The organism is Kordiimonas sp. UBA4487, assembly GCF_002389025.1.
Classification (GTDB): domain Bacteria; phylum Pseudomonadota; class Alphaproteobacteria; order Sphingomonadales; family Kordiimonadaceae; genus Kordiimonas; species Kordiimonas lacus.
In genome coordinates this window covers 1-56,484 of sequence record NZ_DGNR01000016.1, presented here as the reverse complement: position 1 = coordinate 56,484, position 56,484 = coordinate 1, and the positions used below count along the sequence as shown (strand labels likewise).

The following is a 56,484-nucleotide window of genomic DNA, read 5'->3' as shown; positions in this document are numbered from 1 at the left end:
GTGACCTCGTGGAAGACGGCGTCTGCTCCAACTGGCTGACGGAAAAGATGGGGGTGGCCCAACCCACAGCGTCACGGCACCTGCAGGTGCTTGCAGACGCCGGGCTTATCATACCGACGCGCAAGAAGGGGTGGGTGTTCTACCGCCGCGATGAAGCCTTCATCTGCGCGCTCAAGAAAAAAATCAGTGAGGATATGTAACATGTCAGACGAATTTACCCGGCCCCTGCAGGCCGCCCAGGCCTATGCGATCGAGTATCTGGAACAGGTGGCGGACCAGCCTGTTTATCCGGGTGAAGAGGCGCTTGCCGGGCTTGAAGCCTTTGAAGAACCCCTGCCGCCGCACGGGTCCGCCGATCATGAAATCCTGAGCATGCTGCACAGAAATGGCAGCCCGGCAACGGTGGCCACCATGGGCAGCCGCTATTTCGGCTTTGTGGTGGGCGGATCGCTGCCCGTTACCGTGGCGGCCAACTGGATCGCAACCGCGTGGGACCAAAGCCCATCATCCTTCATGAATTCCCCCACCGGGGTGAAGCTTGAGGAAGTCGCGGGCCGCTGGCTGCGGGAAATCCTTGGGTTGCCGGACCATACCGGTATCGGCATGACCACAGGCGCCACCATGGCCAATTTCACCGGCCTTGCCGCCGCGCGGCATGCGCTCCTGGAACGCGCGGGCTGGAATGTGGAGGAACAGGGCCTTTATGGTGCCCCAGAAGTGAAGGTGGTGGTGTCTGAAGAGGTGCATGTGACGGTTGAAAAAGCGCTGTCGATGCTGGGCTTCGGCAAGAAGCGTGTGACGCGCGTGCCGTCGGATGCCAACGGCGCCATGCTGGCGGAAGAATTACCTGAACTGGACGCGCTGACGCTTGTCTGCACGCAGGCAGGCAATGTGAACTCGGGCGCCATCGACCCGATCGGGGCCATCTGCGACAAGGCCCAGGCCGCGGGCGCCTGGGTGCATGTGGACGGCGCCTTTGGCCTGTGGGGCCGCCTGCTGGCGCGCCGGGCTGATGATTTCATCGGCATTGAGAAGGCGGACAGCCTGGCCACTGACGCCCACAAATGGCTGAATACGCCCTATGACTGCGGCATCGTGATGACCCGTCACCCCCATGACCTGCATATGGCCATGGCCACTGTCGCGCCTTACTTCAAGGCAGAAGAAAGCGTGGCGCCCAAGGATATGGTGCCGGAGTTTTCGCGCCGGGCACGCGGTGTTGAAGTGTGGGCCGCGCTCAGAAGCCTGGGGCACGCTGGCGTGAAAAGCATGATTGGGCGCTGCTGCGACCATGCGCAGACTTTTGCAGAAGGCCTGCGTGCCATCGGGTTCGAGGTGCTGAATGACGTGGTGCTGAACCAGGTGGTGGCGACCATCGGCACGCCAGATGAACTGGCGGATATTCGTGCACTGGTGGAGGCTTCAGGCGAATGCTGGTTCGGGCCCACCGTGTGGAAGGGTCAGCCGGCTATACGCATCAGTGTGTCCAGCTGGCGCACGTCCGATGAGGATGTGGAGCGGTCGCTTTCCGCCATCGCTGCTGCCAAAAACGCGATTATGGGAGACTAGCCGGGGATATTTTCCGGCGGCCACCAGCAGACGCCCTTTTCAGTGACACGGGCGCCGATCCGCTTATAGAGGCGGATCGCGCCTTCATTGTCGGCATTCACTTCCCATTTGACCCCGGCGCCAATGGCTTTTGCCTTCGCACCCAATGCGTCAAGTAGCAGGCTGCCAACGCCGTGGCCGCGCGCAGTAGGCGACACATAGAGATCATCCAGCTGAAATATGTCGCTGTTGTTCCAGATGTGGAACCGCTGCACATAGGTGACAACCCCGACGATTTCGCCGTCCAGTTCCGCCACCATGAAACCCATGCGGAGCGGTGCGCTGAAGGCGGCTGCCTCAAAGGCGTCGACCGTGATTTTCAGGTCTGGCTCTGCATTTTCATGGACCGCGAGGGCATGGATAAGGGCGTGGGCCTTGGCGGCGTCTTCGCGTCGACCCTCTCGGATGATTACTGTCATGGGGTGCTGTCACTCTTGATTTGGGCGCATCAGTCGAAGGCGATATTGCCTGCCGTCAGATCCGCGATGGTCAATCCTTCGACGAATATACTGTTGCCGCCGCCTGTGTCGATCAGAATACCGCTTTGGCCCCCGACTGACGTTTCCTGACTTGCACCCTTGACGGCTGTTACTGTGGTGAATTCGGCCTCTGTCCCGCCCAGATGCAGAATGTCGTCCTCCCCATTGAAGCCGGTGATAACGTCGTTACCGTGACCGGTGCTGAACCACAGGTGGTCAATAGTGACTTCATCGCTTGGGCCCAGATCAATCTGGTCGTCGCCTGCCCCGCCCCAGATGGAATCGAAGCCATAGCTGGTGGTGATGATGTCGTTGCCGGCACCGCCAAAAATCAGGTCGCTGCCGCTGCCGGCTTTGATGACATCATCCCCAGCCCCGCCATAGAAAGTGTTGTGTGAAAAATCGCCGTCGAGCGTATCGTCACCTGCGCCGCCCCCAAGGGTAGTGCCGTCTGCGTGGGAATGGATATTGTCATTGCCGTCGCCGCCCCAAAGGACGCCATCCCGCTCGCTGTTCCCCAGATCGTCATCACCTGCGCCGCCCATCAGCGTGACGTTCATATGATATCCCTGCGACGTGATGGTGTCGTTGCCGTCACCCCCATGGATGAAGAAAGTGCTGCTGTCGCCGCCAACGGTAATGACATTGTCGAGGCTGTTGCCGCGCACCGAGGAGAAGGGGCCACCGTTCGCGTTCACGCTGATATTCTCGAAGCTGCTGATGAAGGGATCATTTAGGCTGATGTGCTTGAAAGCTGCCCCATTATAGGTGCGGAAGGTGATGGTAAGACTGTCGGTACCCGGGCCGCCGTCCAGCTCGATGAAATTGTCCGCCAAATTGCCCGCCACATCCCCTACATAGAGCCAGACCGTATCATCGCCCTCTCCACCCCGTATCAGGTCGCCGCCGTCGTCGACACGGAAATGGTCGTTGCCGGTGCCGCCAATGAGCGTGTCAGAGCCCCGGCCGCCTTCCAGATAGTCGTCACCCGCGAAGGTTTCCACATAGCTGTCGCCGTCGCCCAGCTGGACTGTCTGGAAAATATCGTCCAGGTCGGTGCCGTACAGCGTAAAGCCCCTGATGGTGTTGCCTTCAGCGTCCCTCGGGGCCGTGGGATAAATGAGATCCGACCCCATTGGTGCCACGTCGTCGGTGTAGAAAACGCCTTTCCCCTCATCACTGGGAATGTTCATGCCGATATAGACAGCGTTCTCCAGGTCAATCAGATGGCCTTCATGTTCCTGTACCTGTGTCGAGAAAACAGCGCCGCCGATTTCAATTTCTTCGATGGACGTCAGTCGGATTGAATGGCCATCCCCGTCTGTCAGGGTGAATGTCTCTGTGTCTTCAGTGTAAGCGCTTCGGCTGAAGTCAAGAAGGCTGTCGACGCCTTCAAGGTCAATGATCACGCGGTCTGTACCTGCGCCGCCATCTAGGGTGTCGCCCCAGCTGCCGCTTTTGCCAGAGACAGTGATTGTATCGTCGCCGTCACGGGCCAGGATCAGGTCTGAACCATCGCCGCCTGGAAACGTATCGTTGCTGTCGGTGCCGACCAGCGTATCGTCGCCAGCCGTGTTTGGTATCGTTGTCATATCGGGTCCCCCACAAACCGTTCGAAAAAAAAGGTGCAACCAGGCGATACCTGATTGCACCTCTGTTTGTAGGACGTCACGCTATGCGTGTACCCACCATGTTTTGTCTAGATGTCTTTGAAGAAGTCGTTGCCTTTGTCGTCCACGACGATGAAGGCAGGGAAGTCTTCGACTTCAATCTTCCACACGGCTTCCATGCCCAGGTCCTCGAAATCGAGCACCTCGACCTTGCGGATATTATCCTGCGCGAGCGCCGCAGCCGGGCCCCCGATGGAGCCCAGATAAAAGCCGCCGTGCTCATGGCAGGCCTTGGTGACATCGCGCGAGCGGTTGCCCTTGGCGAGGCTGATCATGCTGCCACCCAGCTTCTGGAATGGGCCGACATAGCTGTCCATCCGGCCGGCTGTGGTTGGCCCGAACGAGCCCGAGGCGTAGCCTTCCGGCGTTTTGGCGGGGCCGGCGTAATAGATGATGTGATTCTTGAAGTAAGCGGGCATTTCGCCGCCGTCCTCTATCATTTGCTGTACGCGGGCGTGCGCGAGGTCCCGCGCCACGACGATGGTGCCCGTGAGGCTGAGGCGGGTCTTGATAGGATACTGCGTGAGTTCCGCGAGGATCTCGGCCATCGGGCGGTTCAGGTCCACCTTCACCACGTCTTCCGACAGATGCTCGTCTGTTACCTCCGGCTGGTATTTGGCCGGGTCGGTCTCAAGCTGCTCCAGAAAGATACCGTCCTTGGTGATCTTGCCTTTGGCCTGACGGTCCGCCGAACAGGAGACGCCGATGCCGACAGGCAGGCTGGCGCCGTGGCGCGGCAGGCGGATCACCCGCACGTCATGGCAGAAATACTTGCCGCCGAACTGCGCGCCGATGCCCAGGTTCTGGGTCATCTTATGAATTTGTTTTTCCATCTCGACGTCGCGGAAAGCGCGGCCAGTGGCGTCGCCCGTCGTTGGCAGGTTGTCATAGTAGCGCGCGCTGGCTTTCTTCACCGTCGCCAGGTTCTGTTCCGCGGACAGGCCGCCAATCACGACGGCCAGGTGGTAGGGCGGGCAGGCCGCGGTGCCGAGGGTTTTGATCTTCTCTTCAAGGAAAGCCAGCATCTTGTCTTCCCGGAGCGACGCGGGCGTCTGCTGATACAGGAAGGTCTTGTTGGCACTGCCGCCACCCTTGGCCATGAAAAGGAACTTATATTCGTTGCCTTCAGACGCGTAGATATCGATCTGCGCCGGGGTGTTGTTCTTGGTGTTGACCTCTTTGTACATGGAAAGAGGCGCCATCTGGCTGTAGCGCAGGTTGGTTTCCGTGTAGGTGCGCATCACGCCTTTGGTCAGTGGCGCGCCGTCGTCGCCCGATGTCCAGACATGCTGGCCCTTGGTGCCCACGATGATGGCTGTGCCTGTGTCCTGGCAGCTTGGCAGCACCCGACCCGCGGCGATATTGGCATTCTTGAGGAGTTCCTTGGCCACGAAGCGGTCATTTTCCGATGCTTCCTCGTCCTTCAGGATATCTGCCAGTTGCTGCAGGTGACCGGGGCGCAGCAGGTGCGCGATATCGGCCATGGCTTCCTTGGCTAGCAGTTCCAGGCCTTCGTCTTCCACTTTCAGGATGGTGCGGCCATCCACCTCAAGGGTGGAAACAAAGTCGGATGTGATTTTCCGGTAAGGGGTATCGTCGCTGCCCTGTTGGAACAGCTTGGAGAAAGTCCAGTCGCTCATGGCTTTTTACCTTCTCCGACCCGTGGAGAGCCGGAGCTTCAATGGGGGTTAGGGATTATTTTTTTCTGAAGGCGTCCAGCGTGACGACATTGTCGCCGCCCGTATCGCCTGCGGCCTCGGCGCCCACGGCGCTTGCCACTTGTTCTTCGTCCGAATTGTCGGCTTCTTCATGGGAAGCTTCATCAAATTCGGCTTCCAGGTCCTGTTCTTCGAGGCCTTCTTCGCCTTCGTCGTGGAACTGAAGCGCAAACTGTACGCTTGGGTCCACAAAACCGACAATGGCCGCGAACGGGATTTTCAGCATTTCAGGGGTCTGGTTGAACGAAAGCCCGACTTCGAAAAAGTCCTCTTCCACATTCAGGCCCCAGAATTTGTGCTGCAGCACAATGGTCATTTCCTCAGGGAAACGGCTTTTCAGATGGGCGGGGATATCCACGCCGTCAGCCTGGGTCTTGAAAGCGATGTAGAAATGATGATCGCCCTTAAGGCCATCTGCGGCCGTTTCGCGAAGAATGGTCCGTACCACGCCGCGAAGCGCGTCCTGAACCTTGGCGTCATAATCGATATAAGTTTCTGACATGCTGGAACTCAAGCTCTTTCCCTGACAACAAAGATTGCCCCCTTATAATGCTTCCCTTGCAAAGGGTGAAGGGGGAATTCAATTGTTTTTTGTGCCTGGTTGCCGTGATAGGCAGGGTGCAGGTTAAAAGCGAGGCAGAAGAAGGCTTTGGAAAAGGTAGGCGCCATCATTGTTGGAGCGGGTGTGATCGGCCTGTCATTGGCGGTCAAGCTTGCGTCCGCTGGCATTGAGGTCGTGGTGCTTGAACAGGCAGCGCGGGCAGGGACAGGTATAAGTGCGCGCAATTCAGGCGTGATCCACGCTGGCATTTATTATCCTGAGGGCAGCCTGAAATCCCGACTTTGTGCCAAGGGGAATGCGCTTCTCTACGCTTTTTGCCGTGAATATGCCGTCCCGTTCAGGCGTATCGGCAAGTGGGTGGTGGCGACGCGACCTGAAGAAACGCCGGCTTTGCGGGCCATTGAAGCCCATGCCAAAAAAGCAGGGGTGACAAGCTTGAGTTTTCATGATGGCGCGGCTGTGCGTGCGGCGGAGCCGGCGGTGCAGGCCGTGGCAGGCTTATGGTCGCCAACCACGGGCATTCTTGATGTTGCGGCATACATATCTGCGCTTGAAGCCCGCTTCTCTGACCTCGGCGGTGTCCTTGTTTCCCATACTGCGGTCACCGCAGTGGGGCAGGCTGGAGCGGGCGACCTGTGGGTGGAGGCTGGCGGGATGCGCCTGGGCGCAACAATCGTGGTCAATGCTGCGGGCCTGGGGGCTCAGGCCGTGGCGCGCGCGACCGAAGGGCTGGCCAGCCGATTTATCCCTGAGCTACACCTGTCGAAAGGGAGCTATTTCAGCTATCGCGGCAGAAGTCCCTTCCGGCATTTGATCTATCCGGTGCCCGAACCTGGCGGGTTGGGCGTGCATGCAACGATCGACCTGGCTGGTGATCTCAGGTTTGGTCCTGATGTTGAAGCCGTATCCGAGCCGGACTATCGTGTTGATCAAAGTAAATCGGAAATATTCGCCGGGCAAATACTTAGATACTATCCAGGTCTCGATCGTCAAAGACTGTCGCCGGATTTCGCAGGTATTCGGCCACGACTTGCGCCCTCAAACGACCTTAGCGACTTTGCAGTTTCAGGGCCAACAGCGCATGGTGTTGAAGGGCTATACAACCTGTTCGGTTGCGACAGTCCCGGGCTTACGTCGTCTCTGGCGTTGGCTGAGTGGCTCGCTAGCGCTATGATTTTGCCTAAATAGAAGCTGCGGGATGATTACTTCAAAAAAGAAAGTAGTCGTGTGGATGGTTAAATGAATTTTAACTTCAATTGCGACAAACTGATGATGGCATCATTGGGCGTTTTTTCGCCTGTTGGTTGTCGACGCGGTATGGAAAGCACGAATAGGGGTCCGGTCTTGACGATTGCGCAATCGATGGTTTCTTGCAATGCCAGGGCTGGCAAGGACATATGAATCTACAATATTTTCAGATGGCGCTTGATTTCATCGAATCTTCCAAGAAGTTTCGAACGCTGGATGAACTCGGCGTTGCTTTCCATCAAGCCACCCAAACCCTTGGGTTTGACCATTATGCCTGTGTATCCTGTGTTGAATTTGGTGCGCTTCCCGATGGCGCCGTATTCCTGGCGGACTATCCGGACGACTGGACCAAATATTATCTGGAAAATGAATATGACCGCACCGACCGCATCCTGCAGGTGTCGCTGAAGGAGCATATGCCCTTCAACTGGGACAATAACATCATCCATAACGGCATGACGCCGGAACAGTCGGAAATGATGTGTGAGGCCGAGGACGCGGGCCTGCTATACGGCGTTACTGTGCCCATCCATATTGTGGGGGCGTTCCCGGGTGCCGTGAATGTGGTGGGCGAACACCGGGACATCGACCCGGCCGCAGAGCATGCGGTGCATCTGATGAGTGTTTATCTGCACGACGCGGCGCTCAGAATTTCGAAAGAGGGCAAGGCGGCGCTGAAGCCGGTTGCCAAACTGACTCCGCGCGAAAAGGAATGCCTGCAGTGGGTGGCTGCCGGGAAAACCGACTGGGAGATATCTGGCATTCTGTCGATTGCAGAAAGAACGGTGCATACACACGTGGAAAGTGCAAAGACCAAACTGGGTGTCAACACCAGGGTTCAGGCCGTTGTGAAGGCCTTTCTGACCAACCTGATTCACCACTAAGGGTTGCTTTTAACAATCAACGCCGAAAACCTAGTCTGTTCGGCTGATATTCTTGCTTCTAATAATAAGTCATCATTGCCTCACTACCCAATGTCAATGAAGGAGGTGAGTGATGATCCATGTTGTGAGTTCCTTAAACAGGACCGAGTACAGCGGCTACCTTCGTCAGCTTTGGCAGCAGCGTTATGATGTCTTTGTAGAGAAGATGGGATGGAGCCTGGATTGCGCACGGGGGATCGAGCGCGACCAGTTTGACCGTCCTGACACTGTTTATCTTCTGTGCATAGATGATGGCGGTAACCTCAAGGGAGCTATGCGTCTGCTGCCAACTGTGCAGCCACATCTGATGAGCGAAACCTTCCCGCAGCTGTGCGCCAGCGGTGTGCCCCGGTCCAAAACCACGTGGGAAGTTTCCCGCTTCTATAGCCTGACCGGACGCCACATGATGCTGGAGCGTGACCGCACGGTCAGCGAACTGGTGTGCGGCCTCTTTGAATATGGCTTGCTGGCAGGGATCGACAGCGTGACCTGCGTTGCCAGCATGGTGCTGTTCCCAACCATTCTGAAAGCCGGCTGGAACGTGACGCCGCTTGGCTTGCCGTCGGTGTCCGACGGTGAAGTTATTCTGGCATTCAAGATTGACCTGTGTGCTGCGGATTATGTGGCCGTTTGTGAAACCCGCAATATCGAAGGCAGCGTGCTGAACACCGCACCCAGCCGCGAACTCGAGCTGGAGATGGCTGTATGACACTGCATGATAGCCCTCAGTTCAGCAACCGTACGTCCCCGCTCGATTCCAGCATAGCCCGACTGATGTTCATGTTCGGGCAGCTGGAAGCCTGGCAGGTTGAAAGCATCATCAGCCGGGTTCACCGGGCCTTGCCGGTTCCGGTAGCCCGCCCCGAGGAAGAGAGCACAGACACAGAGGCGCTGAGCAAAGCCGATGTCGCCCAGCGCGGTGTGGTGCAGCTTCTTTACCTGATCGCGGCTCAGACCTACGCCGACATCCTGTTTGCGCTGACCTATGCGGAGACGCTGGCGATGATGAGCGGCGCAGATTTTGAAACACAGGGGACAGCCCACTAGGCTGTGCCCGGAACCAGATCTCTGGTGACCTCCTCCAGCACTCAGGACCGCTGGTTGGGGCATTCAACCGCCGGGCGTGTGTGGTGACGCGCCCGGCGGTTCTACTTTTAGAGGGGCTGTTTCAGGTCGTCCGGCCCCGGCATCCGCCCATCGCATTTTCATTGCTGCCTGAGGGGTGGTCTTTAGCCTGCTGCCTTGGGGGAGGGCGCACGGCCAGTGCCGTGCGTCCTCTATCGTGTTGTGCAAGACAGAGGAGGGGATCATGCATATGTTAGGAAAATTTGCGGCCGCGGCCACAGCGTCATTGATGATGGCGGCAACGGCCAATGCTGGCGAAAAGGAAGACGCGCTGATCGACAGGGTTGTGGGGGCTTATGGCGGCAAGGCGTTGACCGAAGCCAGCGCCATGAGGATTTCAGACCGGTACAAGATTTTGGCGGTGGGCCAAAGCGTAGACCCAAAGGTCATGGATATCGGCCACAATTATGTTGATCTGATTATCGATTTTGAGAACCAGCGCAAAAGCGTGATGGCCTGGAACAAGAACCGGGCTGGCAATGGCCTGAACCAGACCATTCATGACGGCCAGACCGGCTATAATGTGGATCACCTGAACCAGAACCAGTTTGAAAACGCCAACCTGCAATATGCGGTTTTGGGCGGTGGTATCATGCGCACGACTGATGCCGCGCTGGTGCGACTGCTTGCCGATGGCCGGGAAACGGCAGTTCATGGCGGCGAGGCCCTGTATCAGGGGCAGGCGCACGAGAAACTGACCTTCAAAATGGAAGGCAGCCCTGACCTGACCCTGTTCATCAACAAGGAAACCGGCCTTGTCAGCAAAATGGAGCGCTATAACCCGGTGTTCGGGACACTCAGCTACCTGTTCGATGATCACCGGACAGTGGACGGTGTGACCTACGCCAGCGATATGAATTTCCTGATTGATGGCCAACCCAACATCATTTCGATCAGCCGGTCTGTTGACATGACGCCGGACCTCACGGGCGCTTTTGACGTGCCGACAGACTATGAAGCCCGCGGCCAAACCGTGGATACGTCTGAAATGTCGGTGCTGGACCTCGGTGACGGTGTTTATTTTGCCGGGCAAAACATCGGCTATTCCATCTTTGTGGACGCGGGCGACCATTATATCGCGTCAGGCGGCTATGCGGGCCTGAAGGACCGGCTTGCAGCTGTGCAGGCGCAGGCGGGCAACGAGAAGCCGCTCGGCAAGCTGGTGGTGACGCACCACCATAGTGACCACCTGGGCGGTATGAATGAGGCCGTGGAACTGGGCGCAACCCTGGTAACGGTGGCCGAACATGTCCAGCCCATTCAGGAAAGCCTCAACCAGCCGCTGGCGGATGATAGGTTTGAGCTGGTGGAAGGCCAAACGACGCTGTTGGGCGGCAAGATTGCACTCCATGATATTTCAACCGCGCACGCGGCCAACTATTTGTTGTTCTATATGCCTGCGCGGAAGCTGGTATTCAGCGCCGACCATTTCGGGACACCGCTGGTAAGCGGCCTGCCGGTTGCCAACCTGAATATGGTGACCTTCCGCCAGGCGCTGGAGCGACTTGGCATCGATACCCAGGTCTTCTACAGCGCCCATGGTGGCCGGGCCTTGACGCTTGCGGAACTGCGCGCCGCGACTGACGCCTATGAGGCTAAGGGCTGCCCGGCAGGGTTTGAGATCTGCGCGGACTGAAGCCGCAATATGCATCTGAAATAATGAAGGGCCCCACCGTGGTGGGGCCCTTTTGCCGTGGTTCCTATCGTACGGGAAAGTAGTAGGGAACCGTTCGGAAGGGTCTCTAGATCAGGCCAAAGCCGTTATCGTCCACAAGCAGCGTACCGTCTGCCAGCTGGATTGCGTCGATACCGCCGAAATCGTCCTGGTGATTATCAAGCGTGATGGTCGAACCGTCGGATGACCCGTCATCGATGGTCAGAAGCCAGCCGCCGCTGCCGTCTGCCACCAGCGTGAGGTCGGCTGCTGTAATGCCGTCGCCGAACATCAGCGTGTCGGTGCCGTCGCCTTCCTTGCCCTTGTCGGTGATCAGGTCGTCGCCGTCACCCAGGCGGTAATAGTAGGTATCGCCGCCGTGGCCGCCCATCAGTTCATCCTCGCCGCGACCACCGAACAGGAAGTCAGACCCGTTCGCGCCCTTCAGCACTTCGGTGTAGCTGTCGCGGTTGTTGGTGCCGAACAGAAGGTCACTGCCATTGGTGCCGGTGGTTTGCGTCACCTGCGCGTGGCCGTTCCAGGCGTCGCTGTAGGTCAGGTCCATATAGCTGTAGCCGTCTGCGCCCAGCACGCCAACCGTGGCGTCGGACACCGGCAGGCCGGCATCATCAAGCGATCCCAACAGCTCGATCAGGTTCGCTGTGGCGTCTGTCCCCATGCTGCCGACATTATCGAAGGCGAAGGCCGCCCAGCCGTCAGATGTTTCCACCTGCAACAGGAAGTCGTCGTCGCCATTCTGCAACAGCACGATCTGGTCGATGGACACGCCGCTTGCGTCGAAATAGTCAGCCAGATGGCCGGCATTCTCAAGCGCAACAGCCGTTGCCGCCGCTTCATCCGCTGTGGCCGCGAAGCTGGTGGCTGTGAAGTCCTCAACAGCCTCCGTGCGCACCAGAATGCGGGTGATCACCGGGTCGTGGTCAGACGCTGGCTGGCCGAAGTCTGCGTTCACATGCACATAATCGATCTGTGCGCTGGCCTGCAGGCTGTCCGACAGCATGATATGGTCGATCACATCGCCGTAGCGCGTGGTGGTGTCGTCGCCTGGTGCGGATTCGCCGACAATGTTCCAGACTTCATCGTCCTGCAGCTCCACCATTGGCTCGGTGCGTTTAATGTCGTTGAAATCACCCAGCACAAGGATGTTGGCGTCAGCGTTGGCGTCCAGCAGTTCGTCCAGCAGGGTATTCAGCTGGTCTGCTTGCACCAGCCGGTCTGCTGCGTCGTCATTGGTGTCAGGGTCGGTGCCCTTGCTGCCTGATTTCAGGTGGACATCAATGATGGTGAAGACCTCGCCGTTGAAGGTGAAATCGGCCTTCAGCGGGAAGCGCGGGAAGCTGGAGCCATAATCCACTTCGGTCAGCAGGTCAGCCGAGCCCTCAACATAATCCACCCGGTCGACCCGATAGAGGATGGCGCTCGCGATTGCCGTCACGCCGCCCGACCCAGCCTGGGTCACTTCCTCATAAACATAGCCATATTCTGGGCCGCCGGCTGCGGCGATGGCGTCGACGATGGCGTCAAGCTGCTCCACCGTGTGGGCGTTCGAAACTTCCTGAAGGCCGATGATGTCGGGTGCCAGCATGTTGGTGACAATATGGCCCGCGACTTCAGTGGCATTGTTCGCCAGTTCGCCCGTGCCAAAGTTCGCGACACCCGCGATATTATAGGACGCAGCCGTCAGGTGCTCCGCGTCGCCCGCCAGCAGGGTTACTTCCGGCTCAGGCCCTGGATCACCGCCGCCGCCATTGGTGTTGTCCACGTCAAAGCCGTAGGCAGGCTTGCCGTCTGTCACCACAATGTTGTTGAAGGCGAAGGCTTCGCTGCCGCCGTTGGTGGAGGCGGTGACGGTCAGCACCAGTTCATTCCCGGCGTCCCCAAGGGCCTTGAAGAAGGTCTGGAAGTCGTTCGTCAGCGCCACGCCTGTGCCGTCCACCAGGGCAGGGTCATTCAGCGTGACTATCGCGCCGCCTTCCATGGTGTAGGTCAGGCTGCCGTCTTCGTCGATCGCCAGCTCAAGCACCGTGATCGGATCGCCGCCGTCGATGGAGGCTGTGACGATGAGCGTATCGTCGCTTTCGAAATCACCCATGGCTGCCAGGTCCATTGATACATAGGGCGTGCTGGCGCCGGTAATATCAAACGTCCAGGTGGCGGTCATCGGACCGCTGTTCTGGCTGTTCACCGTATCGGTAATGCCGAAGAAAGGGTTGGTGTCGCCCGCGTCAACAATGCCCAGTGTGTCCGGCTCGTAGGTGCCCGCGCTATCGTCGGCGAGCGAGAAGGGGATGTTTGATGTCACGCCGCGCTGCATTTCGCTGAAGGCGTCACCCAGCGACCAGCCGTCTGTGCTGTCCTGTGTGAAGTCCAGCAGATTCAGGTCACCGTCTGCTGAAAGGGCCGTGGCGATCACATCGGGGGTGAGAACCACATCGCTTTCAAACTTGATGTTATCGACGAAAATATTCTCGGAGCCGGAGTTTGTATCCGCGCTGACCATCAGTTGGATCTGGCTGGCGTCCATGCCGTTGTCAGCAATGATCTGGTCAAGTGCCGTGATAAAGCCGTTCCAGTTGGCGCTGCCGTCATCGGCGGACGGCTGGCCTTCAAGGCCGGGTTCGCCAAGGCTCAGAAGCGATACAGTGGTGGTGCCGTCGGTGATCGCGACGGAGAAATTATCGTTGGATTCATAGCCCGTTGAGGTGATCCAATAGTCCAGCGACAGGGCAACATCGCTATGGCCTGTCAGGTCCACGGGGTCAAAAATCAGCATCAATTGGCCATCGCCGTCGTTGAACTCGAAATTCTTCTCGTCGGCGCCTACCGCGGTGCCGTCTGCACCCACATTCGGCGCGTTGGTCCCCGCGTATGAGTTCACACCGATAAAGTCGCTGCTTTCGTTCGTGACCGGCCCGGTCTCGTTCGACCGCGTGGCGAACCAGCGTGTCTCGAAACCGAGGTCTAATGGGTCGGCCGAGTCGTGGCTGGCACCCGCATTTGTCAGCGCCTCGCCGTCAGCGACACTGTCGGTGGTGTAGGTGCTATTTCCGTCTAAGTCATTGAAATCCTGTGAAGCAATGATGCTCATTGGTAGAGTCCCCTGATCAAATTTCCCCTCAGCGATACAGATTTTCCCCTTCTGTAGCGCCTATTCCTGACCATTTGGTCAGGAACAATCATGCAACTATGACGGCTGTTTGTTAAGCTTTTTTTAACCATGAGAAATGAGGGCGCAAAACGTGCGGGGCACAATAATACTGGGAATCCAACGCTACCGGCGCGGGACCTGTTGAGGATCAGAGATGGAAAAAAGTGAAAGTGGGCCGTTCTGTTGCTAGGTGGCCCAACCCCCACCTGATGGCGTCAACCATCAGGAATTTATAAATGTAGTAGCTATGACTGCTTACGCAGCAACAGCATACTCGACGTTGTTGTCGTTAGCATTTATTTAAGGTGGCCCATCACGGCGGTGCCATCCCGGGCGAAGAGCAACATCTTTCGATACACGTCGATCCTGGTTCGCCCCCATCAGCAACGGTCTGGTGACCGTAGGCCTTGATTATCCAGGTAATCAGGCCGTTCCTGGTGGAGGCGCCGGGTACTGCCCCCGGGTCCGCAATAGCTACTCAATGCACCGTTTATCGCCATAGCTGCCAAAGCAGCACCCCTGATATAAGCAATTCCCGGGGCGATTTAAAGGCCAATAAATTTTTGTCTGACGATTTTAGTACAGATTCGGGATTTTCCCGAAATTGTGGCATAATATCGCCCTTGAGGGTCAACCCAATAGAGGAGAATGATCCATGGCTGACCAACAGCATTGGGAATGGGCGGCTCAGACTGGCCCCCGCGGCAACCTGCGCGAAGCGGTTGCGCTTTTCAGTACAGAAGACGAATTGCAGGCCGCAGTGGATGACCTTGAATGCCATGGGTTCTCCAATGCTGCCGTATCAAGGCCAAAATCGATTCCGGAGATCGAAGCCGCAGTCCAGCATCCAGTCACATCGGTGCAGGACCTGGAAGATGACGCCAGCGTGCCGCGCGAGGCCTATATCGACAAGGACAGCCGTTCAAGCGGCATGATGGTGATGATTGTGGTGCCGGTTTACATTCTGCTGCTGGCTGGTGCTGGCATTGCAGCCGGGCACGGGCTTGAGACATGGGAGGCCGTTGTGCTGACTGTCGGGCTTGGCCTTATCGGCATGCTGGGCGGTGGCTATTATGCCATGCGCTATTCGCGCCGCGCCAGCGAACGGGTGCGCGAAGAGCAGGCGCGCGGCGGGCTGCTTTTGTGGGTACGCACCGGCAGCCGCGAACAGGAAGACCGGGCGCTTGAAATCCTCAGGCGGCATGCGGGCCGGGATGTCCACCTGCACGGCCCGGCCATCCACTAGGCTTCGCAGGCTCGCAAATTGCATGATTGGGCGCTGTTATGGCGCCCATTTTTTACACAATTAATCACCCGTATTAGAGGTCGGCCTATTGCCTCGGGCCACGTCACGCCCTATAGCTTTTTATCAAGTTTAATCGGGTGGTAGGACGTATGCAGCAATATCTAGATCTTCTGGCGCGTATCCGGCGCGAAGGAACCTTTAAGGGTGACCGCACGGGTACGGGAACCTACAGCGTGTTCGGGCACCAGATGCGTTTCAACCTGGCGGATGGCTTCCCGATGGTGACCACCAAGAAACTGCACCTCAGGTCCATCATCCATGAACTTCTGTGGTTTATCGCCGGTGACACCAACATCAAATACCTGAAAGATAATGGCGTTTCCATTTGGGATGAGTGGGCGGACGAGCATGGCGACCTGGGGCCGGTTTATGGCCACCAGTGGCGCAGCTGGCCCGCGCCGGACGGCACCACCATTGACCAGATCACGAACCTCATAGACCAGATCAAGACCAACCCGAACAGCCGCCGACTGATCGTGTCGGCCTGGAATGTTGCAGACGTGGACAGTATGGCATTGCCGCCATGCCACTGCCTGTTCCAGTTTTATGTGGCTGACGGAAAACTTTCCTGCCAGCTGTACCAGCGCAGCGCGGACGTGTTCCTGGGGGTGCCGTTCAATATCGCGTCCTACGCGCTTTTGACCCACATGATGGCGCAGGTATGTGACCTGGAAGTCGGGGACTTTGTCCACACATTCGGGGATGCACATCTCTACAGTAATCATATCGAACAGACAGACCTCCAACTGAGCCGTGAGCCTAAACCGCTGCCGAAACTGACACTGAACCCGGATGTGAAAGACCTGTTCGCCTTTACGTTCGATGATATCCAGATCGATGGGTACGAGGCCCATCCTCACATCAAGGCCCCTGTGGCGGTTTAGACCTGAAAGCAGGGGCAAGGAGGGGGTGTGGCTCGCGATAGTGATATAGATTTCAGGCAATGGGTGCTGCTGCTGTTCGTTGTGCTGCTGGGTGGGGGGCTTACCTGGTCGGCAACCAGTGAAAGCGTTCGCTCGGCCCAGGCGGAAGCGCGCGCCAGCTTCAACGCAGCGGCTGATCTGTATGCTGATCGGGTCAAGGGTGCGTTGTCGCATGGCCTGGACGCGGCCAGTGATCTCTACAGCTACTATGAAGCCACGGAAGAGATCGATCACGTTACTTTCCAACGACTGATCTCAAGCTATTCCAGCCTCAATGAGCACCGCAAGATGGTGGGGGTTGCAGTTGCGGCGACGCCAGATACCGTTGGAGCATTGGAAGCCTATGCAAAAGAGCATTACCCAGGTGAATTCTCTTTGCGGGGTGCAGGGGATGTTGTTGGTTCGAGCGAAAGCGGTCGGCCGGGCAGTGGCGCCCAGCGCGCCTTCTATATGCTCTATGTATGGGCCCCGAACGAAGACCGGGCAGAGCGCTGGCGCGGTGTCGATATCGGCGCCTACACACCGCTCAATGCCTTTCTTGAGGAAACCCTTGAAAAGGGTCAGCCTGCGGCCATTCCCATGCCGCCCCTTGAAACAGAAGACCGGTCCTGCGTGCTTCTGGCTACACCATTCGTCAGCCAGGTCGGCGTGGACGGTGTGATCATCCAGATCCTTGATATGCCGAAACTGCTGGACGAGGTTGCCTCAAGTCAACGCTTCTCGCGGTTGAATGCGCGCTTTTCCAGCAGTTGGCGGGGGGGCGCCATGGTGCAGGACATGATGATCATTGACGGTACCTTCAGCCCGGAAACTTTCCCGCCACCAGCGGCAAAGCCTTGGATTGCTTCCCACGAGGTCGCCATCGGTGGCCAGATGTGGCAGGTCCAGCCCTGGGCGCCGTATGAGGCTTACAGGATTGACTATGGTGCTGCGGTGATTACCGCCAGCGTTTGCCTGATCATGACAGGGCTTGTGGTTTTCATCGTCTGGTCCCAGTCGCAGCGGGCCAAGCGGGTGGTTGACATTGTCAACCGGCGCACGCGGGCGCTCAAGGAAGCGCACGACGAACTTGAGGACCATTACCGCATGCTGCAGAACCTCAACAGGGATGTAGAGGAAGCGCGCAAATCGGCTGAGACGGCCAACAGGGCCAAGTCGGAATTCCTGGCAACCATGAGCCATGAGCTTCGGACGCCGCTGAATGCCATTCTTGGGTTTTCGCAGATCCTGCAGGAACAGGCGCTGGGGCCCCTCGGGGACAATCGCTATGCGGAGTACGCCAAGGATATCAACGCCAGCGGCAGCCACCTCCTTGCCATCATCAACGACATTCTTGACCTAGCGAAGCTTGAGGCCGGCAAGATCCAGATCGAGCAGAAGCGCTTATCGTCGCGCCTTCTGGTGGACCGGGTGATCGCGCTTCTGGTGCAGCAGGCCTCCAACAAGGGGATCGAGCTGAAGGCCGAATTCGCCATGAATATGCCAGACCATATTCTGGGCGATGAACTTCGGCTCAGGCAGATTTTGATCAATCTTGGGTCAAACGCCATCAAATTTACCAACCAGGGAACGGTGGTGTTCCGCCTGCATCCGCGGCCGTTCGCGACCGGGCAGGCCGGTTGGATTCTGGAAGTTGAAGACACGGGCATCGGTATTCCGGAAGAAAAGCAGGCAACCCTGTTTGACCGCTTCACGCAGGTGGATGCGGCGCTGTCGCGTCGGCACGGCGGCGTGGGGCTTGGCCTTGCCATCTGCCGGGAGCTGGTTGACCATATGGAAGGCGCTATCAGCGTGCGCAGTATTCCGAACGTGGGCACAACCATCCGGGTTCATCTGCCGCTGATGGAAGCAGACCCGGAAACTGACGACGACGGCATGATCTGATGCGGATGTTAGGAGTTTAGAATGACACTTTCAGTGATAGTCGCCATGGCGGAAGACCGGGCCATCGGGCGGGGCAACGACCTGCCGTGGCATTTGCCGGCGGACCTGAAATATTTCAAAGCCACGACCATGGGCAAACCCATCGTTATGGGGCGCAAGACCTTTGAAAGCATCGGTCGTCCGCTGCCCGGACGCCGCAATATTGTGGTGACGCGCAATGCTGACTGGTCAGCCGACGGGGTCGATGCCGTCCCATCGCTACAGGCCGCAAAGGAAGCCGTCGCCGACGTGGAGGAAGCCATGATCATCGGCGGCGCACAAATTTACGGACAGTGCCTTGATGTGGCTGACAGGCTTTATATCACCGAAGTAAGCATCACTGTGCCGGACGCCGATGCCTGGTTCCCTGACTTCATCCTGGATGATTGGCGGGAAGTCAGCCGGGAAGAACACCCGGCTGAGGACGGCAGGCCAGCCTATGCTTTCGTCGTGTATGAGCGCGCCTAGGCGCTGACACCCAGCTTTTCGGAAACCTGCGCGGCGATGGCCCGGTAGGCCTTGCTGACCGGGCTGTCGGGCTCTGCCGCCACAATCGGGTCACCACTGTCGGCGTGTTCACGTACGCTCATGTGAAGCGGAATGCCGCCCAGGAAATCACAGCCAAGTTCGCCTGCCGTATCGGCAGCACCGCCATGGCCGAAGATGTGCGATTCTTCGCCGCAGTGCGGGCAGTGGAAGGTGCTCATATTCTCAATGATGCCCATGATGGGCACATCGACCTTGCGGAACATGGCCAGGCCCTTGCGCGCATCAATCAGCGCCAGGTCCTGAGGGGTGGAGACAATCACGGCGCCCGTGAGCGGCGCCTGCTGCACCATGGTCAGCTGCACATCGCCTGTGCCGGGCGGCATGTCTACGATCAGCACATCCAAGGGGCCCCAGGCCACGTCCTTCAGAAGCTGCTGGGTTGCGCCCATCACGCGCGGGCCGCGCCATACCACGGGCTGGTCCACATCGATCAGGAAGCCGATTGACATCACCTTCAGGCCGTGCGCCACAATGGGCTGGATAATCTTGTTCTTGATTTCGGGCTTGTCATCGACGCCCAGCAGCATCGGCAGGCTGGGGCCAAAGATGTCTGCGTCCAGAACGCCAACCTTGAGGCCCTGATCCCGAAGCGCAATCGCCAGATTGATGGAGGTGGTGGATTTGCCCACGCCGCCCTTGCCGCTGGCGACAGCCACAATATGCTTTACACCGGGAATTTCAGTTGGTGTTGGGGGTGCCTTGCCGCCAACCGGTTGGCCCTTGGGCGCTGCCTGGGCCTGCCGGGCGGCGGTCATGATCACATTGGCTTCTTCAACACCTTCAACCGCGCGGGCCGCGGATTCGATGGCGGTCCGGAGGGCCTCTGCGCCGGCCTGGTCACGGCCTGAAAGCTCCAGAATGATGCCTACCTTGCCGCTATCCACCACAATTGCGCTAACGAGTCCCGCCTCCATGACAGACTGATCGGCTCCGGGAACCTTGATTTCATTTAGCGCCGCTTCAACGGACTTTTTCAGCGTATCAGACATAAAAAACCTGCGTTTCGGGTAAAAAGCTTGCGAATTTGGCCGAGTATCATTGCAGCCGCTTGGCACGTACCATATATAGGCAGACAAGACACGGTCTTTCTATAGGTGAAAGTGCCGCAGTTTCGATTGGTGCATTCGCACCGAAGGGGAGAAAAATATGCCTTGGCAAAATAACGGTGATGGTGACCGCCCAAACCCTTGGGGTAACGGCCCGCGCCGCGGCGGCGGTGGTGGCGAGCCACCAAATTTCGATGAGTATATCCGTAAGGGACAGGACCAGTTGAGGAAAGCGCTGCCTGGCGGCAAGGGTGGGCCGATGCTTATCCTGCTGATTGTGGTTCTGGGGTGGTTGGCCAGCGGCCTCTACCGCGTTGAGCCGAACGAACAGGCCGTCGTGCTGCGCTTTGGCGAGTGGACCGAGTCCGCAACGCCAGGCCTGCATTGGCACCTGCCTTACCCGATTGAAACGGTGGAAGTGCGCGGTGTTACCGATGAGAATCAAGTCTCCATCGGCAGCCGGGTTACGGAAAGCCGCCGGTCGGGCCGCCAGAGTTTTGCCCGTCCTGACGAAAGCCTGATGCTGACACAGGATGAGAATATCGTGGATGTCCGTTTCAACGTGGTGTGGCGCATCAAGGACCTGGGGAACTATCTGTTCCGCCTTCAGGACCCGGACGGCACGATCAAGTCTGTTGCGGAAAGCGCCATGCGCGAAATGATCGGCCAGAACAAGATCACGCCAATCATCACCACCGCACGGGGGCAGATTGAGCAAAGCACCAAGGAACTGATCCAGCTTACGCTCGACCAGTATCAAGCGGGCGTTGACATCTTGCGGGTTCAGATCATCGAATCTGAAGCACCGGCAGAGGTCAAGGACGCCTTCCTTGATGTGCAGCGTGCTGAAGCCGATCAGCAGCGTTTCCAGAACGAAGCGACCAAATATCGGAATGAAGTGATCCCGAAAGCGGAAGGTGAGGCGGAACAAATGGTTCAGCAGGCCGAAGCTTATCGGGCACAGGTAGTCGCCCGTGCACAGGGTGAGGCCGCGCGTTTCAGCTCTGTCTACAATGAATATGTCCTGGCCAAAGATGTGACCCGCAAGCGGATCTATCTGGAAACCATGGAGCAGATTCTGGCTGGCATGGACAAGATTGTCATCGACGGCAAAGCCGGCAACGGCGTGGTGCCATACCTGCCGCTGAATGAGCTGAAGAAAAGCGAAGGAGAAAAGCCATGAATGCTAAGACAATTGCAGGCCTGGTCGTTCTGGGCGCTCTTCTTCTTGTTGGTCTCAGTGGCTTTTACGTCATTGACGAACGCCAGCAGGCCATTGTTGTTAAATTCGGTAACCCGCAGCGGACAGTGACCGCCCCGGGGCTGCACTTCAAGCTGCCGTTCCTGGAGCAGGTCATCTTCCTTGAGAAGCGTATCCTGAGCCTGGACGTGCCGCCACAGGAAGTGCTGGCATCCGATCAGCGCCGTATTCTGGTGGACAGCTTCGCCCGTTACCGCATCGCCGACCCGCTGAAGCGGTACCAGGCCGCGCGGACAGAAGTGGGCGCAGCCCGTCTTCTTGAAGATGCGATGGAATCGACAGTGCGTCAGGTGCTGGCAAAAGAGCCGATGAATGAGATCGTTTCCGGCCAGCGCGCTGAATTGATGAAAAAGATCAGCGATCTGACCAACCAGCGTGCCCTGACATTCGGCCTAGAGGTGGTGGATGTGCGCCTGAAGCGTGTTGACCTGCCACAGGAAAACAGCAAGGCCATCTTCATGCGTATGGAAACCGAGCGCCAGCGCGAAGCCGCTGAGAAACGCGCGTCGGGCCGACGTGACGCTGTGAAGATCAGGGCTGCGGCGGACCGCCAGGTGGCGGAAATCATCGCCCAGGCTGAGCGTAAATCGCAGACCATTCGCGGTGAAGCAGATGGTGAAGCCGTGAAGATTTTCGCTGATGCATACGGCAAAGACGAAGATTTCTTCGAATTCTACCGGACCATGCAGGCTTACAGGAAATCCTTGGGCAAGGACGATACACGCCTTGTCCTGTCCCCGGACAGCGAGTTCTTCAAGCTGTTCATGGATAGAAAATAGTCCAGGGCGCCTGATACGCCATGGACTGGAAACTGCTACTTATCGGGCTGGGCCTCGCTTTCTTCATTGAAGGCGCGGCCTATGCCTTGATGCCAGAAGGCTTCAGAAAGCTGCTGGTCGCAGCATCCAAACAGCCCACCGCAAAGCTAAGGGTTATGGGCTTGACCCTCGCGGCGATCGGTGTTGCTGTAGTCTGGCTGGTTCAAGCGACTTTTGACGCTTGAGGGTAAGGCCAACGCGAGTGATGAAAAAAAATTGAAGGAGTAAGTGCCTTGAGCACCACCTTAGTAAAAGCAATTAACACGCGGACGACAGCCGACATGTCGGGCAAAACAATGAAAATTTTGCTCACTTCCATTATGATTTTGGCGGCAGCCATGACCTCCATGGGGCCGGTTGCTGCTCGCGGCGCTCCAGACAGCTTCGCCGACCTGGTTGAGAAGCTTTCGCCTGCAGTCGTGAATATTTCCACTGTGCAAACGATCCGTGGCCGTGGCGGCCGCCGGGCGCCAGACCTGCCGGAAGGCGTACCGTTTGGTGACCTGTGGGACCAGTTCCGTGACCGCATGGAAGAAGACCAGGAGCCCCGCGAGGCGCGTTCGCTCGGGTCAGGCTTCATCATTTCCGCTGAAGGCATCGTGATCACCAACAACCACGTGGTGGAGGATGCCGACGAAATCACGGTCACCACCGCAGACGGTGACGACTTCCCGGCCACGGTCCTTGGCCGCGACGCGTTGTCTGATATCGCTGTTCTCAAGATTGAACATGAAAATGGCGACAATTTCCCGTTCGTGAAATGGGGTGACAGCGACGATGAGCGTATCGGTGACTGGGTAATCGCCATCGGTAACCCGTTCGGCCAGGCCGGCACGGTAACCGCAGGCATCATTTCCGCCCGCAACCGGTCGATCAACAATTCGAATGATGTTGAATTCCTTCAAACCGACGCTTCAATCAACCGTGGTAACTCCGGTGGTCCGCTCTTCAATATGAAGGGTGAAGTCATCGGCGTGAACACGGCGATCTTCTCGCCAACTGGCGGCAATGTGGGCATTGGTTTTGCGATCCCGTCCAACGACGCGTCCCGCGTGACTGCTGAACTGCAGGAGCACGGCAAGGTACGTCGCGGCTGGCTGGGTGTTGGCATTCAGCCGATGACCGAAGAGTTCGCTGAATCCCTGGGCATCGAGCAGGAAGAAGGCGCAATTGTAACCCGCGTGGAGCCAAACAGCCCGGCAGATGCTGCTGGCGTTCGTGAAGGCGACATCATCACCAAATGGGACGGCAAGACGGTTGAAGACAGTAACCGCCTGTCTATCCTGGTGAAACGCACCGAGATCGGCAAGCCTGTGAAGGTTGAAGTGATCCGTCAGGGCAAGCGGGAAACCCTTGAAGTCACGACCGGCGAGCTGCCTGCAGCCATGGTGCCGGGCAATGACGACGACCAGGGTGGTGAGGGCGACCGTCCGGACCGCAGCGAGCGTGAGCTTGTTGAAGGTATGGAACTGGCACCGCTCAACGAAACCCTGCGCCGCCGCTATGAAATCGCTGACGATGTGGAAGGCGTGGCTGTGCTGCGTGTTGCACGCCGGGCACCAGCTGCCCGTCAGGGCATCCGTCCGGGTACTGTGATCCTGCGGGTCAACCAGCAGTCGGTTGATAACCCGGCCCAGATCGTCGATATCATCGAAGAAGCGCGCGCCGATGGTCGCGAGCGGGTTCTGTTCCTTGTGAACTACCGCGGCACCACGGCCCACGTTTCCCTGCGCCTGATGCAGGACCGCGATGAGGGCGAAGAAGAATAGTCAGCGATAGAGTGCTGAAACAGGAAAAGGGCCGGTTTTCACCGGCCCTTTTTCATTGTTCCAAGCTTGGAAGACTAGAGAAGCCCTTCGACTGAACGGGACGGGCTGACTTCCGTGATGCTGTAATGACAGCACTCATTGATATGGAAGGCATCTTCCCGGACGATGGCTTCAAGGGCCTCCCGGCTCTCGGCCTTGGCGATAATCACGCCGCCTGTTAGGGGCACCTTAGGCCCTGACGCCAGGAAGGTGCCCGCATCGAAATATTTCTGCACGAAGGCCAGATGGTCTTCCATGAAGGGTAGGGCATCTTCGCGCGACGTGCGATACTCAAGGTCGATGATGAACAGATTCTGTTTTTCGGGCATAGCGGGGCTCTAGCTCACAAAAACGGCGTCTGCATAGCCCTGGAAATACAGGAGCGTCGTCAGGTCACCATAGGTTACGGCCGCAGCGGCGGCTTCCCGGGTTTTCGGCTTGGCGTGATAGGCCACGCCCAGGCCCGCGGCTTCGATCATCGGGATATCGTTGGCGCCGTCACCTACCGCCAGAATCTCAGCTGCCGTCAGGCCATGCTTGGCGGCCTGTTCGTTCAGGGCCTCAAGTTTGGTGGCTGCGCCGCAAATGGGCTCCTCCACGAGGCCTGTAAGCGCGTTGCCTTCAATGCCGAGGATGTTGGCGCGGTTCATGTCGAACCCGATGGCAGCGGCGACCTTTTCAGTGAAGAAGGTGAAGCCGCCGGATACCAGCACAGCATAGGCGCCGTTCGCCTTCATGGTTTGCACCAGCGCCCGCGCGCCGGCCATCAGCTCGATCCGCTCGTCATAGCACTGTTGCAGCGCATCGGTGGAAAGCCCGGCCAGCAGCGCCACCCGTTCCTTGAGCGCAGCCTCAAAATCCAGCTCGCCGCGCATGGCGGCTTCAGTGATGGCGGCCACCTTGCCTTTGACGCCGATGAAGTCTGCCAGCTCGTCGATGCATTCGACGGTGATCATGGTCGAATCCATATCCGCGAGAATCATTTTCTTCTTCCGGCCCTCGGCCGGTTGCAGGCACCAGTCCAGTCCGTCGATATCATTGAGCGCGTCTTCAATCTGATTGCGGATATTCAGGTCGCCTTCAAAGATCAGATCCACGGCCTTTCCCTCGCTTAAGGTATGGCGCTTTGGTGTGCCTGTTGCCTTGATGGCTTCGATCCCGTCTTCGATCTTTTCGAGGCTTAAGGAACAGTCAGGGTTGACGACAAGGGTTAAAGCGATATCCATGGAGGAACGTCCTTACATTACTGGCTTTGAGGTTGCCTTGAAACGAGCCCTTTTTATTGCAGGTCCAACCGCCAGCGGCAAGTCGGCTTTATCGCTCCGTCTCGCAGAAGATCTTAATGGTGTCATCATTAATTCTGACAGCATGCAGGTATACCGCGATCTGCGGGTGATCACCGCGCGCCCGAGTGAGGAAGAGGAGGCGCGGGCGCCACATAAGCTATATGGCTATCTGGACGCTACTGAAGTCTCAAGCGCCGCCAGTTGGGCCGAAGACGCCATGGTTGAGATTGAAGCGGCCTGGGCGAACGGCCAGACCCCGATCGTGATCGGCGGCACCGGCCTTTATTTCAAGACGCTTCTGACCGGCATGGCGGTGATTCCGGAAATCCCCGACGACATCCGCGCGGCCGTTCGGGCCCGGTGTGACCGGGAGGGCAGTGAGCTGCTGCACAAGGAGCTTGCTGAAGTAGACCCAGTAACAGCAGAGCGCCTGTTCCCGGGCGACAGCCAGCGAATTTGTCGCGCGCTTGAGGTCTACCGCGCCACAGGCAAACCCATCAGCGCCTGGCAGGCTGATACCCCGCCTGGCCCCATGCAGGCGGTGGATGACGCAGGGCTTCTCACCAAGATTGTGCTCGATCCGCCGCGGGATGTTCTTTACGACCGCTGCAACCGGCGCTTCGACCTGATGCTGGAAAGCGGTGCATGGGAAGAACTGGACGCCCTGATCGCGCGCGAGCTGGACCCCAGCCTGCCTTTGATGCGTGCGCTGGGCGTGCCCAGCCTGATTGCCCATCGCCGGGGTGGCCTGTCGCTTGAGGAAGCGGTTGAGGACGCCAAGATGCAAACCAGACGCTTCGCCAAACGCCAATTAACATGGTTCAGAAACCAGTTTGGCCATTGGGATCGCTTTCCTGCGCAATTTTCGGAAAGCGACTACCGGGATTTTTTGAACAAAAAGATCACAAAAGCGGTTGACTGAGTAATTTTCGTACAATAAAACGACCCTATCGGCACCACGCCAGCCCAGGTGCCGATACCTGGAGCCTTTTGCCCAAGACGGCTCCTACTGTGACGAGACCCACCCCGGGGGCGCTCCCAGAGCGCCCCCAACTCTTACTGGGGGCCTGCAACTGGCCCCGTGTTTGCAAGGTGGTTTTCCGTTACGGAACCAAGGACTGGGTAGCCTGTGAGGGCAGGCAAGGTTGGATAAATTGCAAACGGAAACGAACGATGGCATCGACTAAGACGATACAGGACCCGGCAGCGACCGGGGCACCAGGCGACGAGGCAGCAAACGCACCCATGAGTGGCGCGCAAATGATCCTTAAGGCGCTGGTGGACCTAGGCGTCGACACCATTTTCGGTTATCCGGGCGGCGCTGTGCTGCCCATCTATGACGAGATTTTCAAGCAGGACAAGATCCAGCATATCCTGGTGCGCCACGAGCAGGCGGCGGTTCACGCGGCCGAAGGCTATGCGCGCACGACCGGCAAGCCGGGCGTTGTTCTGGTGACCTCAGGCCCGGGGGCAACGAACGCCGTGACCGGCCTGACGGACGCCATGCTGGACAGTATCCCAATCATCTGCATCACCGGGCAGGTTGCCCGCCACCTGATTGGTAACGACGCCTTCCAGGAAGCCGACACCGTTGGTATCACGCGTCCCTGCACCAAGCATAACTATCTGGTGAAAGACACGGCGCTGGTGCCTGACGTGATCTATGAGGCCTTCTATGTGGCCACGAACGGTCGTCCGGGCCCTGTTGTGATCGACATGCCCAAGGACGTTCAGATCGAAAAGGCGCCATACGCGCGCAGCGGTCACCGTGAACACCGCACATACCGCCCGCAGGTTGATGGCGACGAGGCTGCGCTCAGGAAAGCGGCGTACGCGCTGGCGAACGGCGCGCGGCCGATCATCTACTCGGGCGGCGGCATCATCAACGCGGGGCCAGAGGCGTCGGAACTGTTGACAGAATTCGCCAGAATGACCGGCATGCCGGTAACCAGTACCCTGATGGGACTGGGGGCTTTCCCGGCATCGGACCATCAGTTCCTGGGCATGCTCGGGATGCACGGCACGTGGGAGGCAAACCACGCGATGCATGACTGCGACGTGATGCTGGCGATTGGTGCGCGCTTCGATGACCGGGTAACCGGCCAGATCGACGGCTTCTCGCCGGGCTCCACCAAAATCCAGGTGGATATTGACCTGTCCAGCATCAATAAGAATGTTGCTGTGGATATTCCCGTGATCGCGGATGCGGCCAGCGCGCTGAAGCGCCTGATCGCAATCTGGAAAGAAGAAAAGCTGGGCGACAAACAGCCGCCGCTGGTGGCTTGGTGGGACCAGATCGAGCGTTGGCGCATGAAAGACTGTCTGGCCTATGCCGACAGTGATGAGATGATCATGCCGCAGAAAGCGCTGGAGCGGCTGCAGCATTATATCGACGGCAAGGAAGCCATTATCGCCACCGAAGTGGGCCAGCACCAGATGTGGGCGGCCCAGTTCCTGAAGTTCGACAAGCCGAACCATTGGCTGACGTCTGGTGGTTTGGGCACCATGGGATATGGCCTGCCGGCCACCATTGGCGCACAGATCGCCTTCCCGGACCGCTTGTGCATTGACGTATCGGGCGACGCCAGCTTCCAGATGAACCTGCAGGAACTGGGCACGATTTCCCAGTATCAGCTGCCGGTGAAAATCTTCATCATGAACAATGAATATATGGGCATGGTGCGCCAGTGGCAGGACCTTTCCTATGACGGTCGTCGTTCGCACAGCTACTCCGATAGCCTGCCTGACTTCGAGAAGCTGGCGGAAGCGTACGGCATCAAGGGCATGTCCGTTGAGGACCCGGCCAAGCTGGATGACGCCATTCAGGAGATGATCAACCATGATGGCCCGGTTCTGCTGGATTGCCGCGTGGCCAAGATTGAAAACTGTTTCCCGATGGTGCCTGCGGGCGCGGCGCACAATGAGATGCTGCTGGCGGGTGACGTGATTGCGAAACCAAAAGACGACGAAGCACTGGCAGTTGTGTGATTTGGTGTTTAATCTGAAAGTGGAAGAGTAATCAGCAAGATGGACGGCGCAAATATGAAAGAAACTGGCCCAATCGCAGTACATACCATCAGTGTTATCGTGGATAACGAGGCGGGTGTGCTGGCGCGTGTGATCGGTCTGTTCTCAGGCCGCGGCTACAATATTGAAAGCCTGACTGTGTCAACGGTGGACACGAGCCACGAGACGTCCCGGATCACGATTGTGACATCCGGCACGCGCATGGTGATCGAACAAATCAAGGCCCAATTGGACCGCCTGGTGCCTGTGCACAAGGTGGCGGACCTGACAATCGAAGGCGATTTCGTCAGCCGGGACCTGGCTTTGGTGAAAGTTGCGGGTGTCGGCGAAAAGCGGGTTGAGGCCCTTCGCCTGGCGGAAGCCTTCCGCGCGCAGGTGGTGGATGCCAGCCGCGATAGTTTTGTATTTGAGCTTACGGGTGCCGCGAACAAGCTGGACGCGTTCGTGGACCTGATGAGCGAACTTGGACTTGTGGAGGTTGCCCGGACGGGTGCCGTGGCGCTGTCGCGCGGGCAATCCGGCCTTTAGGCGGTTTTACTGAATTTGGCATGCCGGCCTGCCGGGGCGCCGTGAATTGAATTGTTTTGACGGGCGCACGCCCACCAAAAGGATAGTTGAGATGCGAGTTTATTTTGATAGTGATGCCGATGTTAATCTGGTGAAAGACAAGACGGTTGCCATCGTTGGTTACGGCAGCCAGGGCCATGCCCACGCAGGCAACCTGCGCGACAGTGGCGTCTCCCGCGTGATCGTGGCGCTGCGCGAAGGCTCGTCCACGCGCAAGAAGGCTGAAGCCGCAGGCTTTGAATGCATGACTGCCACTGAGGCCGCCAAAGAGGCCGACATGGTGATGGTTCTGGCGCCGGACGAGCATCAGGCCGCCATCTACCGCGATGAACTGCATGCCAACATGAAGCAAGGTGCGGCGCTGATGTTTGCCCACGGCCTCAATATCCACTTCAGCCTGATTGAGCCACGCGAAGACCTGGACGTGATCATGGTTGCACCAAAGGGCCCGGGCCACACGGTGCGCAGCCAGTATGCCGCGGGCAAGGGTGTGCCGTGCCTGATCGCCGTTCATCAGGACGCATCCGGTAAAGCCCATGACCTGTGCCTCTCGTACGCTTCCGCCATCGGCGGCGGCCGCTCGGGCATCATTGAAACCAACTTCCGGGAAGAGTGCGAAACCGACCTCTTCGGCGAGCAGGCCGTTCTGTGTGGCGGCGTCAGCGAGCTGATCAAGGCTGGCTTCGAGACGCTGACCGAAGCAGGCTACGCGCCAGAGATGGCATACTTCGAGTGCCTCCATGAAGTGAAGCTGATCGTGGACCTGATCTATGAAGGTGGTATCGCCAACATGCGCTACTCCATCTCGAACACCGCCGAGTATGGTGACTATAAAACCGGCCCACGGATCATCACCGAAGAAACCAAGGCCGAAATGAAGCGCGTTCTGGAAGACATCCAGCAAGGCCGCTTCGTGAAGGACTTCATGCTGGATAACGCCGCCGGCAACCCTGAGCTGAAGGCCCACCGTGGCCTCGCACAGCGCCACCCGATCGAGGAAGTGGGCACCAAGCTCCGTGGCATGATGCCATGGATGAAAGAGGGCCAACTGGTCGACAAGGCGAAAAACTAACCCCCTTAGACTGCTCTAGCTATTAGAGATCATGGGCGGCCCACTCCTGGGGTCGCCCTTTTTTTGCCTTGAAGCGGGCGTATCAGCGAAAGATCGATTTACTGGGTCAGGCGGAGCTGCTAGGGCTCCCCCAGTTTCGAGGACAACAGGAGCATCCCATGACGAAATTTGCACTCGCAGGTCTATCCCTGTCGGCAGCGCTGGCATTTGCACCATCGGCCGTCGCCGGTGACTTCAGCGGCCTTTATGGTGGCATTGAAAGCGCGGTCGACCTAAGCGACCAGTCGGTACTGGTGGGCGGCGTGATCGGCTACCGCATGGAACCCGTGCCTTATGTGGTCGTGGGCGTTGAGGGCGCGTACGGCAGCCATGTCGACGGCACCCGTGACGTGGGCGGCGCCATTACCGATTTCGGTGGTGAATGGGACATTACTGGCATCGCCGGCATTATCTTTGGTGATGACGACCAGAATATGGTTTACGGCTCCATCGGTTATATGAGCGTCAACTATGACACCATCGACACCGTGGGATCGACCCACTCTGACGACGTGCGCTTTGGCGTGGGCATTGAGCACCAGTTCAGCGACCTGCTGTCGTTCCGCGTGGGTGCCGACTATGCCAAGCCCGCAGGCGAAGCCACCTACCGCATCAAAGCAGGCCTTCTCGTGAGCTTCTAGGCTCGGCAAAGACGAATACAGAGGGCGGCCCGGTTGAGCCGCCCTTTTTTAATCCACTGTAGCCAGAATTTCCCTGATTTTTGGCCGCAAGATGTGAGCGGCGCTACTTAAATTGGACAGCACGGCGACCATAAGGCCACGATCCAGATAGATATCCAGGTTCGCGCTGACGCCGTAAAAGCCCCCGCTGTGGCCAACAATGCGGTCATCCGGTGTGCCGGCAACCTTGAAACCATACCCATAAGGTTCTTGGTGGAACTCCGCTTTAGGCGTGAAAAGCATGTCCGTGAATTGTTTATCCAGAAGCTTGTGGCTGGTTAGGGCGTTCGCGAACCGTTGCAGATCATGCACGTTGGAAAAACAGCCACCGGCGGGGCCGCCTCTCAGCGGTTTGTAGACCACGTTGCTGGCGTATCCGACGGGGCTTTTGTCTGTGGCATGATAGCCGATAGCAACATTCTTGAAGGGCATGTCTGTTGGGAAGCAGCCGGAGTTTTGCATGCCTGCAGGCGCATATATGTGGTCGCTGATATAATCATAATAGCTTTTGCCGGACACGGATTGGATGACAACTCCAAGCAGAAGCATGCCGTTGTTGCTGTATCGGTAGTCCGTGCCGGGTTCGAACTCCAGCTTATCCACGACAACCAGAGGCTTGTAATCCTCAATGGCTTTATACTTGTACCGACTTGCCTCGAAAAATTCGTCCGTGAAATAGCTGCCAAGGCCTGACGCGTGGGTCAGCAGATGCTGGATCTGGATTTTGCTGCTGATCTCACGCGGGAGCCAGCTTTCATCGGCGTACTTATCCAGCGTGTCGGTTAGCTGCAGCTCACCAGCTTGCACAAGTTGCAAGGTGGCAATGGCCGTGAACATTTTTGTTCCCGAGCCCATGTTGAATCGGGTTTCGAGTGTGTTTGGCACATCGAAGCGCTGGCTCGCTAAGCCGGTGGCGGTTTCATAAAGAACCTCATCGCCTTTCGCGATCAGGACGGTGCCGGAAAACTTACCGTCTTCGGTGTGCTGGTGCACAAGACGGTCGATTTTGGAAACTGCCTCATCGATTGTCGTCGCTTGCACAGTGTGGCTGAGCCCCAAAAGCAGCGCGGCAGCTACAGACAGTATCCTCATGAAAACCCCCTTTTTGATGACTTATGTAATATCGTTACACAGAAAATCCGGTTGGCGTCAATTACGGTCGTGACATTTTCGAAGGGCTAATTATTGTCATCCCAATGATTGAGGTTCTCCCCATATTGACGGAGCGGCTGACGCTGCGCAAGTTTCGCGAAGACGACGCTGTGGCCTTCCATGGGTGGCGCAATGACCCGGCCGTGGCGCGCTACACGCTGTGGGATTGCCCGTACCCGATTGAGGAAGCCGAGCGATTCTGCCACGAGCAGGCGTCGCTGGCGCCTTTCCCCGAAGGCGCCTATTACCAGCTGATGATCGTGGAAAAGGCGACGGGCGGACCTGTTGGTGACATCGGCGTTGGCAACGGTGTGACGCCGGAAGGGTTGGGCAATGTGCGCATTGGCTATACGCTCAGCCCGAAGGGTCAGGGCAAGGGCTATATGACTGAGGCACTCAGGGCACTCTTGCCCGCCTTGGTGACGCCCCTGAAGGTCTCGAAATTCTCTGCTGACATTGATGTGCGCAATCCGGCGTCGGGCCGTGTGCTGGAGCGTGTGGGCTTCAAAGCGAAAGGGCCGGTGCAGCTGAAGCGCACGTTTGTCAAAGGTGAATGGTGCGACGAACAGGAGTATGAGCTGGAAGTGCAGGATCTCATTTCTCGCAATAAAGAATAGTTTCTCTTGTTACTATTTGAAATAAAATTTCCAAATTTTGCCTCTTGCGATTATAAAATAATATGATACTCCTACTTTTCTTGGGCGGAAACGCCTGAAACTTTGGGATTTGCAAGGGGTCTAAGACGGATGAACGGTCGGACACCACAAAAGAGACAGGCAAAAGCCATCGCCGTATCCAAACAGGCGTCGGCGGATTTCACGCGTGTCGTTCTTGCTTCCGGCCTCCTCCTTACCCTCCTACTCGCTGGTCTATCGCTCCTCGGTGCGGGCCGACTTATCGGCCCTTGAGCATCGCAGGCTGAGGCACATTTGTGCTCGGGTGCTTAAGGGTAATGCCAGCTGAAGTTATTCATTCAGATCGTTACTAGAAATATCGGGAATAATGCCATGTCACACAGTGAAGCAAACCGTGTGCGAATATTTGACACCACCTTGCGCGACGGCGAGCAATCGCCCGGCGCCTCCATGACCCTGGAAGAAAAATTGCAGATCGCCCGCGTGCTCGAGGCCATGCGCGTGGATGTGATTGAAGCCGGGTTCGCCATTGCCTCCAACGGTGATTTCGAATGCGTGAACCGTATCGCAACTGAGATCAAGGACAGCACTGTCTGTTCGCTCGCCCGCGCCGCCCTTGGCGACATTGACCGCGCCGGCGAAGCCATCAAGCCAGCCAACAGTGGCCGCATCCACACCTTCATTGCCACCAGTCCGCTTCATATGAAGGTGAAGCTGCAGATGGAGCCTGAAGCGGTGATCGAAGCGATCCACGGCTCTGTCAGCCGGGCCTGCACCTTCACGGATGATGTGGAATGGTCCGCTGAGGACGCCACCCGCACCGAAATCGATTTCCTCTGCCGTGCGGTCGAGACCGCGATCAAGGCGGGGGCCACCACCATCAACCTGCCGGATACTGTGGGTTACGCGACCCCGCAGGAATATATGGATATGTTCAAGGCGGTGATCGAATGCGTGCCGAATTCGGACAAGGCGATCTTCTCCACCCACTGCCATAATGACCTGGGCCTTGCGGTTGCCAACTCGCTTGCCGGGGTGGCGGGCGGTGCGCGTCAGGTGGAATGCACCATCAACGGCATTGGCGAACGTGCCGGTAACGCCGCAATGGAAGAGATTGTGATGGCGTTGAAGACCCGCGGCGATGTGATGCCGTATCACACGCGGATCAAGTCTGAAGAAATCATGCGGGCATCAAAGCTTGTCTCTACCGTTACGGGCTTCACGGTCCAGAACAACAAGGCCATTGTGGGTGCCAACGCCTTCGCGCACGAAAGCGGCATCCATCAGGACGGTGTGCTGAAGGCGGCCGAGACCTATGAGATCATGACGCCCGAGAGCGTGGGCGTGACCAAATCTGTCCTGACCATGGGCAAGCACTCTGGCCGTCATGCCTTCGCTGACAAGCTGAAGGACCTGGGCTATGAGCTCGGGGACAACGCGTTCCAGGAATGTTTCCGCCGCTTCAAGGAACTGGGCGACCGCAAGAAGAACATCTATGACGAGGATATCGTCGCGCTTGTGGATGACGAGGTGGCCACCTGGGCCAACCGCATGCAGGTGATCAGCCTCAATACCTACAGTTCATCGAACGGTGAAGCGGTTGCGAACCTCACCATGGCGATCGACGGCGACAAGGCCAAGACGGTCACCTATGGCTCCGGCCCGGTGGATGCGGCCTTCAACGCCATCAAGGACCTGATCGGCATGGAACCGCACCTGCAGCTTTTCCAGGTGCATGCGGTAACGCAGGGCACAGACGCCCAGGCTGAATGCACGGTGCGTCTTGAAGAGGGCGGCCGCACAGTGAACGGGCAGGGTGCGCACGAAGACACGGTCACGGCTGCGGCGCGGGCCTATGTGTCGGCGGTCAACAAGCTTCTGGTCAAGCGCGAGAAGAAAGCGCCGGATGAAGCTGCCAAGGTTGTTGCCGCAAAGTAGCCACAGGTTCATGAACGAACCAAGCAAGGGCGCCAGTGAGGCGCCCTTTTTTATGCCCTTATGGGTTGAAAATATTCGTGTTGTCACAAAAAACCGAAGTGCTTAATGTGTCGCATCATTTCTGACGGGGACGAGCAGGGGACGGGTAATGCAGGTCGAGAGTGTTGCGCAGGCAACGCCAAGTGACATGCGGGTCACGCAAGGGGAAGGGCCGAGGCGCCGGGGCGCCAGCGGCGACATGCCCTATCAGCTGACCGTCCGGCGCGGATTTGGCGCCTTTGCTGTCTTGTTTGTCAGCCAGTTTGTTTTCGCCATTGTGCTCAGTGTCATGGCCCAGTTCATTGGCGCTGCTTTCGGCATACCAGGGCTGGCAGAGCAGAACAGGCCGCTTGTGTTAGCGCTGGCGCTTGGGCTCAGCAGCCTTGTCACCTATCTGTGGGTGCGGGCAGACATCACCCGCTTTGGGCCCGCATTTCCGGCCCAGATCGGCCTCAGGCCCAGCCGCATGAGTTTGGAACAGACAGCCCTTCTGATCGTTGGGGTCTTTTTCCTGACGCGTGTCCTTGGCGGTCTTTATGCCGGTGCGCTTGAGGAGCTCATTCCCGGCAGTTTGCCCCGTGGCGGCGCAGAGCAGGTCTTTGACCAGGCAGCTGCGGCCGGGGCGTCGGTAGCGACCGTGCTGATGTTCCTGCTGGCTGCTTTTGTGGCACCTGTGGTGGAAGAAGTGGTCTTTCGCGGCTATCTGCAGTCTGCGCTCAGGCGCCAGCTGCCCGCGTGGGGGGCGATTTCAGTCGCGGCGCTTGTGTTCGCCGCCATCCACGGCAGCCTGATGTTGCTGCCTGTATATTTCATTATCGGCGCGGGACTCGGTTACGTTTATGAGCGCACTTCAAGCGTCTATGCGGCGATTGCCCTGCACATGCTCAATAATGTCATTTTCAGCATCCTTGTGGCTGCGGGCTGGGCCTGACGCGGTACCACCTGTGGTGTGTCGATGCCCTAAAAAGTCTACAATTTTACAGACTTAGGCCACATTTTGCGGATCTGGCGCGGCTGGCTCCAAAAAAAAGCAAAATATGGGACTATCTTGCGTCAAGCCTCTTGTGATTTCACCATATCTGGCCCATAACCGCAGATGGACCTGTGTGTCGGCCCGCGCCAGCCCGCAGGATGAAAATTTCAGTCAAGCTTTCAGGATAAGAGGGTTAAATGCTATCAAAGCTGCTCGGCATGTTTTCGTCAGATATGGCGATTGATCTTGGTACAGCCAACACACTTGTTTACGTGAAGGGCCGGGGGATCGTGCTGAACGAACCTTCGGTTGTTGCGATCAAGAGTGAACATGGCCGAGACCGCGTGCTGGCGGTGGGTGATGAAGCCAAGCTGATGCTGGGCCGTACGCCTTCAGGCATTCAGGCCATCCGTCCGCTGCGTGACGGCGTGATCGCCGACTTCCATGTCGCCGAGCAGATGATCAAGCACTTTATCCAGAAGGTTCATAACCGGTCGTTTGCAAGCCCACAGGTTGTTGTGTGTGTGCCGTCCGGCTCTACAGCCGTTGAGCGCAAGGCCATTCAGGAATCTGCCGAACAAGCTGGCGCGCGCAAGGTGTATCTGATTGACGAGCCCATGGCCGCGGCCATTGGTGCTGGCCTGCCGGTAACCGAACCACAGGGGTCCATGGTTGTGGATATCGGCGGCGGTACGACCGAGGTGGCCGTTCTGTCGCTTTCGGGCATCGTGTTTGCCACCAGCGTGCGCGTGGGCGGCGACAAGATGGACGAAGCCCTGATCGCCTACATCCGCCGTAATCACAACCTGTTGATTGGTGAAGCCACGGCTGAACGCATCAAGAAGGAAATCGGCACTGCGCTGGTACCGGAAGACGGCGTGGGCATGACCATGACCATCAAGGGCCGCGATTTGATGAACGGCGTGCCAAAGGAACTCGAAGTAAACCAGCTTCAGGTTGCCGAAGCGCTTTCCGAGCCCGTGAGCCAGATTGTGGAAGGCGTGAAGGTTGCGCTGGAGCAGACAGCACCAGAGCTGGCGGCTGACATCGTCGACCGCGGCGTTGTGCTGACAGGTGGCGGCGGGATGCTCAAGGACCTGGACACTGTTATCCGTAAGGCAACTGGCCTGCCGGTAACTATTGCAGAAGAGCCGCTTACCTGTGTGGCCCTCGGTACTGGCCGCGCGCTTGAGGATCCAACCCTGCGCCTGGTCCTGACGGAAAGCTATTAACCGGTTCAGGCCACACTCCAAACCCTCGGGAGGTTGAACGCTGAGTCCGACACTGCACTCTGCTAACCTGTCTTCATCCCCTCGCTTTCGCCGTAGCGGCAAGGCGAAGGGTGGGTTTTGGCCGTATATGCTGGTCGCCATCGCGCTTCTTGCCTTTGAATGGATCGGCTCTGGTGTGCCGCACCAGATCCGCGCTTACGCCAACGATTTTGTCGCGCCCGTTCTGAGGGTGCTCGAGCAGCCGATCCGCGCCGTTCAGGCCGGGCTTGAGCGTATCGCCGGTGTGTCCGACATCTATCTTGAAAACGAAACGCTCCGGGACGAAAACGACCGCCTTCGCCAGTGGCGCGAAGCAGCCATGCAGCTGAGCCGCGAAAACGAACGCCTGCGTGGCATGCTCAAGGTACCGGGCCGTGAAGTACCACCCGCAGCCACCACCCGTGTGATCGGTGTTGGTGGCGGTGCGTTTGAGCGCAGCGTGCTCATTGGGGCAGGCTCGTCCGATGACGTGAAGCGCGGCAGCCCTGTGGTGGATGAAACCGGCGTTGTGGGCCGTGTGATCCAGGTGGGGCGCTGGACCAGCCGTGTCCTGTTGCTGACGGATATCAACAGCCGGGTGCCTGTGCGGCTTGAACGCACGGGTGATCTTGCAATCGCCGAAGGCCAGAACGAGAGCCTCCTGCGCCTGCGCTTCCTGCCGCAGGGTGTGCAGGTGAAAGTAGGGGACCGCCTGCTGACATCCGGCCATGGCGGGGCATTCCCACCGGATCTGCCCGTGGCCCGTGTGGTTGATGTGGTTGACGACTTTATCCTGTTGGAGCCGCTCGGTCTTCTGGGCAAGCTCGATTATGTGCGGGTGATGGCCTACCAGCCCGTTCCGGAAGAAGTCATCCAGCCGGAAGCGCCAGCGGAGGGTGAAGAATGAACGCAGCACGCCGCCCAGCAATGGCATCCTTTGGCTTCGCCGGGTTTGTTCCGCTGATTGCCTGCTTTGTCATGGTTATCTTCATGATGCTGCCACTGGGCACAGGGGCGGCCAATATCGCCATGCCGAACCTGGCGCTGATCTCGGTTTTCTATTGGCTGTCATCACGGCCGATCCTGATGCCTTACGGTGCCTGTGCGGTGCTTGGCTTCCTGCTGGACCTATGGCTTGATGTGCCCATGGGGCTGAATATGATCCTGCTCTTGCTGACGCGGCTGTTCGTCCTTAATCAGCTCAAACACTATAAGGGCCGCAGTCGGTTGGTGCACTGGGTGATCTTCGCGGTCCTGTCGCTCGGCCTCTATCTTTTGTCCTGGCTGCTTATCTCGCTTGTTTATGGCACAATGCTGCCGCCCGAACCGCTGGCGCTGCAGTGGGTCATCACTGTCTTTTCCTACGCGCCGGTTGGGTTCGTGCTTGGGCGTCTTAGACGGGCAGCGATGTAGGGATGGCAAGAGAAGGTCTTCGATACCAGGTTTTCAGCAGGCGGGCGCTCTTGCTTGCCGGGGCGCAGGGGCTGGTGCTGACGGCGCTTGGCGGCCGGCTGTATTATCTGTCTGTCGTGCAGGGCGAGAAATACAAGTTGCGGGCGGAGAAAAACCGCGTGGCGCTGCGCCTGATCGCACCGGAACGGGGCGAGATTTTTGACCGCAACCGCCGCAAGCTGGCGACCAACCGCCCGGATTTCCGCGTTTTCATGATCCCGGAACAAGCCGATGAGATCGCCGGTACGCTTGAAAAAATCGGCCGTGTTGTTCGGCTTGACGAGCGCCGCATCGCGCGGCTTGAGCGCCAGATCAAGCGCCAACGCAAGTTTGTGCCAATTACCGTGGCCCAGGGCCTGGACTGGCGCACCTTTGCCCGCGTCAATGTGGCGGTGCCGGACCTGCCGGGCGTGGTGACCGATGCGGGCCTGTCCCGCTTTTACCCAAGCGGCAATGAGATCGCGCATCTTATTGGCTATCTGGCAAGCCCTGGCGAGGAAGAAGTGGCCGCGAACCCGCTGTATCAGCTGCCGGGCTTCAAGGTTGGCCGACAAGGGCTTGAGCGCCGCTATGAGAACCGCCTCAGGGGCTCTGCGGGCACCCGGCGGGTTGAAGTGAACGCGGTGGGCCGCGAAATTCGTGAACTGCCACCCCGGCAAGAATCGCAGGCGGGCAACGACCTGCAGCTGACGCTGGATATCGACCTGCAGAAGTTCGTGATGGAACAACTGGGTGAAGAAGCGGCCGGCGCCGTGGTGATGAATGCCAAGACCGGGGAAATCCTGTCGCTCGCCTCCACGCCGTCGTTTGACCCGAATGAGTTCACCCGCGGCATCAGTAATGAGAACTGGCAGGCCCTGCTGAAGGACCCCAGGAAGCCGCTGATCAACAAGGCGGTCTCGGGCCTCTATCCACCCGGATCAACCGTGAAGCCCATTATCGCACTGGCCGCGCTCGAGCAGGGCGTGGTGACAGAAGAGACAGAGCATTACTGCAATGGCAGGCACCGGTTCGGCAACCGCACCTTCCGCTGCTGGAAGCGCGGCGGCCACGGCAAGCTGGACCTAAAGGGCGCCATTTCCAACAGCTGTGATGTCTATTTCTACAAGATTGCAGAAGACCTGAGCATCGAGGCCATGGCCGATATGCTGCGCCGCTTCGGCCTGGGGCAGCGTTTTGACCTGGGGATCGACGGCGAGAAGGAAGGCCTTGTGCCGGACCCCGCCTGGAAACGCGCGGCCCGGAATGAGCCCTGGCACGGCGGCGAGACCCTCAATGTGGCCATTGGGCAGGGTGCCTTGCTGGCCACACCGCTGCAGCTGGCGGTGATGACCGCGCGGCTGGCCTCCGGCTACAAGCTTGAACCGTCGCTGGTGAGCAAGGATCTGGAGACGGACGCCCCAGACACATCCTTTGCCGCCATGGACGCCAACCCGCTTCATATGCGTATTGCCCGGCGGGGCATGGAAATGGTGATGGAGGTGGGCGGCACCGCGCACGACTATCGCAGGCCCAAGAATGCCCCAAAACAGGCAGGCAAAACCGGCACAGCGCAGGTCCGGCGTATCAGCGAAAGCGAGCACCTTGAGGGCGTGCGCGACAATGATGAACTGCCCTGGGCCATGCGCGACCATGCGCTGTTTATCGGCTATTCACCGGTGGAAGACCCACAGGTGGCCATCGGTATGCTGGTGCAGCATGGCGGCGGGGGCTCATCTGTTGCGGCACCGATTGCGCGCGCCATCATGGACAAGACACTGGACCTGATGAAGCCGAAACCGGAAGAACCGGCCCAGCCGACAGAGGGAGAAGCCTGATGGGTACCGCACGCATGTTCGGCCCGCGCCGGGTGGACAAGAACCCACTGCAGCGGCTTCTCAGCCTCAACTGGAGCATGGTGCTGATCAACTGCCTGATCGCCTGTATCGGGTTCGCCATGCTTTATTCCGTTGCTGGCGGTGACTGGGACCCCTGGGCATCGCGCCAGGCTGCCCGGTTTGCTGGCGCGCTGGTGTTGATGTTGGTGATTGCGGTAATCGATATTCGCTATTGGATGGCCTTTGCCTATCCCGCCTGGGCGATTGGCATAGGGCTTCTTCTGGCGGTGGAAGTGGTTGGGTCAACCGGTATGGGTGGCCAGCGCTGGCTGGACATTGGCTTTATGCGGCTGCAGCCATCGGAACTGATGAAAATAGCAGTGGTGATGGCGCTGGCGCGCTATTTTCATGGCCGCAACTATGATCAAAGCCGCAGCCTCAGGTCCCTGTTTGTGCCTGTGATGCTGATGCTGGTTCCTGTGGCGCTGGTGTACCGCCAGCCGGACCTAGGGACCGCCCTGATGATCGTGATGGGCGGTATGGCCATCCTGTTCCTGGCGGGCCTGCCAGCGTGGCTTTTCATCGCGGCAGGCGTTGCCGTTTCAGCTGCCGTGCCGATTGTATGGCAGTTCCTGCGCGACTATCAGAAAGACCGGGTGCTGACCTTCCTGAATCCTGAAGCTGACCCCCTTGGGGCGGGGTACCAGATTACCCAATCCAAGATCGCGCTCGGGTCCGGCGGTATGACCGGAAAAGGGTTCCTTGGGGGCACACAGAGCCAGCTGAACTTCCTGCCGGAAATGAAAACCGATTTCATCTTCACTGTATTGGCCGAGGAATTTGGCCTGATCGGCGCTGTTATCACACTGCTGCTGTACGGAATTGTGCTTGGCTATGGCCTTCTGATGGGGCTTGGCTGCCGCAGCCAGTTCGGTCGTCTGATGGCAGGAGGCATGTCCATCACATTGTTCCTTTATGTGATGATTAATGTCGCCATGGTGATGGGCCTGATGCCTGTGGTCGGCGTGCCGCTGCCGATGATTTCCTACGGCGGTTCGGCTATGCTGACCTGGATGATCGCTTACGGCTTGATCCTGTCTGTCGCGATTCACCGGCACGTGACGCTGGCCCCCAAAGGCAGCGGCCTTGCCTGATCGAAATCCGGCCTTGCCTGACTTTGAATTCATTGTATCTTCCTAGCCATCTGGGAGGATATATAATGAAAAAACTGATTATCGGCACCGCACTAGCGGCTTGCCTGAACGCCCCTGTTTTTGCGGGCGACCTGACAGACGCTGTCAGCGCGGACTATGAATACCTTCAGGCGCTCTATACCCACCTTCACCTGAACCCTGAAATTTCGCTGCAGGAAGAAAAGACCGCTGCGCGCATTGCTGAGGAACTCCGCACGGTGGGCTTTGACGTGACCGAGAATTTCGGCGGCCACGGCCTGGTAGGCGTGATGAAGAACGGCGACGGCCCGACGCTTCTGATCCGGACGGATCTGGATGCGCTGCCGGTGCAGGAACAAACGGGCCTGCCGTATGCCAGCACCGCAACAACCGTGGATGACAAGGGCAAGACAGTGCCGGTGATGCATGCTTGCGGCCATGATATCCATATGACCAGCTTTATTGGCACCGCGCGCCGCCTGGCCGCGATGAAAGACAGGTGGGCCGGGACACTGGTGATGATTGGCCAACCGGCGGAAGAACGCGTGCTGGGTGCTGAAGCCATGATCAAGGAAGGCCTGTTCACCAAGTTCCCGAAGCCGGACCATAATATCGCGCTTCATGTCAGCGCCAGCATGAAGGCGGGCGATGTCGGCATGGCCAAGGGCTATGCGCTGGCGAATGTGGATACCGTGGATGTGGCGATCAAAGGTATCGGCGGCCATGGTGCTTACCCGCACACCACAAAAGACCCGGTGGTGCTGGCGTCCCAGATTGTGGTGGCGCTGCAGACGCTGGTGTCGCGCGAAACCTCGCCGCTGGACGCTGCGGTGGTGACCGTGGGGTCGGTCCACGCGGGCACCAAGCATAATATCATCTCCAACGGTGCGCACCTCCAGTTGACCGTGCGGTCCTACAAGGACGACGTGCGGAAGCGGCTTCTGGACGGTATCCAGCGCATCGCCAACGCCCAGGCTATGTCTATCGGCCTGCCGGAGGATATGTGGCCCACCATGACCGTAAGCGAAAGCACGCCCGCGACCTATAATGACCCGGACCTGACAGGCGAAGTCTTTGACACGCTTGCAGCCGCACTGGGCGAAGACCGGGTGCATGTGCTGACGCCGGTGATGGGCGCGGAAGATTTCGCCCTTTATGGCCGGACGGACGAGAAAATTCCGAGCCTGATTTTCTGGCTGGGCGGTGTGCCGGAAGATGATTATGAAGCTGCGCAGAAGGGCGAAATGAAGCTGCCAAGCCTGCATTCCGCCTCCTTCGCACCACAGCCTGAACCCACGATCAAGGGCGGGGTCGAGGCCATGACCACAGCGGCCCTTTCGCTTCTGGGCAAGAAATAGCACAGGCTTGTGAACCTATAACATCATGTCCGGGCTGGAATCCCGGCCCGGATATGGTTAAGATAGCAACAAGATCAAACTTTCAGGGGAAGACAGTGGCCCATTCACATGATCATAGCATTTGCATCGACGATGCCCTCGCGGAAGCCGAGCGCGTCTGCGCTGAGCATGGCTCGCGTTTTACAGACCTGCGTCGCCGCATTCTGAAAATGATCTGGCAGGGCCACAAGGCTGTTAAGGCCTATGACCTTCTTGATCAACTGGCCACCGAGGGCGGTTCCGCGAAGCCGCCAACCGTTTACCGGGCGCTCGACTTCCTCATGGAAGAAGGGCTGGTGCACAAGATCGAATCGCTGAACGCATACATCGGTTGCCCGCATCCGGGTGATGACCATGTCAGCCAGTTCCTGATTTGCGATAAATGCGAGAATGTCCGCGAGGTTACATCCGATGCCCTTGGCGCAGCTGTTATGGGCGCCGCGACGGACGCAGGCTTCAAGATTCGCAGGCAAACGCTTGAACTGCACGGTGTTTGCGCGGACTGCCAGAAGGACGCGCGCGCGGCCTAAACCCTTATCAGGATTTCCAATCTGGCCAGACGGCAGATTTCGCTAGAGTTTTTGGCGGTCTGCCGCTAAAGCCCATTGTCTTATGGCAGAACTTCTAGACATCAATACCACCGCGAAAGAGTTTTTGGCGCTCGCGGCGCATCAACTGGCGACAGGTGACTTCGCGCAGGCGGAAACCACTGCGCGCGCGGTGCTCAAGATCACGCCAAAGTCCGCCGCTGGCTGGCATATGCTGGGTGATGTGCTGTCGGTTCTGCCAGGCCGCCGGGGCGAGGCGTCGGACGCCTATGACAAGGCCCAGAATCTGGACCCCAAGGATACAGACGCAGCCGATGCCCAGACAAGCCTGGGTGAGCGTGCCACCGTGGCGCCAAACAAGACCCGGCGTGAACGGAACCTGTCGCTGCCGCACATGGCGCCAGCAGACGGCAAGGAACGACTGATCAGCGAAGCGCGGGCTGCCGAAGCGCGGGAAGACTGGCCTGTGGCAAAGCAGGCCTGGGAAACCATGCTGCAGATTGACCCGTCTGACACCTGGGCGTGGTCCCAGTATGGCCACCTGCTGAGCGTGAATCTGCATCAATATGCGGAAGCAGAGGTCGCCTTCCGCCGCGCTATTGAGGAAGACCCGACAGACGATTGGGCCTGGGGCAAGCTGGGCATCATGCTGGCGGATTTCATGGGCCGGGTGAAGGAAGGCCAGAGCATGCTCCGCCGCGCCATCGCGCTGGACCCTGGCGAGTGCTATTACCGCGGCTGGCTTGGCTGGTCCCTGTACCGTCAGAGCGAAGACCTCGCTGGCGCTGAAACTGAACTGACCGCCGCCGTAAAGCTGTGGCCGGATTATCAGTGGGCCTATTTCCATCTGGGCTTCGTGCGCATGGAAATGGGTGATCGGCCCAAAAAGGCCGAAGAAGCCCTGTTGCGTGCCGAAGCGCTGGAGCCGCAGGACGTGCCGACGCTTTATGCGCTTGCGACACTCTATGAAGAACATATGAACCGGCCACGCAAGGCCCTGCGCGCCTACCAGAAACTGGTGGAGCTGGTGCCGGATGACCCGGTTGTATACCGCCAGCTCGGGATGCTGTATCAGGCGGCACTCGGAGACCCGAAGCGCGCTGTGGAAGCCTACAAGCGGGCGCTTGAGATCGACAGCCGTGACTTTGATGTGCTGGCCCGCCTTGGTTGGCTGCACTGGGAAGTTCTCGATGACGTCGAGGAAGGCATCGCCTATCTCGCAAAAGCGGCGGAGATCGCCCACGACAGCCCGTGGGTCGCAACCCATATGGGGCAGGCGCTTTATCACGGGGCTGGCCAGATGGACGAGGCGGAGGCCTGGTTCAAGAAGGCTGTCGAGCTGGATCCGGACTATGACTGGGCCCACGCCATGCTGGGCGCTTTGAATTTTGAGCATAAGGAAGATGTCGAAGCCGCAGAATATCATTTCCGCCAGGCCATCCGCATCAGCCCTGATTACGGCTTCGCCTGGGCACGGCTCGGGCGCCTGTTGCTGATGAGCGAATCTGATGTTGGTGAGACCTGGCAGGTGCTGATGCGCGCGCTTGACCTGTCTCCCGGCAGCATTGATGTGCTCACCGATATCGTCTGGATGGGGGTTTTCCGCCTGTACCGGCCGGACCTGGTTGCCGACCACGCCAAGCAGCTGGTGCAGCGCGACCCGGATAGCGCCTATTGCCGGGTGCTTTATGGTCAGGTGCTCAGATATACGTCCGCTGACCCATCTGCGGCCCTTTCGGAACTGCAAAAGGCTGTCGAGCTGGCGCCGGACGACCATTATGCCTGGCACACCTATGGTGAAGTGTTGCTGTATGACCTGGGTGATCTGGAGGCGGCAGAGGAAGCACTTCTTGAGGCCGCAACCAAGCAAAGTGATTGCACAACGACCGACTGCGATATCGGACTGGTGCGCTATGCCATCGGGCGTGAGGATGCAGCTGTCGAGCATTATGAACGCGCGCTAGAGATGGACAGTGAAGACAGCCACGCCTGGCGGGCCTATGGCTGTTTCCTGTTCTATAGCGCGGGCGATGTGACGCTGGCCGAGGAAGCTTTTGATCGCGCAATTGAACTGGAACCCGGCAATTTCGAGCCCTGGGCGATGATGGCCGAATTCCTGGACCGTCAGGGTGACCGAGGGCAAGAAGCAGAAGCCGCGCACCAAAAGGCCGCCGAGCTCGCGCCAGACGGCCTGGATGTTGCTGAATGGGCTACCCGTTTCCTGGAGCCAAAGGTCTTGAGGCTTTAGCTTCTTGTCGTCAGAGAGAAAAAGATTTCAAGACCTGCTGCAAGTGCAAGGCACACAAATCCAAAATAAAGAATTGGCATTTCCCATTTCGGGCGTTTCTTGCGGGGGCGCTTGACATCGACTTCACCACTCTCTTTCCACGTCATGCCTTCACGCCACCAAACCCGGTCTTTGCGTTCTGACAGCCAGGCAAGAAGAATAATGAATGGGTACAGGAGAATCAGCACCCACCAATGCTTGACAGGCCAAGATAAAGCGTAGGGTACAATCACCAGAAAAAGCCCATAAATGGGGATGCCCAAAAGGGCCATTCTGCGTAACAGGGGCATCCCGAGGTATGCCTTATATATGGCAGCTGGAAAGGCCGCGCTTCGCCAGATACTGCTGGTGATATTCTTCCGCTTCCCAGAAGGTGTCGGCCTTTTCAAGCGTGGTCACCACGGGGCGTTTGAAACGGCCAGAGGCGATCAGTGCTGCTTTCTTTTCTTCGCCCACCTTTTTCTGTTCATCATCATGATAGAAGATGGCGGACCGGTACTGAGTGCCCACGTCGGGGCCCTGGCGGTTCAGCTCCGTTGGGTTGTGGTTATCGAAAAACACGTCCACAAGCGCGCCAAAATCAACCTTGGCCGGGTCGAACTCAACCTGCACCACCTCGGCGTGGCCGGTTTTGTCGGTGCAGACTTCCTCATAGGACGGTTGCTCCTTGGCGCCGCCCATATAGCCGACGCGGGTGCCGGTTACGCCGTCCATCGTGCGGAAGATTTCTTCCACGCCCCAGAAACATCCACCACCAAAAGTCGCTTTTGCCATTTTATTGTCTCTTTTAATCAGTTCTAATACGCACAGGATTGTGCGAAGTGCTACAAGCGCAATATGTGATTGCCGGGCCGCCGTGTCGAGGGGCTTTCAGGTAAAAAGAATGTGTAGGAGACGATCTTGAAACGCAACCTCAGGCTGGTGTCAGCGGCGATGACCCTTTTCATGACCGGCGCAGTGCAGGCGCAGTCCACCGAAATCCCGCAGGAATTGCTGGACCTGGACCGTCAGCGCTGCCTGACGGAATGCGTGCCTGGCTTTGGAGAGGAAACCTGCAAACCGCTGTGTGACTGTACGGTTTCAGAATTCAAGAAGCGGCTGGATTTCTCACGCTACCTGGAGCTTTCAGCACAGCTGTCGCGCAATGAACTGAATCCGGAGAACCGCACTTTCCTGGACGCCGTGGCGCAATATTGCACGGCAGAGCTTGATAAATCTGGCGTGCAAATCGGCGACGGCGATGAAACAACGGGCCAGTAGCGGCTTTGGCCCCGGTCAGGCGTTCCTGAGCGGGGTAGGGCGACCTTCCCCGTCAATGGCCACAAAGATGTAGCGGCCTTCCGTTACCTGATGCAGGGTGCGCTCAACGCCGCGTTCGGCATATACATCCAGCTTCACCGTGACGGACGTGCGTCCGGTCCTTTCAATATCCGCATAAATGCTGATCACATCGCCCAGTTCAATCGGGCGGTGGAATTTCATGCCTTCAATCGCCACGGTTGCTACCGGGCCGCCGGCAAGGCGGCTGGCAGCATCGGCGCCCGCAAGGTCCATCTGAGAAAGCACCCAGCCACCGAAAATGTTGCCATTCACATTCAGGTCTGATGGCTGCGGGATGGTGCGGATGGCCGCGCGGCGGCGTTCTTCATCAAGTGGTTTCACGGTCATGCTTTTGTTCCTGTGGGCTGGGCCGGAGCCGTCTGCGTGTCAACTGGCGCTGCCTCAAACTCTCCGGGCATGGCCTCGATATATAGCGAGCGGCTCGGGAAGGCAAAGCCGGTACCGGCATCCTCCACGATTCGTTTGATCTCCAGGAGCAGCTTTTCCTTGATCGCCATCCACTCCAGCCAGTTTGTGGTGCGGGTAAAGGCATACAGCAGGATATCGATGGAGCTGCCGGAGAATTGATCGATGCGCACAAAGGTTGCGGTTTCGTCCGGCTGGACGAAATCAGGGCTTTCGAGGATATAGCGTTCGATATTGTCGCGTATCTGGCTTAGCTGCGTGGACGTGCTGCCATATTCAAGCCCGATTACCCACTTGATGCGGCGGAAGGTCATGCGTGAGAAGTTGGTTACGGCATGGTCGGAAAGCTTGGTGTTGGGCACATAGACGGGCGCCTTGTCGAAGCGCCGGATGGTGGTGGTGCGAAAGCCGATATGCTCAACTGTGCCTTCAACGATGCCTTTCACCAGGACCCAGTCACCGGGATGGAAACGCTTTTCTCCAATCACGAATAGTCCGGCGATCAGATTCTTGAACAAGTCCTGTGCGCCAAGGGCTACAGCCACACCAAACAGACCGAGGCCCGCAATCAGCGGCCCAACCTGGATGCCCCAGATTTCAAGGATGGTGGCGCCGCCCAGCAGCGCGAAGGCAATGCGGATGGCCTTCGCGAGCCACTGGATCATTGACGACGTCAGGTATTTGTCGGCGCGCTGCAACAGGTCACCCACGGGACCGGCCGCGCGGTAAAGCGACCAGAAAATCACAAAGGCAATGAGCGACTTGTTCAGGTTCGACGCCACAGCTGAGGAATCCGGATCCAGTTCCAGGTAGGCGGTGGCGAAAAAGAGGCCAAGGACCACAGGGATGAAGCGAATTGGTGCCTTGATGGCATCAATCAGGCTGTCATCCAGCGTATTCTCGGTTTTGGAAGCCCAACTGGATACGCGGTTGAGAACAAACCGCGTGAACAGGTTCCGGAACATGAGAAAGACAAGGAAAATGCCCACAGCAGTGATGATCTGTCCAACATCGACGCCATACAGCCCGTTGGCCCAGACATCCTTTACAAGTGCCCAGAAATCACCCCAGTTTGCTTCAAAGTCCTTTTCGGTCACCGTTTCGTCCTGCCTGTTTATGATTTGTCATCATCGTCGTTTGACGTTGGATTAGACGTATACAGGTTATGGACGGCTTCGTCATGCCCATGCTTGTTTGAGAAGAAAATAAGCGCCATCAAGCCGAAGCCAATTAGAATAGTAAACAGAAGGCCGATGATCATGGCTACGACGCCATGGCCCGATAGCTCGACGCCTTCAATACGGCCCATAACATAAAGGGCCCAATAAGCAACGCCGCCTAGTGCAACGACCGAGGCAGCAATCAAGAGGAATCTTTTCATTTGGTCTGCTTCCCGAAAGGGCAGCGCGCAATGTCCCTGCGGGTTATCCTACCCGCGTGCGCAGTGCCGATGTAAAGGCATCAATCAGGTCTGCATTGATGCCAAAGTCAGTATGACCCATCTCAGATACGGCGCGAATGTCAAGAAAAGCCACTGCGTCTTTTTCGCGCACGTTGATGACGATAAAGCTACGGAAACCGAACCAGGGGCTGCTGTAGATGGCTTCAACATGGCCTGCGCCCGGGTCCTGTGCCACGACACTCCAACCAAGCTTTTTGGCGGTTTCCGCTGCGGCCTGGGTGGCGTCTGTGACGCTGCCGGCAAGGGGTGTGCTGCCAAGTCCGGGGTAAGCAGCGTGCAGCTTCTTGAGGTAGCCCGGTTCCAGGCGGCTGCCCAGGATGTCGCTTGGTCTATTCACTTCATAGCTTCTTCCTGGAAGCGTGCGGAATGTCAGTTGGTCTGCGGGTGCGGTAGAAATATCATGCAGCACTGGTGCATTTTCGGCGCGGTAAAAAAGGCTGCCAAGTGGCCAGGCGCTGATGGCAACCAACAGTGCCGCGGTGATACCGCGCCAACTGGTGCGGGCGCGGCTTGCGAATCGTCCGTGCAGCAGGCCAATAAAGGTGAAACTCGCCGCCACCAGCATCAGGCGGAACGCGACGGTGATAATTTTGAATTGAAGGTCAAAGAGGGTGGGGTCGGAGGACGGGTCGCCAAACAGGCCGGCTCGGTATATCGGCCCTGCAATCACAAGGGCCAGCAGTGTGAGGCATGCCGTGATCAGCCCGAGGGTGGCAAAGACAGACGGTTTCTGTCCTCCCTTTTTGAAAAAGATGCGCGACATCACTCTCCCCCGTTGCGGTAACACACACCGCATACGCTGTTCATTTCCGCTGCCCTCAATTTCATATGCCCCAATTCAGTTGTACCGTAACCGTTGCGTGCAGAAAAGGATAGCCTGACTTTTAAGCCAACTTTTAGCAATGCACTGCGGCTGTAATCCCTTTTGCTTCAAACCCATAAAAGAGGCATAATGAAGACCTGTTTACCCGAGTATCTTGATTTTTTACGGCCCAAGCCAATCCCGGCGGGCCCATGACGAGGGAGACGCTATATGAATGTTGGCCAGATTCTTTCCCACAAGGGTGATGATATCATTGCGATGGAGCGTGGCTGTACCGTGATGGAAGTTGCCAAACTTCTGGGAGAGCGGCGCATCGGGGCCATTCCAATTGTCGACGGCGGCACCATCTGCGGCATCATGTCGGAACGTGATGTGGTGCGCGGCATTGCCATTCGGGGCGGTGGTGTGTTGGCCGATGACGTGTCGACGCTGATGACCAAATCGGTTTTCACCTGCGGCAAAGACGATACTGTCTATGAACTGATGAAAATGATGACTGAGCGGCGCATCCGTCACGTCCCCGTCGTGGACGGCGACAAGCTGATCGGCATGATTTCGATCGGTGACGTGGTCAAGCACCGCATGCAGCAGGCCGCGGCTGAAAACGAAGCGCTCAAGGACTATATCGCCCAGGGGTAGGGGGAGATGGATTTGCGTTGGGTTTTTGTCGTTGCGTTGGCAGCTCTGTCGATGCCGTCGTTGGCGATCGATCAGCTGTACCTTAGCCTGACTGTTGATGCATCAGAAGCCAGCTTGGTTGTGGAAAATCGGTCAGACTCAGTGGTGAAAATCGGGAAGAACCAATTTGATGGAGTTCCGTCGGTTTTCAGTATCCGCATGAAGGGACCAGCAGGAGAACTGATCTCCCAAAATGGGCAATCACCAGACGGGTGGTTCAATCCTGCAGTGGTGGTTTCTCAGTTCGAAAGGTTTCCTCTTTCCAGCCTGACGTTGGAAGCGGGAGAAACGCTGACCTACAGTTCTAAAGTGGCAAGCCTCTTGCTGCCAGCAAGAAGCCAGCCGGGAGGTGGCGGTACCTGCATTTTCCAAATCCGTGCAGTGGTTGTCTTTCCTGAGCAGGCCATGGAACCTGAAACTATCAAGTCTGACTGGGTAGAGGCGGACTGCGCAGCACTTTTCCCTGCAAGATAGCCCCCTACTGCACCCGCTCGTAGGGCGACCATTCATTGTCGAAGTCTGCGGGCTTCAGCACCAACACGCTATGGGCATCCACTGTGATGTCCATCAAGCTTGACCGAATTTCAGCCGCCCGCTTGCCCGTGAAGGCATCCACCACGGGTGTGCCGTTCATCATTTTCCAGTTTCTGATCATCAGCGTTTCCGTGACCGGTGCGGGACTCGGGTTCGCTATCACGAAAACGGTTTCCAGCGCCTTTTCGGTGTAGCGCTCGAATGCCAGCAAGCTGGTGGCCTCAATCGTGCGGAAGTTGCCGACCCGGAGCGCGCGTTCGCCTTTGTGCAGCGCGATCAGTTCCTGCGTGCGCCGGAGGGCCGGGTTGTCGCCCGTGGCCATATCCCAACGCATGGGTGCGCGATTTTCCGGGTCCTCCCCGCCGTGCATGCCCAGTTCCGTGCCGTAATAGAGGTTCGGTGACCCGGGCAGGGTGAATTGCAGCACCTGCGCCATGTCCCGTTGCCAGGCCTGGGGCATCATATCCACAAGCCGCTTGGTGTCGTGATTGTCCAGCAGCAGCCAGGACTTGAGCATGCCGTCCATGCCGGTGTCTTCGACCATCGCGCCCAGCATGCGCCCGGCAGCCGCGCCGTCCAGCTTGCTGTCCACAAGGCTTTCGATGATTTTACGTACCGGGAAATTCAAAATACCGTCGAGCGACTGGGTCCAGCCGTCAGGGTAGCTCCAGACCTCACCGACAATCAGTGCTCCTGCCTTCTCGCCATGGGCGCTTGTGCGCAGGTCCTGGAGCACCGTGGGCCCAACATCAAAGGCTACATCAAGTCGCCAGCCATCGATGCCGTCCCGCAGGTAGGACCGCACGACCGACGTAGGGCTCTTGTATATATAATTCTGTACCTCAGGGTTCTCGAGCCGCAGTTCCGGCAGCGCAGGCGAGTCGATCCAACCGCGATAGCCGTTCTTGTATGCGGGGCCGATGAAGAACCAGTCCCGGTAGGGACTGTTGGCGTCCGTGAGCGCGTCGCGGAAAATCGGTGCCTTGCTACCCATATGGTTGAACACGCCGTCCAGCACCAGTTTCATGCCGCGGCTGTGCAGGGCGCCCGCCAGCGTTTTCACATCCTCCCGCGTGCCATACTCCGGCGAGATACGGGTGTAATCGAGCGCGTCATATTTATGGTTGGTGATGGCCAGGTGAATCGGGTTCAGATAGAGGACATCCACCCCCAGGCCTTGGATATAATCCAACCGCCCGGTGAGGCTTTCAAGGTCACCACCCCAGAAGGCCAGCTCGTGGCTCCAATTATCCGCGCCCTCGACCGGATGGCCGGGCTTTGGCACTTCATTCCAGTCGTGCAGGCTGCGGGGCGGCTGATATAGATGCCGTTTGGCCTCAAGGTTCAGGGAAGGGGCGAACCGGTCCACGATCACCTGATAGACGATCGCCCCATTACGCCAGTCGGCCTCGCGGGCGGCCATCACGGCAGACAGCGTTTTGTCCTCAGCTGTCTGGTAACGGGTTTTATCGAAATGAACGGCATCATCGGCCTGCACCTGAAAGGTCATCAGGGCGCTGAGCGTGGCTGCCTTATAGGAAATCCGCATCGGTCAGCCTCTCCGGCCTTGGGCAAGGCAGCGGCGATAGACGGCTTCATATCCTGCCACACTGTTCTGCCAGGTTCGGATGTTCTGTGCATAGTCGCGCCCGGCCTTCAGTATGTCGGCCCAGCCGTCGCGATTTCGGATCAGGTCGGCGCACACCTTTACAAAGTCTGCAGCATCGTCGGCGCGGAACAGGCGGCCGGTGCGGCCATCTTCAATCAGTTCCTTGTGGCCGCCCACGTCGCTTGCCAGCACCAGGCGTGTCATGGCCATGGCTTCAAGTGGTTTCAGCGGCGTCACAGTTTCCGTCAGGCGAATGCCGTGGCGCGGGTAGGTCATTATATCTGCCACACTATAGTAGCGGCGCACGCTGTCGTGCGGCACGCGCCCTGTGAAAATAACGGTGTCTTCTAGGCCAAGTTCCGCCACAGCGGCCTTGAGGCGAGATTCTGTTGGCCCGCCGCCCACCAAAAGGAGCGCCACGTCGGGCACCTCGGCCTTCAGGGCAGGCAGCGCGCGAATCAAAAACTCAAGCCCCTCATACGCATAGAAAGACCCGGCGAACCCCAGCACGGTGTGGCCTTCAAGGCCAAGTTCCCTGGTCAGCGCCGCATCCTTTTCCCCAATGGGTGGGAAGGCCTCGGCGTTCACAGCGTTCGGTATCACAGTCACCTTGTCGGGCCGGATGCCACGGGCAAGAATGTCAGCGCGCAGGCCTTCACAGATGGTGGTTACCTCCGCGGCCTGCCGGATCGCACGGGTCTCGAGTGCCCGGCTGACCTTATACCGGAGGCTGCCTTCCCGTGTGGTGCCATGGTCCACAGCCGCATCTTCCCAGAAGGCACGAATCTCATACACTACGGGGCGACCACCTGCGGCATCGAACGCGGGGAAGAAATCCAGCACCGGTGAATGGGCATGCAGGATGTCGGGGTTCAACTCGTCGACAAGCGCCCGAAGGCGGTATTTCGTCAGTCGCATTTCGCGCATTTCCCGAAGCCCAACCGGCAACCATTTGGGGATACCGCCATTCGGCGTGCGGTAGATGCGCCAGCCATCTATGTCTTCAAAGGGGGCGTCGCCCGTGCCGTGCCGTGGAGTGGTGACCAGCACTGGGTCCCAGCCCATGGCTTTTTGCTGTGCCATGATGGACATGGTGCGAAAGACATAGCCGCTGTGTTTGGGAAGGCTGTGGTCCAGAATATGTAGGATGCGCATATGCTTATTGATCAATCTTTGCCTGAAAAATTGGACCAAGCTTGCCTCAAGCGCAGGGACTTGTACAGTTTGTGTAACCAAGCCGGTGGTGCGCTGCGTCACAAAAGTGACCGAATCTTGTATTTAGCTGCGCTCCAAAACGGCAACACCAATAATCAGCGAGGTCAGGGATTCGTGAAACAGTCAGTGATAAAGGCAGGGCAAACGGCGGCGGCCATGCTGTGTGTGCTGGTGACAGGCAGCGCCCATGCCGATTCTGAAGGCTATGCCCAGAGCGACGGCAACGAAGTGCTGACCCTGCAGGTGGAAAACGACCTCCTCTTTGGCACAGACGAGAATTATACCAACGGTATCCGCCTCAGTTATGTGCATCGGCCCGGCAATACGCCGATTGGCGACACAATCAGCGGGTTCCTCAGGCGCTTTTCCCCGATGGCAAGGAACGCGCTGAAGTCTGACCTCTATTATAGCGTGGCGCTGGGGCAGAATATGTATACCCCACAGGATATCGAATCCTTTGATCTGATCGAGGATGACCGCCCCTATGCGGGCTGGACCTATCTGGAGTTTGGCGTCACGGTTGAGGACAAGACCGGCTATGAAGCCATCAAGCTTGATCTTGGCATGGTGGGGCCGGCGTCACTCGCCAGCAAGACCCAGCGCTGGTGGCACAGTGTGATCGGCAGTCAGCGCCCGAACGGCTGGCCGCACCAATTGCCGAACGAGCCTGGCATCAACCTGTATTACACGCGCGGCCACCGGTTTGACCCGATCAAGCTGTCGGATGACCTGTCGTTCGATTTCACGCCGCACTGGGGTGTCGCGCTTGGCAATGTCTATACCTATGGGGCAGGGGGACTGACGCTCCGCCTGGGGACCAATCTGGACCGCGATATGGGCGCTCCGCCCCGAATCCAACCCAGCCTGCCGGGCAGCGATCATTTTTCAGGTGACGGCTTTGATATTTACCTGTTCGCGGGCAGCGAGGTTCGCGCCATCGCCCGCAATATCTTCCTGGACGGTACCTGGAAAGATCACGAACATGACGTGAACAAGAAAGAGCTGCTAGCTGAAATCCAGGTGGGGGTGGTGGCGTTTGTCGGGCCGGTGCGTATGGCGCTTACGAATGCCTTCCGGACGTCAGAGTTTGCCGGCAGCGGCAATCACCGCTACAGCGCTTTCACGCTGTCGACCCGATTCTAGCCGCGTCCACGGCGGGCCGTCAGTCTTCCTCATAGCGCAGCAGGTCGCCGGGCTGGCAGTCCAGATATTTGCAGATGGCCTCGAGGGTGGCAAAGCGCACCCCCTTTACCTTGCCTGACTTCAGCAGGCTCAGGTTGGCTTCGGTGATTCCCACATGGGCGGCGAGGTCCTTTGATTTGACCTTGCGTTCCGCAAGCATGACATCAAGGCGAACGGTAATCGGCACAAGTCGCCTCCCTATACAATCTGGTTCAGTTCGTCGCGCTGTTCGCGCGCCAGGCGCACCATGCGGGCGATCACCAGTGCCATCAGCGCGGGCACGAGCCCCAGGACGGTATCGGACGACAGGCTGATCGCCAGCGCCCGTTCGCCCGGTGGGTTGGTGGCGGTGGCAATCAGGACAAGCAGCGTGTCATTGAGGAAGCTGGCGAGCAGATACCACAGCATCAGGTGGCCGACACGCGCGAGCGCCCGCTCAGACGCTTCGGCAAACCAGTTGCCGGCCTCCAGCTGCCTGATGAGCCCAATCAGGGAAGCGAGCGCCGCAATCAGGAGGCCGGCCGGGAGGGCGTCCACCACGAATCCTGCGATCCGCTGCCACAGAACCATGCCCGAAATGCCGCCATAATTATCGATTAGCCTCTTTTCCGCGCCAAGGTGACTGAGCGCTGACGGGTCAACCCAGATCCACACATTGAAAGTGATGATCAGCGTGATGGAAAACCAGATGATCCATTTAAGAAGGGTCAGGCTCAGGAGCTTGTTATTCACGGGCAGTTGCCTCATTTTTGACATTAAATTATCGTTTTACGAAAAGATATTTCCTGATAAGGATATCAGGGCACGATGAAAGAGGAAAGAGGTATGTCCGGGACACCGGCGAAGAATGGGGGACGGCGTCGCAGGCTTGCAGTCATGATCGTGGCGCTTGCAGCGTCGGTGGCTATTTTGCTCGCGGCCCTGATGGGCGGCGCGCACGCCCAGGACACTGAGCCCGAGCCGAACCACTTTGACGAGGCACCGCTGGTTCTGCCCAGAAGCATGTCAGGCGGCGGCCTGGTGATTCCCGTCTTTCCCCGGCTGGAAGAAAAGAAAGACCTGAGTGACGACAGCGAGCCAAAACTTCCAGCCGGGGCGGACCTGCGCGATAGCTATATTATCCTCAAGGACGGGTCGGTCCTCTCTGCAGCTGAGTGGATCAAGGGTGGATTGAACAAGAATCAGACCGGTGTGGGCATGAGCGACTATCAGAATCGTCTGTTCCTGGGCCAGGTGGCGCGCGCCATGGCGGGGGTGGACGAGAATCAGGTCAATCATAGTGTTGTGACGGTTGGGCCTTTGCGGCCTTATGAGCCTGCCATGATATCTGAGCCCATGCAGATGGTGCACGGCATCTTCCGCATGTTTGTACCGGGCAGCAACGGCTATGAGTGGAACCCGGCCACGTCAGGCGGCGGTTTCGACCGCCGCCGCGCCACAGCCGGCGACGCGGCGGTTCAGTTTGAAGGCCAGTTCAGTGAAGCCGTCAGCCAGACAGTGGCCGACTTCCAGGAGATCGGCACCATGATGAATATGCTCAGCGACTATAAGAAGAAGCACGGGATCGATTAGGCCCTATATATGGGAGCCTATATAGGCAGTGGACGCTGCTACTGTGGGGCACTTGCCCAGCCGGGCAGGGTGGCAACGTGATTCACCAATAGGCGTGCACCTGATTCATGCCCGGTTTTCTGCCGTTTTCGCTATAGGGGCCTTATTCAGGTGGTTATATGTCGGGCGTCAAACACGCCTTCATGACCCGAGTCAGCACCCAAACCAGCCGATTTATGCTCCCGCCATGCCCCGTTGAATCATCCGTTCGCGCTTCTGGCCTTGAGGCTTTCCGCCATAGGGGCTTATCCCTGAAATATAATTGCTCAAAATTAAGGGTTTCGTAACATATTCGGAAAGAAAATGGGGTTTCGCGGGTTAATCACCACTTTTTTCGAGAAAACTGAAAAAAGGTGTTTACAGGGTTGGAAACCACCCCTATAACCCGCCCCACACCGACGGGGCGCACCGCTCAACGCGACGCACCGCTGGGACGCTTGACCCCAGCGCTCAGCCAGCAGGCAGGGAAACGGGATCAGGATTTGCTCTTTGACATTGTAGAT

General features: G+C 58.3%; 55 protein-coding genes and 1 other RNA gene (1 of these 56 only partly in view). 36 read left to right on the top strand and 20 right to left on the bottom strand.

Annotated features, from left to right (window positions below):
* A protein-coding gene (locus B3Z17_RS19440; RefSeq protein WP_286831669.1) for an ArsR/SmtB family transcription factor crosses the window boundary here: on the top strand, positions 1-200 show its 3' portion. It extends 115 nt beyond the left edge of the window; only the last 200 of its 315 coding nucleotides appear in the window; the start codon falls outside the window, past its left edge; its stop codon occupies positions 198-200.
* 1 nt (position 201) lies between these two features.
* On the top strand, positions 202-1,569 hold the full coding sequence (locus tag B3Z17_RS19435; RefSeq protein WP_286831666.1) for a pyridoxal phosphate-dependent decarboxylase family protein: 1,368 nt from the start codon (positions 202-204) through the stop codon (positions 1,567-1,569).
* On the opposite strand, the gene B3Z17_RS19430 is transcribed toward B3Z17_RS19435, so the two are convergent.
* The 4 genes from B3Z17_RS19430 to B3Z17_RS19415 all read right to left on the bottom strand — a co-directional run bounded on the left by B3Z17_RS19430 (position 1,566) and on the right by B3Z17_RS19415 (position 5,977).
* Complete coding sequence (locus B3Z17_RS19430; RefSeq protein WP_286831664.1) at positions 1,566-2,027, bottom strand: GNAT family N-acetyltransferase; 462 nt, start codon at positions 2,025-2,027, stop codon at positions 1,566-1,568. The genes B3Z17_RS19435 and B3Z17_RS19430 overlap by 4 nt on opposite strands.
* A 29-nt stretch (positions 2,028-2,056) precedes the next feature.
* Positions 2,057-3,679, bottom strand: a complete 1,623-nt coding sequence (locus tag B3Z17_RS19425; RefSeq protein WP_286831661.1) for a calcium-binding protein — start codon at positions 3,677-3,679, stop codon at positions 2,057-2,059.
* 107 nt (positions 3,680-3,786) lie between these two features.
* Entirely contained in the window at positions 3,787-5,397 is a 1,611-nt protein-coding gene (locus B3Z17_RS19420) for a fumarate hydratase (RefSeq protein ID WP_286831658.1), read from the bottom strand.
* Between the two features lie 55 nt (positions 5,398-5,452).
* Positions 5,453-5,977, bottom strand: coding sequence for an SspB family protein (locus tag B3Z17_RS19415; RefSeq protein WP_286831655.1), 525 nt, complete (start codon positions 5,975-5,977; stop codon positions 5,453-5,455).
* 147 nt (positions 5,978-6,124) lie between these two features.
* Between B3Z17_RS19415 and B3Z17_RS19410 the strand changes: the two genes are divergently transcribed.
* From B3Z17_RS19410 to B3Z17_RS19390, 5 genes are all read left to right on the top strand, one after another.
* Positions 6,125-7,225 (top strand): NAD(P)/FAD-dependent oxidoreductase, encoded by a 1,101-nt coding sequence (locus B3Z17_RS19410; protein ID WP_286831651.1) that lies wholly within the window; start codon positions 6,125-6,127, stop codon positions 7,223-7,225.
* A gap of 209 nt (positions 7,226-7,434) precedes the next feature.
* The gene (locus B3Z17_RS19405; protein WP_286831648.1) at positions 7,435-8,169 is read left to right on the top strand and encodes a helix-turn-helix transcriptional regulator; all 735 of its coding nucleotides are present in this window, start codon (positions 7,435-7,437) and stop codon (positions 8,167-8,169) included.
* Positions 8,170-8,281: 112 nt separating this feature from the next.
* Entirely contained in the window at positions 8,282-8,917 is a 636-nt protein-coding gene (locus tag B3Z17_RS19400) for an acyl-homoserine-lactone synthase (RefSeq protein WP_068307212.1), read from the top strand.
* Positions 8,914-9,255: a hypothetical protein gene (locus B3Z17_RS19395; protein WP_286831644.1), complete on the top strand. Its 342-nt coding sequence runs from the start codon at positions 8,914-8,916 to the stop codon at positions 9,253-9,255. Before B3Z17_RS19400 ends, B3Z17_RS19395 begins: the two co-directional genes overlap by 4 nt.
* A gap of 262 nt (positions 9,256-9,517) precedes the next feature.
* Positions 9,518-10,969 (top strand): MBL fold metallo-hydrolase, encoded by a 1,452-nt coding sequence (locus B3Z17_RS19390; RefSeq protein ID WP_286831642.1) that lies wholly within the window; start codon positions 9,518-9,520, stop codon positions 10,967-10,969.
* Between the two features lie 106 nt (positions 10,970-11,075).
* Here B3Z17_RS19390 and B3Z17_RS19385 read toward each other — a convergent pair whose 3' ends face one another.
* Positions 11,076-14,096: an endonuclease/exonuclease/phosphatase family protein gene (locus B3Z17_RS19385; protein ID WP_286831640.1), complete on the bottom strand. Its 3,021-nt coding sequence runs from the start codon at positions 14,094-14,096 to the stop codon at positions 11,076-11,078.
* A 229-nt stretch (positions 14,097-14,325) separates the two neighbouring features.
* Positions 14,326-14,710, bottom strand: a transfer-messenger RNA (tmRNA) gene (gene ssrA / locus B3Z17_RS19380).
* A gap of 101 nt (positions 14,711-14,811) precedes the next feature.
* Between ssrA and B3Z17_RS19375 the strand changes: the two genes are divergently transcribed.
* From B3Z17_RS19375 to B3Z17_RS19360, 4 genes are all read left to right on the top strand, one after another.
* Entirely contained in the window at positions 14,812-15,402 is a 591-nt protein-coding gene (locus tag B3Z17_RS19375; RefSeq protein ID WP_068307205.1) for a hypothetical protein, read from the top strand.
* Positions 15,403-15,551: 149 nt separating this feature from the next.
* Complete coding sequence (locus B3Z17_RS19370; protein WP_068307203.1) at positions 15,552-16,346, top strand: thymidylate synthase; 795 nt, start codon at positions 15,552-15,554, stop codon at positions 16,344-16,346.
* 27 nt (positions 16,347-16,373) lie between these two features.
* The gene (locus B3Z17_RS19365; RefSeq protein WP_286831636.1) at positions 16,374-18,269 is read left to right on the top strand and encodes an ATP-binding protein; all 1,896 of its coding nucleotides are present in this window, start codon (positions 16,374-16,376) and stop codon (positions 18,267-18,269) included.
* A 21-nt stretch (positions 18,270-18,290) separates the two neighbouring features.
* Positions 18,291-18,776 (top strand): dihydrofolate reductase, encoded by a 486-nt coding sequence (locus B3Z17_RS19360; protein ID WP_286831634.1) that lies wholly within the window; start codon positions 18,291-18,293, stop codon positions 18,774-18,776.
* Here the strand turns inward: B3Z17_RS19360 and B3Z17_RS19355 are convergent.
* Positions 18,773-19,846 carry an Mrp/NBP35 family ATP-binding protein gene (locus B3Z17_RS19355; protein WP_286831632.1) on the bottom strand — a complete coding sequence of 358 codons (1,074 nt, stop codon included), beginning with the start codon at positions 19,844-19,846 and terminating at the stop codon, positions 18,773-18,775. The genes B3Z17_RS19360 and B3Z17_RS19355 overlap by 4 nt on opposite strands.
* 157 nt (positions 19,847-20,003) lie before the next feature.
* Here B3Z17_RS19355 and hflK point away from each other — a divergent pair, with 157 nt between their 5' ends.
* The 4 genes from hflK (at position 20,004) to B3Z17_RS19335 (ending at position 23,751) form a co-directional block, all read left to right on the top strand.
* A complete protein-coding gene (hflK, locus tag B3Z17_RS19350) occupies positions 20,004-21,086 on the top strand; it encodes an FtsH protease activity modulator HflK (protein ID WP_286831630.1) in 1,083 nt (360 codons plus the stop codon).
* On the top strand, positions 21,083-21,943 hold the full coding sequence (gene hflC, locus B3Z17_RS19345) for a protease modulator HflC (protein ID WP_068307192.1): 861 nt from the start codon (positions 21,083-21,085) through the stop codon (positions 21,941-21,943). The genes hflK and hflC overlap by 4 nt, the downstream gene beginning before the upstream one ends.
* Before the next feature lie 20 nt (positions 21,944-21,963).
* On the top strand, positions 21,964-22,167 hold the full coding sequence (locus B3Z17_RS19340; protein ID WP_068307191.1) for a DUF2065 domain-containing protein: 204 nt from the start codon (positions 21,964-21,966) through the stop codon (positions 22,165-22,167).
* Between the two features lie 111 nt (positions 22,168-22,278).
* Positions 22,279-23,751 (top strand): Do family serine endopeptidase, encoded by a 1,473-nt coding sequence (locus B3Z17_RS19335; protein ID WP_286831626.1) that lies wholly within the window; start codon positions 22,279-22,281, stop codon positions 23,749-23,751.
* A 74-nt stretch (positions 23,752-23,825) separates the two neighbouring features.
* Here the strand turns inward: B3Z17_RS19335 and B3Z17_RS19330 are convergent, their stop codons facing one another.
* Positions 23,826-24,119 carry a YciI family protein gene (locus B3Z17_RS19330; protein WP_286831624.1) on the bottom strand — a complete coding sequence of 98 codons (294 nt, stop codon included), beginning with the start codon at positions 24,117-24,119 and terminating at the stop codon, positions 23,826-23,828.
* A gap of 9 nt (positions 24,120-24,128) precedes the next feature.
* A complete protein-coding gene (gene serB / locus B3Z17_RS19325) occupies positions 24,129-25,016 on the bottom strand; it encodes a phosphoserine phosphatase SerB (RefSeq protein WP_286831622.1) in 888 nt (295 codons plus the stop codon).
* 37 nt (positions 25,017-25,053) lie between these two features.
* On the opposite strand from serB, the gene miaA reads away from it, so the two are divergent.
* From miaA to B3Z17_RS19300, 5 genes are all read left to right on the top strand, one after another.
* Positions 25,054-25,998 (top strand): tRNA (adenosine(37)-N6)-dimethylallyltransferase MiaA, encoded by a 945-nt coding sequence (miaA, locus tag B3Z17_RS19320; protein ID WP_241493423.1) that lies wholly within the window; start codon positions 25,054-25,056, stop codon positions 25,996-25,998.
* Between the two features lie 251 nt (positions 25,999-26,249).
* Positions 26,250-28,064, top strand: a complete 1,815-nt coding sequence (ilvB, locus tag B3Z17_RS19315) for a biosynthetic-type acetolactate synthase large subunit (RefSeq protein ID WP_286831620.1) — start codon at positions 26,250-26,252, stop codon at positions 28,062-28,064.
* Between the two features lie 54 nt (positions 28,065-28,118).
* Entirely contained in the window at positions 28,119-28,631 is a 513-nt protein-coding gene (gene ilvN, locus B3Z17_RS19310) for an acetolactate synthase small subunit (protein ID WP_068307803.1), read from the top strand.
* 91 nt (positions 28,632-28,722) lie between these two features.
* Positions 28,723-29,742 (top strand): ketol-acid reductoisomerase, encoded by a 1,020-nt coding sequence (ilvC, locus tag B3Z17_RS19305; RefSeq protein WP_068307178.1) that lies wholly within the window; start codon positions 28,723-28,725, stop codon positions 29,740-29,742.
* A gap of 158 nt (positions 29,743-29,900) precedes the next feature.
* A complete protein-coding gene (locus tag B3Z17_RS19300) occupies positions 29,901-30,422 on the top strand; it encodes an outer membrane beta-barrel protein (protein WP_286831617.1) in 522 nt (173 codons plus the stop codon).
* A gap of 48 nt (positions 30,423-30,470) precedes the next feature.
* Here the strand turns inward: B3Z17_RS19300 and B3Z17_RS19295 are convergent, their stop codons facing one another.
* Positions 30,471-31,553 (bottom strand): serine hydrolase domain-containing protein, encoded by a 1,083-nt coding sequence (locus B3Z17_RS19295; RefSeq protein WP_286831615.1) that lies wholly within the window; start codon positions 31,551-31,553, stop codon positions 30,471-30,473.
* A 104-nt stretch (positions 31,554-31,657) separates the two neighbouring features.
* Here B3Z17_RS19295 and B3Z17_RS19290 point away from each other — a divergent pair, with 104 nt between their 5' ends.
* From B3Z17_RS19290 to B3Z17_RS19240, 11 genes are all read left to right on the top strand, one after another.
* Complete coding sequence (locus B3Z17_RS19290; RefSeq protein ID WP_286831613.1) at positions 31,658-32,230, top strand: GNAT family N-acetyltransferase; 573 nt, start codon at positions 31,658-31,660, stop codon at positions 32,228-32,230.
* A 390-nt stretch (positions 32,231-32,620) separates the two neighbouring features.
* A complete protein-coding gene (locus B3Z17_RS19285; RefSeq protein ID WP_286831611.1) occupies positions 32,621-34,186 on the top strand; it encodes a 2-isopropylmalate synthase in 1,566 nt (521 codons plus the stop codon).
* A gap of 148 nt (positions 34,187-34,334) precedes the next feature.
* Positions 34,335-35,156, top strand: coding sequence for a CPBP family intramembrane glutamic endopeptidase (locus B3Z17_RS19280; RefSeq protein WP_286831609.1), 822 nt, complete (start codon positions 34,335-34,337; stop codon positions 35,154-35,156).
* Between the two features lie 239 nt (positions 35,157-35,395).
* On the top strand, positions 35,396-36,430 hold the full coding sequence (locus tag B3Z17_RS19275) for a rod shape-determining protein (RefSeq protein ID WP_068153403.1): 1,035 nt from the start codon (positions 35,396-35,398) through the stop codon (positions 36,428-36,430).
* A 127-nt stretch (positions 36,431-36,557) separates the two neighbouring features.
* Complete coding sequence (mreC, locus tag B3Z17_RS19270) at positions 36,558-37,355, top strand: rod shape-determining protein MreC (protein WP_286831606.1); 798 nt, start codon at positions 36,558-36,560, stop codon at positions 37,353-37,355.
* Entirely contained in the window at positions 37,352-37,861 is a 510-nt protein-coding gene (locus B3Z17_RS19265) for a hypothetical protein (protein WP_068307166.1), read from the top strand. Before mreC ends, B3Z17_RS19265 begins: the two co-directional genes overlap by 4 nt.
* A 2-nt stretch (positions 37,862-37,863) precedes the next feature.
* A complete protein-coding gene (gene mrdA / locus B3Z17_RS19260; RefSeq protein ID WP_286831602.1) occupies positions 37,864-39,717 on the top strand; it encodes a penicillin-binding protein 2 in 1,854 nt (617 codons plus the stop codon).
* Positions 39,717-40,871 (top strand): rod shape-determining protein RodA, encoded by a 1,155-nt coding sequence (gene rodA / locus B3Z17_RS19255; RefSeq protein WP_082714684.1) that lies wholly within the window; start codon positions 39,717-39,719, stop codon positions 40,869-40,871. Before mrdA ends, rodA begins: the two co-directional genes overlap by 1 nt.
* A gap of 65 nt (positions 40,872-40,936) precedes the next feature.
* Positions 40,937-42,247 carry an amidohydrolase gene (locus B3Z17_RS19250; protein WP_286831598.1) on the top strand — a complete coding sequence of 437 codons (1,311 nt, stop codon included), beginning with the start codon at positions 40,937-40,939 and terminating at the stop codon, positions 42,245-42,247.
* A 95-nt stretch (positions 42,248-42,342) separates the two neighbouring features.
* The gene (locus tag B3Z17_RS19245) at positions 42,343-42,816 is read left to right on the top strand and encodes a transcriptional repressor (RefSeq protein ID WP_241493422.1); all 474 of its coding nucleotides are present in this window, start codon (positions 42,343-42,345) and stop codon (positions 42,814-42,816) included.
* 82 nt (positions 42,817-42,898) lie between these two features.
* Entirely contained in the window at positions 42,899-45,082 is a 2,184-nt protein-coding gene (locus B3Z17_RS19240) for a tetratricopeptide repeat protein (RefSeq protein WP_286831595.1), read from the top strand.
* Here B3Z17_RS19240 and B3Z17_RS19235 read toward each other — a convergent pair.
* The gene (locus B3Z17_RS19235; protein WP_286831592.1) at positions 45,079-45,411 is read right to left on the bottom strand and encodes a hypothetical protein; all 333 of its coding nucleotides are present in this window, start codon (positions 45,409-45,411) and stop codon (positions 45,079-45,081) included. The two genes, B3Z17_RS19240 and B3Z17_RS19235, sit on opposite strands and share 4 nt — an antisense overlap.
* A 13-nt stretch (positions 45,412-45,424) precedes the next feature.
* Positions 45,425-45,895, bottom strand: a complete 471-nt coding sequence (gene msrA, locus B3Z17_RS19230; protein ID WP_068307162.1) for a peptide-methionine (S)-S-oxide reductase MsrA — start codon at positions 45,893-45,895, stop codon at positions 45,425-45,427.
* A 126-nt stretch (positions 45,896-46,021) separates the two neighbouring features.
* On the opposite strand from msrA, the gene B3Z17_RS19225 reads away from it, so the two are divergent.
* Entirely contained in the window at positions 46,022-46,381 is a 360-nt protein-coding gene (locus tag B3Z17_RS19225) for a hypothetical protein (protein WP_286831588.1), read from the top strand.
* 15 nt (positions 46,382-46,396) lie between these two features.
* Here B3Z17_RS19225 and B3Z17_RS19220 read toward each other — a convergent pair whose 3' ends face one another.
* The 4 genes from B3Z17_RS19220 to B3Z17_RS19205 are packed head-to-tail and all read right to left on the bottom strand — an operon-like array spanning position 46,397 to position 49,092.
* Positions 46,397-46,789, bottom strand: coding sequence for an acyl-CoA thioesterase (locus B3Z17_RS19220; protein ID WP_068307160.1), 393 nt, complete (start codon positions 46,787-46,789; stop codon positions 46,397-46,399).
* Positions 46,786-47,964, bottom strand: coding sequence for a mechanosensitive ion channel family protein (locus B3Z17_RS19215; protein ID WP_286831584.1), 1,179 nt, complete (start codon positions 47,962-47,964; stop codon positions 46,786-46,788). Before B3Z17_RS19215 ends, B3Z17_RS19220 begins: the two co-directional genes overlap by 4 nt.
* Positions 47,965-47,981: 17 nt before the next feature.
* A complete protein-coding gene (locus B3Z17_RS19210) occupies positions 47,982-48,248 on the bottom strand; it encodes a hypothetical protein (protein ID WP_068307158.1) in 267 nt (88 codons plus the stop codon).
* Positions 48,249-48,291: 43 nt separating this feature from the next.
* The gene (locus B3Z17_RS19205) at positions 48,292-49,092 is read right to left on the bottom strand and encodes a DUF1499 domain-containing protein (protein WP_068307157.1); all 801 of its coding nucleotides are present in this window, start codon (positions 49,090-49,092) and stop codon (positions 48,292-48,294) included.
* A 270-nt stretch (positions 49,093-49,362) separates the two neighbouring features.
* On the opposite strand from B3Z17_RS19205, the gene B3Z17_RS19200 reads away from it, so the two are divergent.
* Positions 49,363-49,791, top strand: coding sequence for a CBS domain-containing protein (locus tag B3Z17_RS19200; protein WP_068307156.1), 429 nt, complete (start codon positions 49,363-49,365; stop codon positions 49,789-49,791).
* A 6-nt stretch (positions 49,792-49,797) separates the two neighbouring features.
* Positions 49,798-50,304, top strand: a complete 507-nt coding sequence (locus B3Z17_RS19195; RefSeq protein ID WP_286831577.1) for a hypothetical protein — start codon at positions 49,798-49,800, stop codon at positions 50,302-50,304.
* Positions 50,305-50,308: 4 nt separating this feature from the next.
* On the opposite strand, the gene B3Z17_RS19190 is transcribed toward B3Z17_RS19195, so the two are convergent.
* Together B3Z17_RS19190 and B3Z17_RS19185 are read right to left on the bottom strand one after the other, a co-directional pair.
* Positions 50,309-51,913 carry a glycoside hydrolase family 13 protein gene (locus tag B3Z17_RS19190; RefSeq protein WP_286831575.1) on the bottom strand — a complete coding sequence of 535 codons (1,605 nt, stop codon included), beginning with the start codon at positions 51,911-51,913 and terminating at the stop codon, positions 50,309-50,311.
* Positions 51,914-51,916: 3 nt separating this feature from the next.
* On the bottom strand, positions 51,917-53,128 hold the full coding sequence (locus B3Z17_RS19185; protein ID WP_286831572.1) for a TIGR04063 family PEP-CTERM/XrtA system glycosyltransferase: 1,212 nt from the start codon (positions 53,126-53,128) through the stop codon (positions 51,917-51,919).
* A gap of 174 nt (positions 53,129-53,302) precedes the next feature.
* Between B3Z17_RS19185 and B3Z17_RS19180 the strand changes: the two genes are divergently transcribed.
* Positions 53,303-54,331 carry a lipid A deacylase LpxR family protein gene (locus tag B3Z17_RS19180; RefSeq protein ID WP_286831570.1) on the top strand — a complete coding sequence of 343 codons (1,029 nt, stop codon included), beginning with the start codon at positions 53,303-53,305 and terminating at the stop codon, positions 54,329-54,331.
* 19 nt (positions 54,332-54,350) lie between these two features.
* Here the strand turns inward: B3Z17_RS19180 and B3Z17_RS19175 are convergent, their stop codons facing one another.
* Positions 54,351-54,557, bottom strand: a complete 207-nt coding sequence (locus B3Z17_RS19175; protein WP_068307153.1) for a helix-turn-helix domain-containing protein — start codon at positions 54,555-54,557, stop codon at positions 54,351-54,353.
* A gap of 11 nt (positions 54,558-54,568) precedes the next feature.
* Positions 54,569-55,102 carry a DUF2975 domain-containing protein gene (locus B3Z17_RS19170; RefSeq protein ID WP_068307152.1) on the bottom strand — a complete coding sequence of 178 codons (534 nt, stop codon included), beginning with the start codon at positions 55,100-55,102 and terminating at the stop codon, positions 54,569-54,571.
* A 93-nt stretch (positions 55,103-55,195) separates the two neighbouring features.
* Here B3Z17_RS19170 and B3Z17_RS19165 point away from each other — a divergent pair, with 93 nt between their 5' ends.
* Positions 55,196-55,942: a hypothetical protein gene (locus B3Z17_RS19165; protein ID WP_286831567.1), complete on the top strand. Its 747-nt coding sequence runs from the start codon at positions 55,196-55,198 to the stop codon at positions 55,940-55,942.
* Positions 55,943-56,484 lie beyond the last annotated feature (542 nt).

Coding starts and splice junctions, on each gene's coding strand:
- B3Z17_RS19435 (WP_286831666.1), top strand. CDS start 202: ATGTCAGACGAATTTACCCGGCCCCTGCAGGCCGCCCAGGCCTATGCG.
- B3Z17_RS19430 (WP_286831664.1), bottom strand. CDS start 2,027: ATGACAGTAATCATCCGAGAGGGTCGACGCGAAGACGCCGCCAAGGCC.
- B3Z17_RS19425 (WP_286831661.1), bottom strand. CDS start 3,679: ATGACAACGATACCAAACACGGCTGGCGACGATACGCTGGTCGGCACC.
- B3Z17_RS19420 (WP_286831658.1), bottom strand. CDS start 5,397: ATGAGCGACTGGACTTTCTCCAAGCTGTTCCAACAGGGCAGCGACGAT.
- B3Z17_RS19415 (WP_286831655.1), bottom strand. CDS start 5,977: ATGTCAGAAACTTATATCGATTATGACGCCAAGGTTCAGGACGCGCTT.
- B3Z17_RS19405 (WP_286831648.1), top strand. CDS start 7,435: ATGAATCTACAATATTTTCAGATGGCGCTTGATTTCATCGAATCTTCC.
- B3Z17_RS19400 (WP_068307212.1), top strand. CDS start 8,282: ATGATCCATGTTGTGAGTTCCTTAAACAGGACCGAGTACAGCGGCTAC.
- B3Z17_RS19395 (WP_286831644.1), top strand. CDS start 8,914: ATGACACTGCATGATAGCCCTCAGTTCAGCAACCGTACGTCCCCGCTC.
- B3Z17_RS19390 (WP_286831642.1), top strand. CDS start 9,518: ATGCATATGTTAGGAAAATTTGCGGCCGCGGCCACAGCGTCATTGATG.
- B3Z17_RS19385 (WP_286831640.1), bottom strand. CDS start 14,096: ATGAGCATCATTGCTTCACAGGATTTCAATGACTTAGACGGAAATAGC.
- B3Z17_RS19375 (WP_068307205.1), top strand. CDS start 14,812: ATGGCTGACCAACAGCATTGGGAATGGGCGGCTCAGACTGGCCCCCGC.
- B3Z17_RS19370 (WP_068307203.1), top strand. CDS start 15,552: ATGCAGCAATATCTAGATCTTCTGGCGCGTATCCGGCGCGAAGGAACC.
- B3Z17_RS19360 (WP_286831634.1), top strand. CDS start 18,291: ATGACACTTTCAGTGATAGTCGCCATGGCGGAAGACCGGGCCATCGGG.
- B3Z17_RS19355 (WP_286831632.1), bottom strand. CDS start 19,846: ATGTCTGATACGCTGAAAAAGTCCGTTGAAGCGGCGCTAAATGAAATC.
- hflK (WP_286831630.1), top strand. CDS start 20,004: ATGCCTTGGCAAAATAACGGTGATGGTGACCGCCCAAACCCTTGGGGT.
- hflC (WP_068307192.1), top strand. CDS start 21,083: ATGAATGCTAAGACAATTGCAGGCCTGGTCGTTCTGGGCGCTCTTCTT.
- B3Z17_RS19340 (WP_068307191.1), top strand. CDS start 21,964: ATGGACTGGAAACTGCTACTTATCGGGCTGGGCCTCGCTTTCTTCATT.
- B3Z17_RS19335 (WP_286831626.1), top strand. CDS start 22,279: ATGAAAATTTTGCTCACTTCCATTATGATTTTGGCGGCAGCCATGACC.
- B3Z17_RS19330 (WP_286831624.1), bottom strand. CDS start 24,119: ATGCCCGAAAAACAGAATCTGTTCATCATCGACCTTGAGTATCGCACG.
- serB (WP_286831622.1), bottom strand. CDS start 25,016: ATGGATATCGCTTTAACCCTTGTCGTCAACCCTGACTGTTCCTTAAGC.
- ilvB (WP_286831620.1), top strand. CDS start 26,250: ATGGCATCGACTAAGACGATACAGGACCCGGCAGCGACCGGGGCACCA.
- ilvN (WP_068307803.1), top strand. CDS start 28,119: ATGAAAGAAACTGGCCCAATCGCAGTACATACCATCAGTGTTATCGTG.
- ilvC (WP_068307178.1), top strand. CDS start 28,723: ATGCGAGTTTATTTTGATAGTGATGCCGATGTTAATCTGGTGAAAGAC.
- B3Z17_RS19300 (WP_286831617.1), top strand. CDS start 29,901: ATGACGAAATTTGCACTCGCAGGTCTATCCCTGTCGGCAGCGCTGGCA.
- B3Z17_RS19295 (WP_286831615.1), bottom strand. CDS start 31,553: ATGAGGATACTGTCTGTAGCTGCCGCGCTGCTTTTGGGGCTCAGCCAC.
- B3Z17_RS19290 (WP_286831613.1), top strand. CDS start 31,658: ATGATTGAGGTTCTCCCCATATTGACGGAGCGGCTGACGCTGCGCAAG.
- B3Z17_RS19285 (WP_286831611.1), top strand. CDS start 32,621: ATGTCACACAGTGAAGCAAACCGTGTGCGAATATTTGACACCACCTTG.
- B3Z17_RS19280 (WP_286831609.1), top strand. CDS start 34,335: ATGCAGGTCGAGAGTGTTGCGCAGGCAACGCCAAGTGACATGCGGGTC.
- B3Z17_RS19275 (WP_068153403.1), top strand. CDS start 35,396: ATGCTATCAAAGCTGCTCGGCATGTTTTCGTCAGATATGGCGATTGAT.
- mreC (WP_286831606.1), top strand. CDS start 36,558: ATGCTGGTCGCCATCGCGCTTCTTGCCTTTGAATGGATCGGCTCTGGT.
- B3Z17_RS19265 (WP_068307166.1), top strand. CDS start 37,352: ATGAACGCAGCACGCCGCCCAGCAATGGCATCCTTTGGCTTCGCCGGG.
- mrdA (WP_286831602.1), top strand. CDS start 37,864: ATGGCAAGAGAAGGTCTTCGATACCAGGTTTTCAGCAGGCGGGCGCTC.
- rodA (WP_082714684.1), top strand. CDS start 39,717: ATGGGTACCGCACGCATGTTCGGCCCGCGCCGGGTGGACAAGAACCCA.
- B3Z17_RS19250 (WP_286831598.1), top strand. CDS start 40,937: ATGAAAAAACTGATTATCGGCACCGCACTAGCGGCTTGCCTGAACGCC.
- B3Z17_RS19240 (WP_286831595.1), top strand. CDS start 42,899: ATGGCAGAACTTCTAGACATCAATACCACCGCGAAAGAGTTTTTGGCG.
- B3Z17_RS19235 (WP_286831592.1), bottom strand. CDS start 45,411: ATGCCCCTGTTACGCAGAATGGCCCTTTTGGGCATCCCCATTTATGGG.
- msrA (WP_068307162.1), bottom strand. CDS start 45,895: ATGGCAAAAGCGACTTTTGGTGGTGGATGTTTCTGGGGCGTGGAAGAA.
- B3Z17_RS19220 (WP_068307160.1), bottom strand. CDS start 46,789: ATGACCGTGAAACCACTTGATGAAGAACGCCGCCGCGCGGCCATCCGC.
- B3Z17_RS19210 (WP_068307158.1), bottom strand. CDS start 48,248: ATGAAAAGATTCCTCTTGATTGCTGCCTCGGTCGTTGCACTAGGCGGC.
- B3Z17_RS19205 (WP_068307157.1), bottom strand. CDS start 49,092: ATGTCGCGCATCTTTTTCAAAAAGGGAGGACAGAAACCGTCTGTCTTT.
- B3Z17_RS19200 (WP_068307156.1), top strand. CDS start 49,363: ATGAATGTTGGCCAGATTCTTTCCCACAAGGGTGATGATATCATTGCG.
- B3Z17_RS19195 (WP_286831577.1), top strand. CDS start 49,798: ATGGATTTGCGTTGGGTTTTTGTCGTTGCGTTGGCAGCTCTGTCGATG.
- B3Z17_RS19190 (WP_286831575.1), bottom strand. CDS start 51,913: ATGCGGATTTCCTATAAGGCAGCCACGCTCAGCGCCCTGATGACCTTT.
- B3Z17_RS19185 (WP_286831572.1), bottom strand. CDS start 53,128: ATGCGCATCCTACATATTCTGGACCACAGCCTTCCCAAACACAGCGGC.
- B3Z17_RS19165 (WP_286831567.1), top strand. CDS start 55,196: ATGTCCGGGACACCGGCGAAGAATGGGGGACGGCGTCGCAGGCTTGCA.